The following is a 57,671-nucleotide window of genomic DNA, read 5'->3' on the forward strand; positions in this document are numbered from 1 at the left end:
GCGCGAGACGCTCCTTGACAGCGGGCACCGTAGTGGACACCGCGGCCACCGATGCTCCCTGGGCGGCGAACACCGTCGCCACGACCCGTCGGGCCGCCGCAAGCGGGCTCCGGCGCACAGATCGTCGCCGAGCCGGCGTCTGAAGAGGTGCAGTCATGATGAGCCTTCGTTTCTTGGGCCCTCACGCCGGTATCCCGTGCGCCACGGACGGCTGGGCGGGCGGGTTTCCGCACAAGGTAGGGAGGGCGAAAAGGCCCGGTGCAGCGCGCCAGAGGCCGAAACAGGGGCTTCGGCGGCCACGCCCGCGACAGGCGAGGCCCGGCTGCTTACAGTGAAGCGAGAAACGCCCTGGTGAGAGGGAACGCGATGCCCGATGCTCCCGCCCCGGTCACTTCTCCTGGAACGAGCCGCAGCACCTCGGCCACCATCGCGCCGAACATCCTCCGTTACCTCGCCCGGGTCGCCGGCGAGTCCGGCGTCGACCTGCAGCCGCTGCTGACCCGGGTCGGGCTGGACCCGACGGTGATGGGCTCCGCCGCCCTGCGGGTCTCCTACCGGCAGGGCAGCGACGTCATCCGCCAGGCGGTGGAGCGGACCGGGGACGAGCACCTGGGGCTGCGCGTGGGCGCGGCGCAGCACCTGACCGCGTGGGGGCTGATCGGCTTGGCCATGATGGCTGCCGACACTCTCCAGGACGCCATCGAGGCCGGCGTGCGCTATCAGAACCTATCCGGGGCGATGACGGTGTGGTCGGCCCGCTGGGAGGACGCCGGCTACGTGTTGCGCGCCGATCTGCCGGACCCCGCACTGGATCCGACCGTCGCCGTCTTCCTGATCGAGGAGGCGTACTCCAGCGTCGTCACCCTCACCCGCCTGAGCGTCGGCGCCGCATTCGCCCCCCAGGCGGTCGAGTTCGCCTTCCCCGCCCCGCGCGACACGCGCCCGTTCGACGAACTGTTCCGCTGCCCACTGCGCTTCGACGCTGCAGGCAACCGCATGGTGATCCCCGCTCGGTGGGCCCGTGCGACCATGCCGGGGCGGGACCCCATCACCTGCGCGTCGGTGCTCGACGTGCTGGAGGAACAGATGGCGTCACGGCGCGACCAGCAGGACCTGCTCGAGGTGCTGGAAATCTCCATCGCGCAGAGCCTTCCCGCCGTCCCCTCTTTCCTCGAGCAGGCCCGCAGGCACGCGTCCAGCGAACGCACTCTGCGCCGTCGCCTGGCCGAGTGCGGCACCACCTACGAGGCGATCGTCGACGGGGTGCGCCGCGAGCAGGTCGAACAGCTGTTGCGACGATCGGAACTGACGCTCCGTGACATCACACGCCAGGCCGGCTTCGCCGACGTCAGTGCACTGCGGCGGGCGGTGCGCCGGTGGCACGGAGTGACCCCGCTCGAGTTGCGCACCGCACTGCTGGAGCGGGAGGTGCCCACCGGCCGACGCCACACGTGACGCCGTCGCCGAACGCCGACCGGCAGCGGAGACCTGCCCGGAGGCCGTACGGTCTTCGAAAGCCACCGCTCCCACCCGGCGCGCCCGCGTCGAACGGCTCGCCGAAGCACTCGCCGCTCTGGCCGCCACAGCATCGCCGAGAACTTCGACGTGTTCGAGTTCGAACCGTTAGACCGCCCTGGGCCACGGCCCTGCTCACCCCTGGCGAAGGCCCTCGGCCAGGGCGGAGCGGTAGTACTCCAGCCGGTCCGCGTCCTCGTCGACGAACTCGAGAATGTCGAACACAGCCTCGACGTCTCCGGACACGGCCTCCGCATACAGCACCAGGATGCCCTCACGCACCGCGGCTACGCACTCCTCCTCCAGATCGGGGCGACCGGCCTCGACCTCGCTTCGATGCGACTCCCCTGTCACGAGGAACTCCAGCATCCCCAGGAAGTGGCCCCTGACGGAGTCGTGCAGATCCTCCCCCAGCGCCGTGAGCATCACCGGCACGGCATGCGGGGCCACCTCGAAGAGCATGCTCTGCACCTCGAGGTGGTTCTCCAGCGTGTGCCCGATGGTCTCCTGCCTGCTGCGGGCTTCCAGGAGCCTGCTGAACGACTCCGCCAGATGCGCACCCGACTGCCCGCAGCCGCAGCGCAGTGCGGACCAGTCGTGGCGTCGCAGTTCCAGGATCGATGCCCTCATCACTGCCCAATCATCCATGGTCCCTTGGGGTCGTAGATGACACTGTGGACGAAGTTGTCAGCGGGATAGTTGCCCTGGCAGGTCGTGCAGATCTCCTTCTCCTGGAGAATCTTGCCGTTCCCGTCGTCGAAGTCCTCCCGCCGGATCGCCCTGGTGAAGACGACGTCGTCCGCGTCCCAGCCTGTGTGGTCGAGGATGTTCGGCTCGGCGCAGCTGCCGTTGCCCGAGCAGCCCACCGCGATGTCCCCCGTCTTCTTGTGCACGGCGGCCGTGTAGGTACGGGACTTGGCCTTGCCCGTCGCCCTTTCCGCCGCCTCGTACCGCAGACCGGTGGCTTCCGAGATACGGTCGTCCATGTTCCAGTTGCCCTGGGCCCGGTGGACCGTGATCGTGGGCTGGAACTTGCCCTTGTTGCCTCTGGTGCCCTTGCCCGCGGCGCAGTTGTGAACGAGGGTCGACGTCTCGCCCGCCGCCACGTAGTACGTGTGCGCCGTGTCGACCGTCAGGTTGTAGACCGCCGCCTGTTGCGTCCATGCGCTGACCGCTTCGACCTGGACCCAGGTACCGGAACCCGTCTGGAGCCACTGGCCGGGCTTCAGCTCGCCGGCCTTCAGCCACTTCTTCAGGTCCGGGACCCAGAAGGGGTGGCCCGCGGTCGCCGTGACGGTGTCCGTCGCGTGGCCCTTGTCGCCGTCCGTGTCGATCGTGAGCTTGACGAGGTTCTTCGTGCCCTTGCCCTTGATCGTGTCGGTGACCTTCTCCTTCGAGGTCTTGCCGGTCGTCGGGTCGGTGGCGAGGACCTCGTCGCCCTCCTCGACCTTCTCGATCGGTTTGCGGCTGCCGTCCGCCATCACGACTTCCGTACCGGGTACGAAGCTGTTGCCGCTGGCGAGAGACGCCACGTCGCCGGCGGTCGAGACGCATTCCGCCACCGACTCGGCCTCTTCGAGGACCTTCTTGCCCTTCTCCGCCGCCTTCGCGATCTCGTCCGCGTACTTCGCCGCCTTCGCCGTCATCCGTCCGGCCTTCGCCGCCCGGACCGCCGCCGCGCCGGCGCCGCCGAGGACGATGCCGCCCACGGTCGCCGCCGCCCAGGCGCAGGACTCCATGTCGCCCGTGGTGACGCAGTTCTTGATGTCGTTGAAGCCGGTGACGTCGCCGACGATGTTGCCGACCGTCTTGACGTCGTCCCAGACCTCGCCCCAGTCGACCGCGTCCGAGACGCTCTCCACGACGCTCCCGACCTGCTTGACGACCTCGTCGCGGATGGCGTCCGCGGCCTTGGCTGCATCGGCGACCACCTGGACGGCCGCGCCGACGACGATCGCCGGAAGGTTCGGGTCGGCGGTGACGATCGCCTTGCCGACGGCGATCAGCGGCTTGGTGGCCGCGAGGATCGCCGGGATCGGGTTGTGCTGCGCCGCGAAGGAGGCCGCCTGCCTGGCCTTCTTCGTGATGTAGACCTTGGCCTGGTAGGCCGCCCTGGCGGCCTGTCTCGCCTTCTCACGGGCCCACTCGGTGATGCCCGTCTTCTGGCCGACCCACTTGACGGCGTTGACCGTGGCGTCGACGACCGTCTTCAGCCCCGACTTCCGGTACACCCAGCTGGCAGCCTTGCCGACGTAGCTCAGCGCCAGCTTGAACGCCGCCCCCGGGTTGTTCCACGCCCACTGCACGCCGTGCCAGACGGACTGGGCGGTCTTGGAGACCCAGTGCGCGCCCTGGCGGAGCTTCTTGCCCGTCCAGCTCACGGCCTTCTTGCACCAGCCGCAGCTCGGCCAGTGGCCGTCCGGGTCGGTGTAGTCCAGCGGGGCGCCGGCGCCGTAGGTGTAGCGGTTCGCCAGGATCGAGGCGCCGGAGCTGTAGATGTAGGAGTCCTGGGAGTCGAAGGTGCCCGTCCCCGGGTCGTACCAGCGGGACTGCATGTCGACCTGGTCGGTGTCCGGGTCGGTCCAGCCGCCCTGGTAACCCACGTTGCCGTGCATGTCGGCCGTGCCGAGCACCCGGCCGAACGGGTCGAAGGCCGTGGACTCGTCCAGGGCGGTGGCCGCGCCGTCCGCCGCGGACATGCTGCCGACGACGTCGCCGTGCTTGTCCTCCAGCGTCAGCCGGGCCGCACCTCCGCTCTCGGCGATCGACAGGAGTTCGTCCGCCGCGCCGCGGCCGTACGTGGAGTTCTGGTCCTTGACCGGGTCGGGTGCGAAGCCGGCGTAGGAGAAGTCCACGCCGTTGCGAGCCGCGACACGGTCCAGCGAGTCGTACGTGTACTGCGTTCCGGACTCGCCCGCCTTCACCAGCCGGTCGAAGGCGTCGAAGGTGAAGTCCTCCTTCAGACCGGAACTGGTGCGCGACGCGAGCGTGCCGCGTGAGGTGTAGTCGTACGTGTAGTCGCCGTCGGACAGCAGCCGGTTGCGCTCGTCGAAGGTGGCGGTCTTGCCGCCGTTCTTCACACGGTTGCCGCTGTCGTCCCAGCCGTACGCCGTCGTCGTGCCGCCGGCCGTCCAGGAGGTGAGGCGGCCGGCGTAGTCGTAACCGTAGGTGTTGGTCCCGGCCTTGGCGGTGCCCGTCGTGGTCTTCGACGTCAGCCGGTCGTCGGTGTCGTAGCCGTAGTCGGTCGACGCCATCGTCTGGCCGGCGCTGTTCTTCAGCGTGTCGGTGTCGAGCCGGCCCAGGTCGTCGTAGGTGAAGCTGCGGGACTGGCCCGCGCCGTAGTCGACCTTCTTGACCGCGCCCGATCCGTCGTAGGTGTAGCTCTGCCGCACACCGGTGAGCGGGTCGGTCGCCGAGGTGAGCTGCTGCTTGGCGTAGCTGAAGCTCGCGGTGCCGGCCGCGTCGGTGCGGCTGGTGAGCAGGCCGTCGCTGTCGTACTGGTACGTGGCGTCGCCGGACGGGCCGGTCGCCTTCAGCAGTGAGCCCCGGTCGTCGTACTCGTAGGTGTCGTCGCCCTTCGGTGAGGAGGCCTGGACCAGCCGGCCCGCCGGGTCGTACCGGAACCGCTTCTCGGGGGTCGTCACGTCGGCACCCGTGCCGGTCTCGCGAACCAGTTGCCCCGCCTTGTCGTACTCGCGCTCGCGGACCACGTTGCCCGGCGCGGTGAGCTTCACGGGCTCGCCGTCGGCGTCGTACGCGGTCGTCCAGGTACGGGCTGCCGGGGACGGGTCGCGATCGGTCGCCGGCTCGATCACCGACTCGGCGAGACCGAGCGTGTTGACGGTGTAGATCGTCGAGTTCCCGCGGCCGTCCGTGTAGCGGGTGCGGTTGCCGAGCGCGTCGTAGCCGAAGGACGTGGTGATGGACTTGGTGTCGGAGACCGGCTCGGTCTGGGTGGTCAGCCGGTTGAGGGCGTCGTACGTGTACGTCGTCGTACGGTTCAGCGGGTTGGTCGACGTGACCAGGTTGCCCGCCTTGTCGTAGGTGTAACTGACCTTGCGCAGCTGGCTGTTGGCCGGGTCCAGGTCCTGGTCCTGGACGAGCTGGCCGAGCTGGTCGTAGATCTTCGCGGAGGTGCGGCCCATGCCGTCCGTGCGGCGCACCTCGCGGCCCGAGGCGTCGTAGCCGAGCTGGGTGACGGCGCCGCTGGGCTCCTGCAGTCTGGTCAGCTGGCTGAGGCTGTCGTAGGTGAACTGGCTGACGGCGCCGCTCGGCGCGGTCTGCTTCACCACGTTGCCCGCGTCGTCGTACTCGTTGCGGGTGGTGAAGGCGCCGGGCTGCGGCTTGCGCTCGATCTGGGTGGTGGTGACCGGGCGGTCCAGGTCGTCGTAGGTCGTCTCGGCGCGGGCACCGCTGGGGTCCGTGACGGACAGCACCTCGCCGGTACGGGTGTACGTGTACTTCCACTGGCCCCGCTCGTCGCCCGTGCCGACGGGCACGTCCTTGACGGTGAGCCGGTTCTGGCGGTCGTACTGGAACTTGGTCACGCGGCCGAGCGGGTCGGTGCTCTCGGTGAGGTTGCCGAGCGCGTCGTAGGTGTTGGTGACGGTCGGGGCGACGGTCTGCGTGGAGCCCGGCGCGGTGTAGGAGGGCGCGGTCGCGGTGGTCACGCGGCCCAGCCGGTCGTAGGCGGTGCGGTTGACGTTCCCGAGCGCGTCGACCGACTCCGTGACCGCACCGAAGGTGTCGTAACCGGTGAAGGTGGTCGGCCGCGAGGTGGCGGGCGTGCCGCCGCCGGACTCGGTCTGCACGGCGGGCGCGGTGACGGAGACCGCCCGGCCCAGCTCGTCGTAGCCGTACTCGGTCTTGTTGCCCGCCGGGTCCGTCTTGGAGGTGGTGAGCCCGCGGTCGTCGTAGGTGTAGTCGGTGGTTCGCGAGTCGGTGCCGTTCTCGACCGTCTCGTGAAGGACGTTGCCCGCGTCGTCGTACTCGTAGCGGACGGAGTCGCCGCTGACGCTCACCGGCCAGGGGACGTTGGACGGGGAACCGCTGGAGGCGGTCGTCAGCACGTTGCCGGCGGGGTCGTAGGTGTACGTCGTGCGGCGCGCGAGTCCACCCGGGTCAACGACCTCGGACTTCACCCGGCCGACCGGGTCGTAGGTGTACTCGGTGACGAGCTTGCCGCCCGCGGTCGTCTCGGTGAGGACGTTGCCGGCGCCGTCGTAGGTGTCGGACTCCACGACGATGTCGCGCTTGGTGCCGTCGGGGTTGTGGAAGTCCTTGAGCGTGATCGACTTGACCAGGTCGTCGCCGTAGTACTGGTACATCAGCGAGCGGCCCATCGAGTCCGTGTGCCGGGCCAGCCGGCCGCCCATGTCGTAGGCGTACGACTGCAGGACGGTGTAGCTGTCGTCGCCGCCGTCGTCGTCCCAGTCGCGCAGCCGGGTCTCGGCCAGCATGTTGCGCGCGGTGTAGACGTAGTCGAAGTGGTTGCCGTTCGCGTCCACCATGGACGTCTTGTTGCCGAAGACGTCGTAGGTGTACGAGGTCTCGTTGCCCTCGGCGTCGGTGACCAGCTCAGGACGGCCGTGGTCGTCGAGGCCGAAGGTCATCACCCGCGCGGCGTCGCCGCCCAGCAGGTCGCTGATCTCGGTGCGCACCACGTTGCCGTCGGCGTCGTAGTCCGTGGTGGTCCGCTGCTGGTGCCTGCCGGAGGTGACGGCGTTGGTCGCCGCCGGGTCGGTGAGGGTGTGGACCCGGGAGAGCTTGTCGTAGGTGAACGTCGACGTCGTTCCGGCCGGCTGGGCGTCGGTGACGACGGTCTCGGTGAGCTTGCGGCCCAGTGCGTCGTACGTGTACTTGGTGACGCCGCCGGACGGGTCGGTCACCCAGGCCAGGTCGCCGTTCTTGTAGTACTGGTAGCGGGTGATCTTGCCGCGTGGGTCGGCGGTGGTGAGCGGCAGGCCGGTGGGCGTGTTGCCGCCCCCGATGGCCGGCTCGGTACCGGTCGTGTACGTGTTTCTGGCCGTGCCGCCGTCGGGTGCCGTCTGGGTGAGCAACGCACCGCTGGTGTTGTACGTGTACTTGGTGAGGTAGCGGTTGTCGGTGGGGCCGGTCGAACGGCCGTCCCGGGTCTCGGACGGCTGGTCGGCCCGCAGGTCGAAGTCGCCGCTCGGCGTCGGGTAGGTGGTGTACGAGGTCTGGCAGTCGCCGGCCGAACGGCAGGTCGTCCGGCTGGTCACGTTGCCGCGGTCGTCGTAGCCGAGGGTGACCTTGTCGCCGTTCTCGCTGGTGATCCCGGTCTGGAAGCCGTTGTCGTCGTACTCGAAGGAGCGGATGGCGACGCCGTCGACCGGGTAGCGGATGAAGTCCGGGCCGTCGCCGCCGTTACCGGGCGGATTGGTGCAGAAGGCCGGGTCGCCCGGGTCGGGCTGGGTACAGACCTGCCCGGGGTCGGTCGGCGACGGGGACGGGGCCTTGGTGACGGACTCCCGGGCGCCGAGCGCCATCGGCTCGCCGTAGCGCAGCAGCCGCGAGGACAGCCCGTCGTACTCGTAGAAGTACGGGGCGTCCATCGGGTCGCGCACCTCGACGGTGCGGCGCAGGTCCTTGTCGTTGCCGAAGACAGCGGGCGTGCCGATCTTCCACGTGCCGCCGTTGCGGTCGGTGTACTCCTGGACGCGGTCGCGGTTGGTGTCGTACTGGACCTCGGAGGCGATGCGGCCGCTGGGCAGCGTCGTCTTCGTCAGGACGTCGGCGGTGCGTCCGCCCTCGCGGTAGTGGGCGGTGACGGCCGCCGTGCCCAGCGGGTGGTGGTAGACGGCGACGTCGTCGACGGTGCCCGCGAAGGACTTGGCGGCGGTGGAGCCCCAGCCCGGCCAGGAGGCGGGGGTGGTGGCGTAGGCGGCGCCGATCTGGTTGTAGGTGAGGTTGGTCTGCAGCGGCTGCTTGCCCGTGAGGGTCCCGGAGAGCTTGCCGTCCAGATAGAGGCTCTGGGTGGAGCCGGACATCGACAGCGCCGCGTGGTGCCACTGGCCGTCGTTGACGTTCTTGGTCATGTCGGTGATCGGCCCGGCGGTGCCGGTCCAGAACTGGCCGCGGAGCTTTCCGTCGGTGCCGACGTACAGCATCGGGACACCGGTGCCGGGCGTGGTGCCCCAGGCCTTGTCCTGGTACCCGACGAGCGGGCCGCCGACGCCGCCCGCGATCGTCTTGAACCACACCTCGACCGCTGCGTCACGGCTCTTCTTCAGCGTGCCGGCGGGCAGGTCGACGCGTGAGGTGGTGCCGTTGAAGGACGCGGCGGTGCCGGGGTCGCCGGTGATCGCACCGGCGGCCTTCAGGGTGACGTTCTGGTAGGTGCCGCGGTCCTTGCCGAGGTTGGCCTCGTTGGCGCTGTTCGCCGCGGTGCCCTCCTCCTCGCCCAGGCGCCAGTAGGACTCGGGGCGGGAGTCGAGCACGGTGGTGGCGTAGTGGCTGCCGGTGCCGTAGCCGTACTGGGTGCAGCCGTTCAGCGGGTCGCAGACCTTGTCGAGCAGATCGCCGGTGTAGCTGTACGTCCAGGTCAGCGGGGCACCGTCGACGGGGGTCGTCTGGACCCTGGTGACGTGCGCGCCGGTCCAGGTGAAGGTCAGCGAGCGGGAGGTGCGGTTGTTCGTGGCGGTCGCGAGCTTGCCGGCGCTGTAGGTGTAGGTGACCGAGTTGGAGTACGCGTCGGTGATCTTGGCCAGGAGACCGGTCGTGCTGAAGTCGTACGTCGTACCGGACTTGTCCTGCAGCGCGTAGGTGTCGGCCGTGGAGTCGAAGGTCAGCTTGGCGAAGCGGCCGGGCGGCGGGGCGTACGTCCCGTCGGCGTTCTTGCCGAAGCGGACGTCCTGGCCGTCGGGGTAGCGGATGACGACGTTGCCACTGCCGTCGTCGTCCGGCGTGAGCCGCATGTCGAAGCGCGTCGTCCAGCCGGCGCCGAAGGCGAGGTCACGCCGCGGGTCGAGGCTGTTGTAGGTACGGATGAGCGTCAGGTCGGGACCGACGCCGGCGAGGGACGCGTCGGTCGCGCTGGAGGTGAAGTTGCCGACGTTGGGGTCGAACTCCTTGCCCTGTGCCTGAGAGAGCCGCGAGGTGATCTCGGGCTGCGGAACGGCGGCGACCAGCGCCACCTGCTGGGTGGGCACCTCGTTGGACGCGTCCTTGACGAAGCCGCGCCACAGATAGGTCTTGCCCCACTTCAGCCGGCCGGAGGGCACCGGGTAGGCCGAGCTCGTCTGGTAGGCGGAGGTCGTGCAGGCGGTCGGCTTGCCGTCCTTGTCCGCCTCGCAGATCTCGAACTTGTACTGGAGCGAGGAGCCGGGGGGCGCGTCGATGTCGACGCCGGCCGCCCACAGCTGCGGGGTCAGGGTCTGGGCCTGGTAGCCGTTGGGCGGGAACTGCTCCTTGACCACCGGCGCGATGTCGAAGACCTGGATGGTCAGCCGGCCCGGCGGCACCTGCTCGTCGGTGAAGACCTTGCCGCCCTGACGCACCATCGTGAAGTCGAGCATGTAGACGCCCGGCGGGAGCGCCTTGATGGTGGCGTCGACCGTCGCCTTGGCACCGTGGGCCACGTTGCCGGTGAGGTTGCCCGCACGCTGCTGCGTGACCAGCTTGCCCTTCTTGTCGTAGGCGCGGTAGGCGAGGTAGTAGGTGGACGGTGTCCAGGTCTCGGCGCCCTTGTTGGTGACGGCGACCTTGACCTGCCCGGCCTGGTTCTGCAGTACCGGCGGGTCGGGGACGGGCTTGGGGAAGCTGTAGGAGGCGTTGTACGGGGAGTGCGTGACGTACAGCTTGGGCGGGTTGGCCGAGGCGTGGCCGGTGAACTTCTTGAACGCGAGCGAGTCGGTGGCCGAGGCCCGCAGGGACAGGCCGTAGTTGGCCTGGGTGCCGTTGACCCAGCGCTGCACCAGGTCGCGGCCGCCCTTGCCGAGGTCGAACAGCTCACCGGCGGTGGGGCAGGCGGACTTCGACTGGCCGAAGCCTATGTAGCCGTAGGCGAAGGACTTCGACGCGAGGGCGCCGCCGACCGAGGGGCCGGGGTAGGCGGTGCCGGTGCCGGCGGTCCACGACTGGGTCACCGGGTGGACGGAGACGGAACGCGGCTTGCAGGAGGCCGAGTCGAAGTTCACGACCTGCAGCTGCACACCGAAGATCTGGTGGTACCTGAGCTCCTCGTCGAGGCCGGGGAAGCCGAGGTAGGCGGCGGAGGCGCCGTCCGGGCCCTTGCCGACCTGCAGTTCGCTGGAGCCGACGACGGAACCGCCGCTGCGGACCGTCATGGAGGTGGAGGCGGACGTGGTGTCGACGGAAGGGTCGATGTGGACGGGGTAGGCACGGGCGGGGTCGGCCAGCCAGTCCCGGTCGACGGTCATCTTCAGCGCCTGGCCGCCGTCCCGCTCGACGAGTTCGTACGACACGGCGTGTGAGACGGCGTGGGCGGCGTCCTCCATGAAGCCGGCCGGGATGGCGGCGCGGGCACGGCCCTTCGCGTCGGTCAGCAGAATCGATCCGCCGTCGGCTCGGGCGGTGAGGCCCTTGAGGTGGAGCGGGAAGAGGAAGCTGTTCGGGGCGGTGGCGGACTTCAGGACGAGGGTCTCCTTGACCCCGCCGGCGTGCGAGTCCAGCCAGAGGTCGGTCCCGGGGAACACCTGCTCGTAGGTGACGCGGGCACCGTCCGCGCTGCCCGCCACGGAGGCGGCGCCGCTCAGCCCGTACCCGAAGGACTCTCCGGACGGCAGGGTGACGGAGGCGAGCCGGCCGGCGTCGGCCCGGTCGGCGAAGCGCAGGGCCACGGAGTCGGCGGCGTTGGCCCAGCCGCCGTCGTCCTCGACGAGCGAGGTGTTGATGGTCCGCCAGACTCCGCGGCCGTCCCGATAGTTGATGGGGTCGGTGGAGATCTCGCTGGTGCGGGTGCCGTCCTCGTTGGCGTACGTACGGCTGCGGGCGTCGCGCTCCGAGACGATCTCTTTGCTCGTCCTGCGGTCGAAGCCCTTGATCTTCGCGGGGGCCGGGGCGGTGACCTCGACCGCGTTCTTCCGCGCCGCGGGCCGTGCGGCCGGCGGGCTCTTCAGCGGGTACTTGGCCCGCAGGGACCGCGGCGCGTCGTTGTTGCGCCCACCGCCCGCCAAATGGCTCAGCCCCTCGGCACTGCCCCAGCGCTGGCCGGGACCCTTGGCGGCGGCCGGCTCCTCGGGGAAGAGATGGATCCCGACGCCTGCGACGGCGAGCGAGCCGACGGCGATGACCGTTGCCACGGCGAGCGCGATGGCCTTGCCCCAGTGCGAACGCAGAAGCCTTGGCATGAGTAACGAGCGCGCAAGTGTCCGGTACGCCGGCACGGTCCCCCCACAGAACGAACGAATGAGCAGGGGAAGACTGTCGGATCGCCATGCCCATGTCGACTGGATGTCGAGACCATTCACCTTGGCGTGATCATTACGTGATCATTACCTTCGGAATCGACACGTGATTTTCCCGGGGAGCCCGCTGGTGGCGCCGGTTTCAGGGCGCAGGGCTCCACCGGGAGGCGACATGGGTTCTCCCTGGGGTTTCATTCGGCGTAAATGCTGCTGGAGTTCACGTGGCGTTCACTTGACGCTTCAGGGGGCGCCGAACCGCCCCCAGGTTGGTCGCCGAATTGATGTGCCGTCAATCTGCAGTGCAGGACTGACTGTTGAGACCATCCGTTTACCTTCAAGATTTTTATTGTAGATCTTTGTTCACCTGGTTGAAACGGCAGCGTTCACCGTCAGACTCTTAATGTCCATGTCATGAACCGGATTTCACCTCGCACACTCATCTCCGCCACTGCTCTGTCCACGGCCCTGGCGACCGCCCTTCCGCTCACCGGCGCACTGCCCTCCGCCCCCGCAGCGGCCGCCGTATCGCTGACCTGTGGCTCCAGCGGGGCCACCTACACGCTGGACTCCGCCGGCAAGCTCAGCAGAACCGACATGCCGGACCCGGCGGTCGGCAACGCCCTGCCCGCCGGCACCACCATCGACACCACCTGGACCGGCTACGGCCACATGCTCGCCGGCCCTGGTGCGACCTTCTACGGCATCAAGTCGGACGGGCTGTACTACAGCCACCGGATCAGCTCCAGCAACACCTGGGACGTCCACCACCGCAAGATCAGCTCCAGCTTCGCCCAGTTCAGGGCCGCCGACCGGATCGACGACATCACCGTCGACCGCGGCGGCTACATATGGACGCTCTCCGGTGCCACCAACGACCTGCGCTGGTACCGCTACGACGCGACCGCCAACGAGTTCGTCGAGGGCAGCGGCAAGATCGTCGACATGGGATGGAACTACGACGCGATCTACGCGGGCGACCGCGGTGTCATCTACGGCCGTGACGCGACCGACGGCAAGCTCTACCGCTCGCGCTACGACTACACCAGCCAGCGCTGGATCGAACGCCATGTGCTGGAGTCCGCCGCCGACTGGAGCGACACCAAGTTCATGCCGTCGTACGGCGGTGACACGCTGTTCCGCGTCAAGGGCGGCGGCGCGGTCGCGTACTACCGCTTCGACGAGGACACCCGCGACTGGCCCGTCTACAACAAGCAGGTCGAGGCGTCCGGCTGGGCCGGTTACGTCTCGGTGTCGGCGGGGCCCGACGTCTGCAAGCTCAACGTCAACCACACGCCCGCTGCGACGCCGGTGCCGCTGCAGTCGTACACCCCCAACTCGGTCATGCAGGCGTCCGACGGCAAGCTGGAGCTCGCCTACACCGACAACATCGGCCGCCTGGTCCACGGCCGCACCGACCCGGCCGACATCAACGGCGCCCAGTGGACGGTGATCTCCGGCCAGGAGGCCTTCACCGGCCGGCCCTCGCTGTCCGCGCACACCGACGGCCGCGTCGTCGTCACCGCCCACAACACCTCCGGCAGCGTCTGGCAACGCAACCAGACCGCCGTGAGCAGCGCCGACTGGGGCAACTGGATCGATCTGGCCGGCGCCATGCAACAGGACGCCGTCACCGGCAAGACCCCCACCGGTCTGATGACCCAGTTCGCCGTCGACGCGAGCGGCAAGCCCTGGTACCGCATCCAGCAGCGCGCCAACGTGGACTTCATGGGCTGGATGCCGCTCTCGGGCAGCGGCTTCACCGGCCCCCTCACCGCCGTCACCGTGCGCGACGGTATCCAGATCTTCGGCAGGAAGGCCGACGGCACCCTCTCCACCGCCCTGTTCAAGGAGGGAGGCACGCTCTCGGCGTGGACCGGAATGGGCACCCAGGCCATCACCGGCACGCCGTCCGTCATCGTCTACCCCGGCTACCGCATGCGTGTCTTCGCCACGGACGCGAGCGGCAACGTGGTCACCACCGCGCAGACCGCCGAGGGCGGGGCGTACGGAGCCTGGGAGACCCTCGCCGGCATCACCGCGCAGGGCTCCCCCAGCGCCGTGGTCTCCCCGCTGACCGGCCTCACCGAGGTCGTCGTCCGCGGCGCCGACGGCTACGTCCACAACACCGGCGAGACCGCACAGGGCAGCGGCGCCTGGCGCGCCTGGCAGCAGGTGAGCTTCGAAGCATCGGCCACCGAGCCGACCGCCTTCACCTACACCAACCCCACCGGTCCGACCTGGGCCTACACCTTCCGTACCGCCGACAACCAGACCCGCATCTACCAAGTCCAGCAGACCTCTTCGCTCAGCGCGATGCGCGCCGCGGCCGACGCGCCGGACTTCCAGGGCGGCAAGCTGCCCACCCCGCCGGCCAAGTGATCACACCGTAGAGGAGGCCGTGGCGGCCCGACGGCCGTCACGCCCCGCCTCCACCGCCGCCCGCTCCGCCCCGCCTCCTGCCGCGCTGTCGGCACCGGGACGGGGCGGGCCGGCGGCGGTCTGCTCACGGCCAGGTCCCCCGTCGCGGGTCCGCACCGCACCAGAAAGGTCTGCACCGCCGTGTCCCGGCTACGCCTACGCGCCCTCGGCGCCGCCCTCGTCACCCTGCCCCTGATCCTCCTCGGAGCCGTCGCTCCACCCGCCGCCGCCGGAGGTACCCAGCCGTCGGCCGACGGCCTCATCGGGACCGAACAGATCCTGTTCCGCTCCGGAACCGCCGGATACGGCTGTTTCCGCATCCCCACGATCGTCCGTACGAAGGCGGGCACACTGCTCGCCTTCGCCGAGGCCCGCCGCTCGCCCTCCTGCGCCGACCGGGGTGCCATCGACATCGTCGTCCGTCGGTCCACCAACGGCGGCCGCACCTGGGGCCCCATCCGCGTGGCGCTCGCCGGCAGCGACACCGATCCGGAGACGCCCTACACACGCGGCAACCCCTCACCCGTCGCCGACCTGCGTACCGGCGACGTCCACCTGCTCTCCACGTCGGAACCGGCCGAGCCGGGCGGCAAACGGCTGCCTCGAGTCCAGCGCAGCACGGACGACGGGCTGACCTTCGGCGCACCGAAACCGCTGCCGCGGCTGGCGGACCCGCAGGACGGCTGGTTCGGCACCGGCCCCTCGCACGGTATCCAGCTCAAGCGCGGCGACAAGGCAGGCCGGCTGGTGGTGGGGGCGTACGAGTCCCCACCACGGCCCGGTCAGGACCCCCAACTCGTCGGTGTGCTCTACAGCGACGACGGCGACGAGTGGTTCGCGAGCGCCACGGCCGACTCCGCCGGGCCCGGGATGGAGCCGGGCGAGCCCACCGTCGCCGAACTCGACAACGGGAACGTCTACATCAACGCCCGCAACAACAACGGCTCCTCGTCCGGGCACCGTACGCACGCCGTCAGCACCGACTCGGGCGCGACCGTGCCCGCGCAGCAGGTCGTGCCCTCGCTGACCACGCCCGAGGTGCAGGCGTCGGTCCTGGCGCTGGAGCAGACCTACCGGGCCACGCCCGGCGACACGCTCGTCCTCTCGGCGCCCTCGCACCCGACGGACCGCCAGAACATGCGGATCCGCTACTCCACCGACCGCGGCACCACCTGGCACGACGCCGCGCAGATCAACGCCAAGCGGGCCGGGTACTCGGACCTGGTCGAGCTGACCGACGGCGAGATCGGCCTGGTCTACGAGGGCGGCGACGGCTTCTCCGCGGCCAACATCTACTTCAACCGCTTCACCCCGGCGGCGGCCGGCGTGCCGGGTACCTTCACCGGCGCGGTGCACCCGCAGGCCTCCCGGGCCGCGGGCCGCACCACCCCGGACAGCACGCCGAACGCGAACGACGCCTATCTCACCGGGAGTTCGACGCTCGCGGGCGGCCGCTGGGGCCAGGGGCTGGCCCTCGACGCCACCGGTGAGTACGCCGACGTGCCGTACGCGCCGGGAATCGACCCGGGCGACGGCGACTTCACCTACTCGCTGTTCTTCAGGTACAAGGCGCAGCCCGGTGAGACCCAGCAGAGGGTACTGCTGTGGGCCTACGGGTACGGCGCGACGAAACCGCAGGTGTGGGTGCGTGCCCAGCCCGGCCAGAACCGGCTGTACGCCTGGGTGCAGGGCACCGGCGGCACCGCCTCCGTCGCACTGACCGACCCCGGTCCGTCGACCGCCTTCGGCGACGACGCCTGGCACCATCTGACGCTGGTGCGCAACGGCGGACGGATCACGCTCTCGGTCGACGGCACGTCCTCGGCGCAGGCCGGCGGGGTGGCCGGGTCGGTCAGCGCGGACCGCGTCGATGGTGTCGACGGTATCCGGCTCGGGGCCAAGCCCGACACCGCGGCCGGTGACCCCTTCACCGGCGGCCTGGACGAGTTCCGTGTGTACCGCAGCGCGTTGACGGATGCCCAGCTCGCCGAGTTGCGTACGGCGAACGCGGCCCCTTCCGTGGACGGTTCGCTCGGTGTGCGGCTGCCGTTCCAGGTGGTCGACACGGCCGATGTGCCCGCGCTGGCCTCGGTCGCGATCGAGGACGACGTCTCGGGGCACTGCGCCGACGGCACCCTTCTCGGCGGGGTGCCCGGTGAGGTGGCCGGCCGGATCGGCAAGGGCGCGATCTCGGTCTCGGCGTCCCGGCCTGGCGTCGAGGTCCCCTATCTGCCGGCCCTCGACGTCGGCTCCGGCGACTTCACCTACGCCCTGTGGTTCCGGCACACCCTGACCGAGACCGACGCGAACGCCGCGCTGTTGTGGGCCTACGGCTCGGTCTCCGGCGCGCCCTCGCTGTGGGTGCGCGCGCAGCCGTCCCAGAGGCGGCTGCTCGCGTGGGCCGAGACGCCCGCGGGTGCGGTGCAGGTGGCGCTGACCGACCCCGGACCGTCGGCCGCCTTCGGGGACGGCGCCTGGCACCTGCTCGCGGTGAGCCGGAGCAGTGGCACCCTGCGACTGAGCGTGGACGGGACCACGGCCGCCGAGACGACCGGACTGTCCGGCGCGCTCACCTCCGCGGCGACACCGGAGGGACTGCGGGTCGGCTCCAAGCCGGGCAACCTGGATGTGTTCACCGGCTCCCTGGACGAGGCCCGGCTCTACAAGCGGGCGCTGACGACGGACGAGCTGACGAGGATCGCGCAGTCCGCCGTCGGCTCCGGGGGCGGCTACCCGGCCGACAGGCCCGCCCTGTCGTGGTCGATGGAGAACGGCCACACCGAGGCACACCAGGTGGTCAGACCGGCCGCGGGCCCGGCGACCCCCGATTCGTCGGTGCACTGCAACCACGCCTTCGTACGGGGCGGAGCCCGGCCCGCGACCTCGGCGGGCGGCGGCCGGTTCGGCGCCGGGCTCGCGCTGGACGGCACGGACGACTCGGTCGAGGTGCCGTACGGCGCGGACGAGGCCCTCGGCTCCCGTGACTTCACCGTGGCGACCTGGATGCGCTACTCGGCGAGCCAGACGAGCGCCAACCAGGTCGTCCTCTGGGCGTACGGCATCGGCAGCACCGATCGGCAGCTGTGGCTGCGGGCCCAGCCGGGCCAGGACCGGCTCGCCGCCGTGCTGCAGACGGACACGGGCACCACCACCGTCTACGCCGCCGACGGCAGCGCGGCCTACGCCTTCGGTGACGGCGCCTGGCACCATGTGGTGCTCGAGCGCACGAACGGAAAGCTCAGCCTGTCGGTGGACGGTGGAACGCCCGGCGAGGCCGCGGCTCCGGTCGGCTCGGTGACGTACGAGGACGGCTTCGCCGTGCTCGGTCTCCATCTGGGGGCCAGGCCGGACGGCTACGACCGGTTCAAGGGCTCCCTGGACGAGTTCCGCCTGGTGCGGCGCGCGCTGACGGCGGATGAACTGACCGCCCTGCGCACGTCCAACACGGACACCGGGACCGCCACCACCGTCCGGCTCTCCTTCGAGACGCTGTCGCCTCAGCCGTACGCCCGGATGTGAGCCGGATCCGCCGGACCTTCTCAGGAATGCGCAATCGCCGCCGGTCGAGCGGGCGAGGCCCGCTCGACCGGCGGCGGGGCACTGGGTTCACAGCCTCAGCCCGCGGCTGATCGCGAAGTACCTCCACGGTCGCCTGGGACGTGGCAGCGCCCGGCAAGCCGCACTGTGCCGGTCACGGGAGGCGCGTTTTGGCCAGTACCCGGCTCCTTCCGGCCACGACCTCGGGCCGCAGCAGGTCGGCGAGCGTCTCGGCCGGCAACAGACCTCGTTCCAGGACGAGTTCAGCGACTCCGCAGCCGGTGGCGAGGGCCTCCTTGGCGATCTCGGTGGCGGCCGCGTACCCGATGTGCGGGTTGAGGGCGGTGACCAGGCCGATGGAGTTCTCCACGCTCGCGCGCAGCGCCTCGGTGTTGGCGGTGATGCCGGAGACGCAGCGCCCGGCGAGGGTGAGGCAGGCGCGCTCCAGGTGCGTGATGCTCTCGGAGAGGGAGTGCAGGATGATCGGCTCGAAGGCGTTGAGCTGGAGCTGGCCGGCCTCGGCGGCCATCGTGATGGTGACGTCGTTGCCGATCACCTCGAAGGCGACCTGGTTGACGACCTCCGGGATCACCGGGTTCACCTTGCCCGGCATGATGCTCGAACCGGCCTGCACGGGCGGCAGGTTGATCTCGTTCAGCCCCGCGCGCGGCCCGGAGGACAGCAGGCGCAGGTCGTTGCAACTCTTGGACAGCTTGACCGCGATCCGCTTGAGCACGCCGGACATCTGCACGAAGGCGCCACAGTCCTGAGTGGCCTCGACCAGGTTGGCCGCGGTCACCAGCGGCAGATCGGTGATCTCCGAGAGGTGGCGCCGCGCGGACTCGGCGTATCCCGCTGGAGCGTTGAGCCCGGTGCCGATCGCCGTGGCACCGAGGTTGATCTCGTGGATCAGCTCCACCGCCTCGGCGAGTCGGCCGCGGTCCTCCTCGATCATGACCGCGTATGCGGAGAACTCCTGGCCCAGCGTCATGGGCACCGCGTCCTGCAGCTGGGTGCGGCCCATTTTGAGGATGTCGCGGAACTCGACCGCCTTGGCGGCGAAGGCGTCCTGGAGCACGGACATGGCCCTGAGCAGACCGTGCACCGCGCACACCGTCGCGATCTTGACGGCGGTCGGGTAGACGTCGTTGGTGGACTGGCCGAGGTTGACGTCCTCGTTGGGGTGCAGGTGCCGGTACTCACCCTTCCGGTGGCCCAACAGCTCCAGGGCCCGGTTGGCGATCACCTCGTTGGCGTTCATGTTCGTCGACGTGCCGGCACCGCCCTGGAGCACGTCGACGACGAACTGGTCGTGCAGCTTGCCGTCGCGGATCTCCCGGCAGGCCGCGACGATGGCGGCCGCCTTCCTCGGTTGCAGCAGGCCCAGTTCCTCGTTGGCGAGGGCGGCGGCCTCCTTGACGGCGGCCAGGGCGTCGATCAGGTGCGGGTAGGCGGAGATCAGCGTCCCGGTGATGGGGAAGTTCTCCGTGGCGCGCAGGGTGTGGATGCCCCAGTACGCCTCGGCGGGCAGGTCCCGGTCGCCGAGCAGGTCGTGCTCGCTGCGGGTGGCTTCGGCGGTCATGGCGGTGCGGGCCTTCTCTCGGAGCAGGTTCAGGCGTGGGGTACGTGGGTGCGGCAAGCAGCGAAACCGGGGGGAGAGATGTGGAGACCGAGGACCACACCGCAGCCGACGGCCATCGGTCGCCCCGGCGGGCGTCCCCCGGGGAGAGAGGCGGTGAGGAACTGCGGGGACGTCCCACGACCGCTTCCCGGAAAGTCCCCGCAGTGTCACCGCCGTCGGCGTCGGCTCAGAGCAGCTTGTCCTTCGCCTTGTAGTAGGCGCCGCCGAACGGCAGGAACCAGGCGGTGCCGTTGTAGAAGGGGACAGGGACCTTCGGGAAGCCGAAACCGCGCAGCGGGTTGGCCTCGGGCTTGCCGTCCATCATCTCGGCGACCGCGCGGCCCATGTACGTGGCCATCTGGACGCCGTGACCGCAGTAACCCATGGAGTAGTACAGGCCGTTCACCTCGCCCGCGTGCGGAACGCGGTCCCAGGAGAAGCCGACCATGCCGCCCCACACGTAGTCGATGCGCACCCCGGCCAGCTGCGGGAAGATCTCGGTCATCTCCCGCTTCAGGATGTCTCCGCTCTTGATGTCGGAGGCGGGGTTGGAGGGGGCGAAGCGGGCCCGGCCGCCGAAGGCGAGGCGGTTGTCCGGCGTGAGGCGGACGTAGTGGCCGACGTTCTTGTGAGCGACCAACAGACGGCCGTTCGGGATGAGCTCCTTGGCGCGCGCCTCCCCCAGCGGCTCGGTGACGATGATGAAGCTGCCGACGTTGATCAGCCGCTTGCGGAACCACGGCATCGACTTGTCGGTGTAGGCGTCCGTCGCCGCCATGACCTGCTTGGCACGGACGGTGCCGTGCAGGGTCTCCACCAGGAAGCCGCCGCCCGGCAGGCGGGTGAGACCGGTGGCGGCGTTGCGCTCGTGGATCTCGGCGCCGGCCCGCTCGGCGGCCTCGGCCAGGCCGCCGACGAACTTGCCCACGTGCAGGCCCGCGCTGAGCGGGTCGAGCAGGGCGCCGTGGTAGTAGTCCGAGCCGAGCTCGGCTCGCAGTTCGCCCTTGCTCAGGACGACCGTCTCGTGGCCGAAGTTCTCGGCCAGGTCGCGCTGCTTGGCCCGCAGGCCCTCGAAGTGCTGGGGCTTGCAGACCAGGCCGAGGCGCCCGGAGCGGTTGAAGTCGCAGTCGATCTGCTCCGTCTTCGTGAGGCCCTCGACGACGTCGACCGCCTCGCGGAAGGCGTTGTACAGCTCGAGGGCGCGCTCCTGGCCGTAGCGCTTGCGGGCCTCGGCGGGACTGATGGTGATGCCCTGGGTGCACATGCTGCCGTTGCGCCCGGAGGCGCCCGAACCGACCTTGTCCTTCTCGACGAGGACGACCCGGGCACCCTTGCGGGCGGTGTGGTAGGCGGTGGACAGCCCGGTGAGGCCGCCGCCGATCACCACCACGTCCGCCTCGTCGGGCAGGTCCTTTCCGGATCGGTCGGGCAGGGTGGGGGCTGTGTCCAGCCAGTAGGGGATCTGCTTCATGGCGTGCGTCCTGTCGTGTTCTCTGTCCTGTGTCGCCGTTCGGCCGTCGCTCAGCAGCCGAGAAGCTTCGGCAGGCCCGACAGGTCGGGCAGCTCGTCGTAGGGCTGGTAGTCGGCGCTGCCGGGGCGGCCGTAGCGGTTGATCCACACCCGGCGCTTCAGACCGAGGTCGCGGGTCGGGATGTGGTCGTACTCCCAGCCCTGGGCGGTGTGGATGACCTGCGAGGGCTCGACGCCCATGGTCCTGAACGCGTGCTTGAAGGTCTGCCGGTCCGGCTTGTAGGCGCCGGCCTGCTGGGCGGTGATGACGTAGTCGAACTCGACGCCGATGTTCTTGACGTTCCGCGCGATCAGGTTGTCGTCGCTGTTGGAGATGATGGCGATCTCGTACTTGGTCTTCAGCGCGCGCAGGGCCTCCGGGACCTCCGGGAAGGGGCCGAAGGTGGGGACGGCGTCGACGAGGGCCTCGCCGTCGGACTCGCGGTACTCCAGGCCGTGCAGACGCATGGCGTTCTTCAGGCTGGAGGGCAGGATCTCGTGGTAGGGACGGTAGGCCTCCAGGACGGCCTGGAAGCGCATGACGCGGAAGTCGTCGAGGAACTCGTCGACGTCCAGGTTGTCCAGGTCCAGGCGGCCGGAGTCGCCGAGGATCTTCAGGGTGGTGGGGCCGAGCTGGAAGTCGATCAGGGTGCCGTAGGCGTCGAAGGTGACGATCTCTCGCATGGTGTTCAGCCTCGATTCACAGTGTCAGCAAGGGGAGGTGGTGGCTTCAGACGACGCGTTCGCCGGGGGTGACGATCGCGTCGAGTGCGGCCAGATCGGCCGTGTCGGGGATCCAGTCGGCCGCCGCCGCGTTGGCGGTGACCTGCTGGGGGGTCATGGCGCCGCAGATGACGGAGCCGACGGCGGGCAGGGCCGCCAGTCCGCCCACGGCGACCTGGAGGAGGGACAGGCCGCGTTCGGCGCCGTACGCGGTGAGCGCCTCCACGCGGTCGAGCGCGGCGTCGGTGAGCCAGCCCTGCCGCCAGGACAGGCGGCTGCCGGGCGGGGGAGCCTCGCCGCGGCGGTACTTGCCGCTGAGCAGGCCGTTGGCCAGCGGGTAGTACGGGAGGAGACCGACGCCGTGGCGCAGGCAGGCGGGGATCAGGTCGTTCTCCGCGCTGCGGTCGAGCAGGTGGTAGCGGGCCTGGGTGGACACGAAGGCGCCGGTGAGCTCCTCGGCCGGCAGGTTGGAGCAGCCGATGTACCCGACCTTGCCCTCGTCGACCAGTTCCAGCAGGGCGGCGATCGTCTCCTCCAGCGGGGTGACGCCGTCCGGCTCGTGGTACTGGTACAGGTCGATCCGTTCGGTGCCGAGCCGGCGCAGGGACGCCTCGACGGCGTACCGGATGTAGGGGCGGGCGCCCCGCCGGCCGTACAGGTCGGCCTCGCGCCCCATCTCCATGCCGAACTTGGTGGCCAGGACGACATCGTCCCTGCGCCCCTTCAAGGCGGCACCCAGGAGCCGTTCGCCGTCGCCGCGCGAGCCGCCCCGTTCGCCGGACCCGCCGTACATGTCGGCGGTGTCGAACAGGGTGATCCCGGCGTCGAGGGCCGCGTGGACGACCGCCTTGGTGCCCTCCTCGTCGAGGCGGGAGCCGAAGTTGTTGCCTCCGAGGCCGACGACGGAGACGGTCGGTCCACGTTCGCCCAGGGTGCGGTACCTCATGACCGGCTCCCGAACCCGATGCAGACGTTCTTGGTCTGCGTGTAGCTCGCCAGGGCCTCCAAGCCCTTCTCCCGGCCCCAGCCGCTGTGCTTGTAGCCGCCGAAGGGCAGCTCGACCCCGGTGCCGACGCCGGTGGCGTTGACCGAGACCTGGCCTGCCCGGATGCCCTCGGCCAGGCGCATCGCCTTGTCGATGTCGCGGGTCCAGACGTAGGAGGACAGGCCGTAGGGGCTGTCGTTGGCCATTTCCAGGGCCTCTTCGGCGTCGTCGAACTCGATGACCGTGACGACGGGGCCGAAGATCTCCTCCCGGGCGCAACGGGCCTGGTTGGTGAGGCCGGTGAGGACCGTCGGCTGGACGTAGTACCCGTCAGCCAGTTCGGGGTCGGACGGGGCGCCCCCGCCGACGCGGACCGTCGCGCCCTCCTGCCGTGCCAGGTCCAGGTAGCCGAGCACCCGGTCGCGCTGCCGGGCGGCGACGAGCGGACCGATGTCCGGGTCGGTGAGGCCGGGGCCGACGCGCAGGGCGGCGACCTTCTCGACGAGCCGGTCGAGGAACTCCTCGGCGCCGCGCTGCAGGAGCAGCCGGGTACCGGCCGAGCACATCTGTCCGGCGTTGCTGAACGAGGCGCCCATGATCGCCTTCAGTGCCAGGTCGTAGTCGGCGTCGGCGAAGACGATGAACGGCGACTTGCCACCCAGTTCGGTGACGGAGGGCACCACGTTGGCGGCGGCGGCCTGGGCGACCTTGATCCCGGTGGGCACCGAGCCGGTGAAGGTGACCTGGTCGATGTCCGGGTGGCCGGCGAGGGCCGCGCCGGTCTCGCCGTCGCCGGGGACGACGTTCAGCACGCCCGGTGGGAGACCGCACTCCAGGGCGATCCTGCCGATCTCCAGCGGGGTGAGGGGCGCCTCCGGGGACGGCTTGAGCACCACCGTGCAGCCTGCCGCCAGTGCCGGGGCAGAGCCCCGAGCGGTGTTCTGGAGCGGGTAGTTGAACGGGATGATCTGGCCGGAGACACCGATCGGCTCGCGGACGGTGTAGTCGATCAGACCGGGGCCGAGCGGGATCGTCGTGCCGCCGAGCTTGTCCGCGACCCCCGCGTAGAACTCGAAGTAGCGGGCGGCGGCCTCGACATCGGCCTTCGCCTGGCCGAGCGGCTTGCCGACGTCCTGGCTCTCCAGGCGGGCCAGCCGTTCGCCCTGGTAGCGGATGGCCTCGGCGATCCGGTACAGGATCCGGCCCCGGTCGGCAGCGCGCATCCGGGCCCACTGGGGTGCCGTGAACGCCGCGCGGGCGGCGGCCACCGCCCGGTCCACGTCGGCCGGACCGGCCAGCGCCACCTGGGCGATGGCCGTCCCGTGGGACGGGTCGAGGACGGTGAAGGAGCGACCGTCGGCGGCGGGGGCCTGCTTGCCGTCGATCAGCAGCTCGGTCAGTTCGAGTGCGCCCGTCATGGCCGGATCTCCCCCAGCACCTCGCCGAAGATGACGACCTCGTCGCCGGGGCGCACCGTGCGGATCCGACGCACCCAGAGCACGATGCCGTCCTGCGGGGCGCTGACCTCTTCCAGCGTGTTGCCGTAGTGGTCGGTGATGGTCGCGATCAGATCGCCTTCCTTGCAGGTCTCCCCCGGCTCGGCGCGGGCGACGAAGAAGCCGCCGGCGGCGGAGCGGGCGAAGGTGCCGGAGACGGTTGTGTAGGTGTCCCGCAGCTCGGCCTCGCCGTCGATCATGCCGAGGCTGCGCAGGATGTTGCGGATCGAGTTCATGTGGTGCCCGACGTTGGTCTCGCGGTACGTGGCGCCACCGCACTCGATGGTGATGGCCGGCTTGCCGGCCGCGAGAACGGGGTGGCGGACCGTGCCGCCCCACTTGCCGCCCTTCCAGACCAGCTCGTGCCCGGCGGCCAGGGCCAGGTCCGTCGCCAGGTCCTCGTAGCCGCCCTGGAGGATGACCAGCGGGGCGATCTCGCCGTAGGCGCCGCCGGTGTGCAGGTCGACCACGGCGTCGACGGCGGGGACCACCTGCTCGACGAAGGTGGCGGCCAGACGCTGCGAGTACGAGCCCTCCGCGTCACCCGGGAAGATGCGGTTGAGGTTGAGGTGGTCGATGCCGCTCGCGCGGGCGGCCGCCTCGAACGCCGGGGTGTTCATGCAGGGGATGCCGACGACGGTGCCCCGCAAGGTGCCCGTGTCGATCTCGGCGAGGACGCGCCGGATGGCCTCCTGGCCGTCGTACTCGTCGCCGTGCACGCCCGCGTCCACGCACAGGACCGGGCCGTCCTGGGCGCCGTTGACGACGATCAGCGGAATGCCGAGGTCCACGCCGTAGGTGCTGGTGCCGACCGGGATGAGGCCCTGGGCGCGCTCGCCCGGGGCGACGGTCAGCGGACCGATGGAGTACATGTCGTTCCTTTCAGAAAGCATGTGCGAAAGCAGATGTCAGAGGCGGGCGGACGCCTCGGCGAGGGTCTCCGCAAGGGTGTCGGCGATACGGTCGAGAAGGGCGCGGTCGCTGATGAGCGGGGGCGCGATCTGGACCAGCGGCGCGGAGCGGTTGTAGACGCGGGCCAGGAGCCCGGCCTCGCGCAGCCGGCGCGGGATCAGGTCGGCGATCAGGTCGGTCCGAGCGCTGTCGCTGAAGCCGCCGTCGTCGAGGTCGCCGACGAGTTCGCAGGCGTAGAAGAAGCCGGCGCCCCGGACGTCACCGACGATTCCGAGGTCCGCAAGGGAGGCCATCCGTCGCGCCAAGTGGTCCTGGAGGCCAAGGACGTTGTCCAGGATCCGGTCCCGCTCCATGATCTCCAGGCTGCGCAGGGCGATGGCCGCGCTCAGCGGGTGCCCGGCGAAGGTGTAGCCGTGGTTGAGGACCGCGCCGGGCTGGTTGATGACCTCGACGACGCGGTGGCTGACCAGGGTTGCCCCCATGGGCGCGTAGCCGGCGGTGATGCCCTTGGCGACGGTGACGATGTCCGGACGGGCGCCGTACCGGTCGCCGCCGAACCACTCCCCCAGCCGCCCGAACGCGGTGATGACCTCGTCGGCGACGAGCAGGAAGCCGTAGCGGTCCGCCAGGGCGCGGAGTCCCTGCCAGTAACCGGTCGGCGGGGTGATGCAGCCTCCGCGGTTCTGCACCGGCTCGGCGATGAGCATCGCGATCGTCTCCGGGCCCTCGGCCAGGATCGCGGCCTCCAGCTCGGCGAGCAGGTGGGAGGTGTAGGTCGCGTCGTCGGTGTACTCGGGAGCGAGGCCGAAGCGGTTGGTGTTGGACACGAACCGCGTCTCGATGGCACCGGGGCCGTACGGCTCGCGCAGCCCGGGGTCGTCGGTGAGCGACAGGGCGCCGATGGTCAGCCCGTGGTAGGCGCCGCGCCGGGCGATGGCCTTCACCCGCCCCGCTTCGCCCCGCAGGGCGTGGTACCGGCGGGCGATCTTCCAGGCGGTCTCGACGGCCTCGGCGCCGCCGCCGGAAAAGAAGGTGTGCTCAATGTCGACGGGCGCGATCCGGGACAGCCGTTCGGCGAGCTCGATCGCCGCCGGGTGGGCGGAGGCGGACCACAGTGGGCTGAAGCACAGCTCGCGCAGTTGCTTGTCCGCCGCCTCGGCGAACTCGCGGGCGTAGGTGTGGCCGAGCTGGCAGCAGTACAGGCCGGAGAGGCCGTCGATGTAGCGCCTGCCGTCGGCGTCGTCGACGTACGGCCCTTCGCCGCGCCGGACGACGAAGAGATTCTCGCCGTCCGGCCCGAGCGAGCCGTTCGGGGTCATGTTGAGGAGCAGGTGTCTGGCCGCGGTGGCGGACATCTCCCCGGCGGGGGTGCGGGTGCTGGTGGTCATGACGCGGTCTCACTTCCGGCGGGCAGGCCCACACCGGGCTCGGTCGGCAGCAGGCCGTCCTGCTGTCCGGAGCCGCTGAGCCTGCGCACCACGGCGACCAGGGCGAGGGCGACGACGGCGATCCCGATGAGGATCGCGCTGACGGCCGTCACCGACGGGTCGACGTCGTACTGGAGGACGTTGAACACCTGGACCGGCAGGGTCACGGTGTCGACGGAGGACAGGAACTGCGCGATGAAGAACTCGTCGAAGCTGGTGATGAAGGAGAAGATCGCGGCGGCGACCAATCCGGGCATGGCCAGCGGGAAGGTGATGCGCCGCGCGACGGTGAGGCGACTCGCGCCCATACTGGCGGCCGCGTCCTCGAGGCGTTCGTCGATGCCCTTCAGCGTGGCCATGAGGATCATCACCGCGATCGGTGAGGCGAGCACGGTGTGGCCGAGGGCGATGGCGATCGGGCTGCCGAGCATCGAGGCCGGTTCGAAGAGCAGGAACAGGCCGAGCGCCATGACGACCTGGGGGATCACCAGCGGGGCCAGGACCAGGCCGTAGACCGCCGTCCTCAGCGGCAGCTCGCTGCGGACCAGGGCCGTGGCCGCCGTCAGGCCCAGGAGGAGGGAGAAGACAGTGGTCAGGCAGGCCACCAGAACGCTGAGCGACAGCGCGGCCGGCCACTTGCTGCCGTCGGCGAACAGCACCTTGTACCAGTCGAGCGTCCAGGAGGACGGCGGGAAGGAGCCGAAGGCGTCCTTGCCGAAGGAGGTGACGACGATGACGACGATCGGCAGCACCAGGAAGAGCAGGATCAGCGTGGACAGCACCGTGAGAGTGATGCGTCCGGCCAGGGTGGAGCGCAGCTCGGTCATGACCGCGCACCTCGGTTCCGGTACGCCTCGCCCGCCGATTTCAGCAGCCTGAGCAGCAGCAGTCCGGCGAAGGTGAGCAGCAGCAGGATGATGCCGAGCGCCGAGGCCCCGTTCCACTGGTCCTGCTTCATGACCTGGGTGTCGATGAGGGAGGCGACCATGGTCTGCTTCGGACCGCCCATGAGGGCGGGCGTGATGTAGTAGCCGAGGCAGAGGATGAAGCACAGCACGCCCGCGTTGATCAGGCCGGGAGCGACCAGCGGCACGTAGACCCGGCGGAAGATGGTGATCCGGCCGGCGCCCATGCTGGCCGCGGCGGCCATCAGCCGGCGGTCGATCCCCTTCATGACCGCGTACAGCAGCAGCACGGTGTACGGCAGCATCACGGAGGTGGTGCCGATGACGACTCCCAGCTCGTTGTAGAGCAGCTGGAAAGGGGCGCCGGGGACATGAAGTGCGGTCAGAGCATTGTTCACGACGCCGTGTTCACCGAGCAGGATGATCCAGCCGTAGGTGCGCACGAGAGCGCTGATGAAGTGCGGGACGACCACGATGACCATCACCAGCCCCGCCCACAGGGGCTTGAGCCGGGACACCGCGGCAGCCAGGACGAAGCCGACGACCAGGCTGAGCAGCGAGGTCTCGGCGGAGATCCGCAGGGTGGTGAGGAGGATCTCCAGGTTGGCGCCCTGGAAGACGTCGGTGTACCAGTGGAGGGTGAAACCTCCGCTCTCGCCCTTGAGGCTCAGCATCAGCGTGCTGAAGATCGGGTAGACGAAGAGGATCAGCAGGTAGAGGACCACGGGTGCGGCGTTGAGCAGGCTGAAGCGGGTGCGGCGGTCGGACAGCGCGCGGCCCAGTCGTTTCCTGCGGGGCACCGGGGCGATGGAGCCCGGTGCCGGAGCGAGTACGGCCACCGTCCTCACCCCCCGTCTTCCGTGTCGGCGAACACGCTGACGTTCGAGGGGTCCGCGGCGAGGTCCACGCGCTCGCCGAGGGCCGGGGCGCGACCGGCGGGCAGTTCCAGCCGTACGAGGTCGGTCTCCTCGCCACCGAGGGGCCGTACGGTGACCCGCACGAGGGTGCCGACGTAGGTGACCGTCTCGACGGTCCCGGTACAGAAGCCGGCGCCTGCGGGACACAGGAAGAGCCGGCCGGGCTGGACCGCCGCGCGCACCCGTGCGCCGCCCGGGGCGGTCTGCGGGCGGGCCTTGAGCAGGCCGCCGGTGTCGAGGCGTACGAGCACATGGTCGGTGGTCTGTTCCTCGACGCGGCCGGGGAGGAAGTTCGCCGCGCCGAGGAAGTCGGCGACGAAGGGGGTGCGGGGGCGCTCGAAGAGCTCCTGCGGGGTGTCGAACTGGTCGATCCGCCCGTCCCGCATGACCGCGATGCGGTCGGAGAGGACGAGGGCCTCTTCCTGGTCGTGCGTCACATAGATGACGGTGAGGCCGAGTTCCTGCTGGATGCGCTTGATCTCGGTCTGGAGCTGGTCGCGCAGCTTCTTGTCGAGGGCACCGAGCGGCTCGTCCATGAGGATCACCGGGGGCCGGTAGACCAGGGCCCGGCACAACGCGACGCGCTGCTGCTGGCCACCGGACAGCTCACGCGGCCGGCGGCGGGCCATCTTCGACAGCCCGGCCATCTCCAGCGTCTCGCCGACCCGGCGGCGCTGCTCCGCCTTCGGCACACCGCGCAGTTGCAGCGGGAAGGCGACGTTCTCCCACACCGTCATGTGCGGGAAGAGCAGGTACTGCTGGAAGACGAAGCCCAGGCCGCGCTTCTGCGGGGCCAGGCGGGTCACGTCGTTGCCGCCGACGACGATGCTGCCGGAGTCCGGCTCGCAGAACCCGGCAATCATCATCAGGGTGGTGGTCTTGCCGGAGCCGGAGGACCCCAGGAAGGTGACGAACTCACCCGCCGCGATCTCCATGGAGACCTCGTCGACGGCCGTCACTCCCCCGTACGTCTTGCGAAGTCGCGTCACGGACAGGGGCTTGCCGCTGCCGGCCAGCGCCGTGGTGGCGGCCGGCGACAGCTCGGGCATCACGTGGGTCTCAGGCATGCGTCCACTCCTGCCAGCGCTTGGCCACCACGTCGTCGTTCTCGGCCCACCACTCGACGTCCATGTCGAAACCGGTCTTCAGGTGTTCCGGGGAACTGCCCAGGTTCGCGGCGATGGCCGGGGAAAGCTTCTTGTAGGCGGCGGGAACCGACGGGGCCATCGGGTACAGCTCGGCGTACGCCGCCTGCACCTCGGGGCGCAGCGCGAAGTCGATGAGCTGGTATGCGGCGTCCAGGTTGGCGGCGCCCTTGGGGATGCCGAAGGCGTTGCTCTGCCTGCGGGCGCCGTTCCACTGGTAGGCGAGCGGCGAACCCTGCTTGATGAGGGCGTCGAGGCGGCCGTGCCAGACGTCCGAGGCGACGACCTCCTTGCGGCCGAGCAGGACGCCGGGGAGGGCTCCGGTGTCCCAGTACTTCTTGATCGATCCCTTGATGTGGTCCAGGGACTTGAAGGCGCGGTCCAGGTCCAGGGGGTACAGCTTGTCCAGCGGCACCCCGTCGGCGAGCAGGGCGAACTCCAGCACGGGCCGGTCCGCGTCCAGGCCCTGGAGGGCACGGTCGCCAGGGAACGCCTTTACGTCCCAGAAGTCGGCCCAGGAGGAGGGTTTCTTCCCGCCCCAGACGTCGGTGCGGTACGCCATGACGCTGGCCCAGTAGTTCTTGCCGATGGCGTTGGGGGTGATCAGGGTCTTGGCGATGCCGGCGTTCTTGAAGTTCTTCAGCCGGTCGTAGTCCAGGTCCTCGGTGGCGCCCTCCTTCTTGAAGCGCAAGAAGTCGGACATGGAGTCGTCGATGACGTCGAACTGCGGGCGGCCCTGCTGGATCTGGGCGAGCATCTGCGCGTACTGGATGTTCACCACCTCGATCCGGATACCGGTCTCCTTGGTGAACGGCTCGTAGATCGCCTTCTGGTTGGCGTCGCCGTACGTGCCGCCGCTGTCGCGGACGACCAGCGTCTTGGAGTTCTTGCCACCGCCGGCGGCGACGGACCGGCTGGTGCCGGTGCCGCAGCCGCTGAGGGCGCTCGCGGCGGCGACACCCGCCGTGACCCCGCCTATTCCGCGCAGGAACAGTCTGCGGTCGATCCGGGCATCTTTCATCGTGTGCCTCCTGATGGGCTGGCCGAGGGGAGCGGCCGGGGGAACGTGGGTAGGGGGCGGCTGGGAGGGTGTCTAGGGGCGGTGATCCGTCTCGTCGGGTGCGGCGCCCAGGCCGGGGGTCCGTAGGGTGTCGTGTCGCCGGGCCGTGTCGGGGTTCCACGGGACGGCCAGGGCGGCCAGCTCGTCGCCTTGGGTGACGGTGAGGCCGTGCATGGCGTAGAAGATCCGCCCGTCGGCCGGGGCGTGGACCGTGTGCTCACGGCCGTCGGCCGGGTCGACGATGCGGCCCAGGAGGTCGCCCTCCGCGACTTCGTCGATGACGTCGGCGTCGAAGGAGAACTCCGGGTACCACAGGCCGGTGGCCTCGGCGGTGACTCCGGCGGACCAGACCCACTCCCGGACCGGCGTCGGGTCGGAGTCGTCCGGGTCCAGCACGCCCAGGTGGCGTAGTGCCCGGAGCAGGCCGTCGACGCGGCGGCGGGCCGTGGCGCCGTCACGCTGTCCGAGCTCGCCCACCTCGACGAGGACCGCCGAGATGCCCCGGCGGGCGGCGGCCGCGTGGCTGTTGCCGCCCTCGGCCTTCAGGCCGAGGATGACGTCCTCGACACCGAAGGACCCGGCCAGTTCGGCCGTCGCCTTGTCGAGGTCCGGGTCGCCGGTGAGGCGGTAGCCGACGAAGTCCCGCAGAACCTGGTCGATGCCGCCGCAGTGCAGGTCGACGTAGACGTCGGCGCCGTCGACGAGGTGGGCGAAGAGCCAGGCGGCCAGGCGCTCGGTGGGGCCGCCGCCGGGGTCGCCGGGGAAGACGCGGTTGATGTTCACGCCGTCGACCGGGGAGACGTTGAGCCGCCCCTGGTACACGGCGGGAGGGTTGGCCACCGGACAGACGATCACCTGTCCGCGCACGTCGCCGGGTTCCAGTAGGGCCGTCAGGCGCGCGGCGGCGTCGATGGGCGTGAACTCGCCGCCGTGCACACCCGCGGTGATGACGACCCGGGGGCCGGGGCGGGTGCCGTTGACCAGGGTCAGCGGGATGTCCACGGTGAGGGTGCCGAGGTCGGCCCGGACGGTGCCGCGGGCCTTGGTGCCGGGCCGGGCATCGAGGGAGCCGACGGAGAGGGTGGTGTTGTTCATGGTCATGCCTCCGTGCGGCCGACGGTGGAGATGAAGTCGACGGGCTGCGGCGAGGCGCCGTCCAGGGCGAGGTCGGCCGCGATGTCTCCGAAGGCGGGCGAGAGCTTGAAGCCGTGGCCGGAGAAGCCGGCGAGCAGGATCACGTTCTCGGCGCCGGGGAGTGGGCCGACCAGTGGACGGCTGCTCTCGGTGTAGCCCTCCATGTAGACGGAGAGGCGGGTCGGATCCGGGTGCAGATCCGGCATGTGACGGCCGATCAACTCGCTGAAGATCTCCAGCTCCTCCGGCTGCACCGTCCGGTCCAGCTGGTTGGGGTCGCCCGCAAGCCGGTGCAGGGCGCGGGAGAGACCGAGCTTGACGGAGATGCCGTCCGGGGACGGCAGGCCGTAGCAGTGCGTGGGTGCCGTACGGATGAAGGCGGGGCGCTCCTCGCCGAACCAGGCGTCGGTGGTGGGCACGTACCAGGCGCTGACGAGGCGGCGGACCTCCACGTCCCACGGCAGGTCGGGCAACAGGTCGTTGACCCAGGGACCGGGGGTGACGACGGCGGTGTCGAAGCGTTCGCTGCCGGCGTCGGTGCGGACCTCGACACCGTTCGCGACGGGGACGATCTCCCGGACGGTGGTGTAGCGGTGGATCACGGCGCCCAGCTGCTGGGCGCGGCGGGCGGCGGTCTGGATGGTCAGCTCGGGGCGGATGAAGCCCGCGCGGCGGTCGAGCACGGCCGCGTCGCCGTCCTCGATCCGGTACTGCGGGAAGCGCTTGGCGAGCGACTCGGCGTCGAGCACCTCGTGGTCGAGGTCGTGCTCCGCGATGGACTCCAGGACGGTGGCCATCTGATGGTGCTCCGTCGGGCCCATGAGCAGACACCCGGTCAGGCGGCGCAGCTCGCGGCCGGTGTCCTGCTGGAGCTGCTGCCAAAGGGCGTCGGCGTGCTTGAGCAGCGGGACGTAGCGGGAGTCCTCGAAGTGGGCGCTGCGGAAGATCCGGGTCTCGCCGCCTGCGGCGCTGCGGTCGTGGCCCGGGGCGAACCGGTCGTAGCCGACGACCTCGGCGCCGCGGGCCGCCAGCCGCCAGGCGGCCTGGCTGCCCATCGTTCCGACGCCGACGACGGCGACACGCTTCCTGGCAGCTGACACAGGACTTTCCTTTCGTATCGCCGGGGCGCATGCTGGCCCCCCGACGTGAGGCTGTTCGATTCGAGGTGGTTTGGACGGGAGCCGGGCCTTTCGGAAGCCCGTGCCTCGCACCGTCGCGTCTCGGAGTTCCGGCTCACATCGTCGGGATCTCCGGCGAGCCATGCCACATTGTGGAACGCTGTGCTAGAATCTGGCACAGAGAATGGCAGTGGCCCAGAGGGGAGTCAAGAGGGTGTCCAGCAGTAATTTCGAGGATTAACAGGGGGAAACCGGATGGAAATGAAGAGCGTCACCAGGTCACTGCGGATCCTGGAGGCGGTCGCCCAGCATCAGCCGGTCACCGTCGGGGAGTTGACGAAGCTCTTCGGACTTCCGAAGTCGACGGTGCAGCGCACCCTGGTCACGCTCAACGAGGCGGGGTGGCTCCGGGCGAACCGCAGGGACACCACCCGCTGGGAGATCGGCGCCCGTGTCCTCGCCGTACGGCCCGCCGCCCTCCAGGGATCCAGCCTGTTCGCCGCCGCCCGCGAGCCCATGATCCGGCTCCGCGACGCGCTGAACGAGACCATCCACCTCTCCGTACCCGACGCACTCCAGTGCATGGTCGTGGTGGACCGCGTGGACTGCGACCACGCCGTACGGACCTTCCACGCCATCGGCGCCACCTCACCCCTGCACGCCACCGCCGCCGGGCGTGCCGTCCTCGCCCACCTTCCGAAGCAGGACATCGAGGAACTCATCGCCCGGGGGCTGGAGCGCTTCAGCGACACGACCCCCGCCGACCCCGACGAGCTGCGCGCCGAGCTGGACCGGGTCCGCGCGGACGGCTACGCGGTCAACCGGAACCAGTACCGGCCGGGCGTCTGCGCCCTCGCCGCGCCCGTGCTCGACGAGAGCGGCACACCGCTGGCCGCCGTGGCCATCTCGATGCCCGATTCCCGGTACGCCGCCGACCGGGTGCCCGAGTGGGGTCGCCTCGTCTCCGACGCGGTCACGGAGATCACCGGACGCCTGACGGGCGCCTGAGCGGAAGGGCAGGGTCCGACAGCCTTCCCGCATCCGACAGCCTTCCGCCGGCCAGGGTCGGCTCGCACGCGCCGGCGTGGGGGCCGACCCTGGGCACTGCCCACGGCAAGCCCAGCCCTGTGCGCAACCCATGCCATATTGTGGAACAGCGTGCTAGAATCCGGCACGATCATGCCTGCGACTCCGGAAGGGGGTCAAGAGGGTGAGCACCACGAAGCCGCGCAACTGACGGGGGCACCGCATGGAGATGAAGAGCGTCACCAGGTCGCTACGCATCCTGGAGGCGGTCGCCAAGCACCAGCCCGTGACCGTGGGAGAGCTGACGAAGCTGTTCGGCCTGCCCAAATCGACCGTGCAGCGCACCCTGGTCACGCTCAACGAGGCGGGGTGGCTCCGGGCGAACCGCAGGGACACCACCCGCTGGGAGATCGGCGCCCGTGTCCTCGCCGTACGGCCCGCCGCCCTCCAGGGATCCAGCCTGTTCGCCGCCGCCCGCGAGCCCATGATCCGGCTCCGCGACGCGCTGAACGAGACCATCCACCTCTCCGTGCCCGACGCCCTGCAGGGCATGGTCGTGGTGGACCGCGTGGACTGCGACCACGCGGTACGGACCTTCCACGCCATCGGCGACACCTCACCCCTGCACGCCACGGCCACCGGCCACGCGGTTCTCGCCCACCTTCCGAAGTCCGAGGTCGACGAGTTCACGGCGGGCACGCTCGAGGGTTACGGCGAGGAGACCATCACCGACCCGGTGGAGCTGCGCGCGGAACTCCGCCGGGTGAAAGACCGGGGATACGCCGTCAACCACAACCAGTACCTCCAGGGGGTCTGTGCCATCGCGGCCCCTGTCCTGGACGGCGACGGCGTACCCCTGGCCGCCGTGGCCGTCTCCCTGCCCGACGCCCGCTTCGAACCCGGCCGACTGGCAGAGCTGGGCCGTCTGGTGACCGAGACCGCGGCGGAAATCACCGCCCGCCACCTGCGCTGAGAACGAGAGACGCGAGCCGACCGCCCCCCGGGCCCGGCCTCGAGGACTGTTCGGCCGGGCGCGGGGCGGCCCGCGCGGCGTGCGAAGTGGCGAATGTCAGGGCAGGACTGCCGCCGTCATCGCACGGGCACCGCCAGGTACTGGTACTCCAGGTACTCGTCGATCCCCACCCGGCCCCCCTCGCGGCCGAGCCCGGACTGCTTGACGCCGCCGAACGGCGCGGCCGGGTTGGAGACGAGGCCGGTGTTGAGGCCGACCATGCCCACTTCTAGGCGCTCGCTGACGCGCAGGGCACGGTCGAGGCCCTCGGTGAAGACGTAACCGACCAGTCCCCAGGGGGTGTCGTTGGCGCGGCGGACGACCTCGCCCTCGTCGTCGAAGGTGAGGATCGCCGCCACGGGGCCGAAGATCTCCGTGTCCATCAGTCGGCTGTCAGGGGCCACATCGGTGAGCACGGTCGGCGGGTAGAAGCAGCCGGGGCCCTCGGGAGTGCGGCCGCCGACGAGCACCCGCGCACCGCGCTGCACCGCGTCGGCGACCAGCTCCTCGACCTTGGCACGTCCGGCCCTGTCGATCAGCGGTCCGACATCGACGCCGTCCCGGGTGCCGGGGCCGACCACCAGCGCGCCCATGCGCTCGGCGAGGCGCCGCCCGAACTCCTGCGCCACCGACCGGTGCACGAAGAAACGGTTCGCGGCCGTGCACGCCTCGCCCATGTTGCGCATCTTGGCCACCATCGCGCCGTCCACGGCCTTGTCCAGGTCGGCGTCCTCGAAGACGATGAACGGCGCGTTGCCGCCCAGCTCCATCGAGGTCCGTACGACCGTGTCTGCGCACTGGGCCAGCAGGAGCCGCCCGACCTGCGTGGAGCCGGTGAAGGAGAGCTTGCGTATACGCCCACCGCGCAGGAGCGGTTCGCACACCTCCCCCGCACGGGACGTCGTGACGACGTTGAGCACGCCGTCCGGCAGTCCGGCCTCCTTGAGGATCGCGGCGAGCGCCAGGCTGGACAGAGGGGTCTGCGGGGCCGGCTTGAGCACCATCGTGCAGCCCGCGGCGACCGCCGGGCCGATCTTGCGGGTGCCCATCGCCAGAGGGAAGTTCCACGGGGTGATCAGCAGGCAGGGGCCGACCGGGCGACGGCAGAGCAGCATGCGGTTGCGGCCGTCGGGCAGGGTGGCGAGGCCACCGTCGATGCGGACGGCCTCCTCGGAGAACCAGCGGAAGAACTCCGCCGCGTACGCCACCTCTCCCCTGGCCTCGGCCAGCGGCTTGCCCATCTCGGCGGTCATCAGGTGCGCGAGCTCGTCGGTGCGCTCGAGGATGATCTCGTACGCGCGCCGCAGGATCTCACTGCGTACCCGCGGTGCCGTACGGGCCCATTCCTCCTGGGCCTGCACGGCCGCGTCCTCCGCGAGCCGCGCGTCCTTGGGCCCCGCGTCGGCGACGTGACAGAGGATCTCGCCTGTAGCGGGGTCGTCGACGGGCATGGTGGCGCCGTCCGCGGCGTCCACCCAGGCACCGCCGATGAACAACTGCGTGGGTGTGTCGGTCATGACGTCTCTCCTGGTTGATCGGCGGGGTCGAGCAGTTCCGCCAGGTGCAGGGCGCGGATGCCCCGGTCACCGGCGAGGTGGTCGATCTGGGTGGCACAGCTGAAGCCGTCGGCCACGACGACGGCCCGCCTGTCCTGGTCGATGCCGTCCAGACGGGGTTTCAGGGCCAGGTCGGCGACGGCCATCGAGGTGTCGTAGTGCTGGGCCTCGAAGCCGAAGTTGCCGGCGAGTCCGCAGCAGCCCTCGGCCTCCTCGACCTTCCGCACACCGAGGCGGCTCAGCAGGTCGCGTGGGTGGCGGCCCTTGAAGGTGGCGTATTCGTGGCAGTGCGTCTGCAGGACGACGTCGTCCGGCAGCCCCCGCGGCGCCCAGCCGGGCGCGGCGAGGTCTGTCAGGGCTCCGGTGAAGGTGTGGACGCGGGACGCGACGCGACGGGCCGCCGGGGTACCGAGGAGTTCGGGCACGTCTCGCTTGAGGGCTGCGGCACAACTGGGTTCGGCCACGATGACGGGCCGGTCGTCGCCGTTGTCCAGGCGGGCGACGGTACGGGCCATGATGCGGCGCGCGACGGACAACTGGCCGGTGCTGACCCAGGTCAGACCGCAGCACAGGTCGTCCTCCGCCGTACAGGGGATTCCGGCGTCGGCGAGGACGCGGCTCGCCGCTCCGGCCACCTCGGGACGGAAGGCGCGCGTGAAGCTGTCGACGAAGAGCAAGGCCTTCGCCGGTTCCCCCGTCCTCGCCGTGCGCAGGGCCCGGCGCAGCGCGCGCCGGGAGGCGAAGGCGGGGATGCGGCGTTTCGTGGTCACGCCTCCGAGGCGGGCGAGCAGCTTGCCGACCGGTCCGCGCAGCAGCGCGTTGACCGGGCGAGCGGCGTATCCGGCGAGGGTTGACGTCAGGGGCAGCCAGCCCAGCGAGTAATGGGAACGGGGCCGGATCCTGCCCTTGTAGTGCTGGTGCAGGAACTCCGCCTTGTACGTGGCCATGTCGACGCCGACCGGGCAGTCGCTGGAGCACGCCTTGCAGGACAGGCACAGGTCGAGGGCGTCGCGCACCTCGGCAGAGCGCCAGCCGTCCTGGACGGTCCCGCCGCGCACCATCTCCTGGAGGAGGCGGGCCCGGCCCCGTGTGGAGGCGTTCTCCTCCCCCGTGGCCCGGTAGCTGGGACACATCACGCCGCCCGTGTCGCTGCGACATCGACCGACTCCGACACAGCGGCGTACGGCGCCCGCGAAGCCGTCCTCGTCGTGCGGGAAGGAAAAAAGGGTCTCGACGGGCAGCAACTCGGGCGCGTGCAGCGCGAGATCGGCGTCCAGCCGCGCCGGAGCCACGATGACGCCGGGGTTGAGCAGACCCTCGGGGTCGAAGATCTCCTTGAAGGCGGCGAACGCCCCGATCATCCGGTGGCTGTACATGACCTGAAGCAGCTCGCCTCTGGCCCGCCCGTCACCGTGCTCACCCGACAGCGTGCCGCCGTGCGAGACCACGAGGGTGGCCGCCTCGCCGAGGAAGCGGCGCGCGGCCGCCCGGCCGGTGTCCGTGGCCAGGTCGAAGTCGATGCGCACGTGGACACAGCCCGCGCCGAAGTGGCCGTACAGCACCCCGGTCAACCCGTGAGCGGCGAGCAGCTTGCGGAAGTCCCGCAGGTAGGCGGCCAGGTTCTCCGGCGCGACCGCCGCGTCCTCCCAGCCGGGCCACGACTCCCCGCCGTCCACCAGACGGGCGGCGAGCCCTGCCCCGTCCTCGCGGACCCGCCACAGCGAGCGCCGCTCGACCGGGCTCTGGACGACCCGCCCACCGGTCATCCGGCCCTGCGCCTTGAGAACGTGCAGCAGTTCGGCGGCACGGCCGTCGACCGCCGCCTGATCGTCACCGTCGAGTTCGACGTACAGCCAGGCCCGCCCCTCGGGCAGTCCGGTCACGGAGTCCGGACCGCGGCGGGCGCGCATGGTGGCGACGATCGCCTCGTCCATGCCCTCCACTGCGGTGGGATTCCAGCGCAGGATCTCCGGGACGTCCTCGGCGGCGTCGACCACGTCGTCGTATCCGAGTGTCAGCAGCGTGGAAGCCTGTGCGGTCGCCACCAGGCGGACCGTCGCGGCGGTGACGACCGCACAGGAGCCCTCGGTGCCCACCAGCGCGCGGGCCATGTCGAAGCCGTGCTCGGGCAGCAGGTGGTGCAGCTGGTAGCCGGACACCTGGCGGGGGATGCGGCCCAGCTCGGTGCGGATCGGCGCCAGGTTGGCGTCGATCAGGCGGCGTACGTCCGCTTCGACGCGGGCGACGCGCTGGACCGCGTCCGTGTCGTTCGGGTCGGCCGCGCGCAGGCCGGTGCGGTCCGCGACGGCGCGCACGCCGTCGGCCGTGACGATCTCCAGCGCCTCGATGTGGGAGCTGGTACGTCCGTACCGCACCGACCGGTTCCCGCACGCGTCGTTGCCGATCATGCCGCCGAGGGTGCAGCGGCTGTGCGAGGAGGGGTCGGGGCCGAAGGTGAGCCCGTGCAGGGCGGTCGCGCTGCGCAGCGCGTCCAGGACCACTCCGGCCTGGACGCGCGCGGTGCGCGCCACCGGGTCGATGTCCAGGATCCGGTTCATGTACCGGGAGAAGTCCAGGACGACGCCCGGTCCGACGGCGTTGCCCGCCATGCTGGTGCCGCCGCCCCGCGCGGTGACCGGGACCCCCGCGTCCCGGCAGGCCCGCAGCACCGCGACCACGTCGTCGTCGCTGCGGGGGAAGACCACGGCCCGCGGCGGGACCCGGTAGTTGGAGGCGTCGTAGGCGTAGAGGCCGGTGGGGCCAGGGCCGGTCTCCACCCGCAGGCCCGGAGCGGTCTCGGCGAGCCGCGCGACCAGCGGCTCCAGGGCCGTGGTGGTGTCCGTCATCGCCGTGCCGCGCCCGATGTGCCGACCTCCACCGCGGTCGCCCACGCCTGGAGACCCTCGTCCACCGCCGTCTCGTCGATCACGAGCGCAGGGATCATGCGCACGACCTGGTTCCAGGCCCCGCACAGCAGCAGGAGCAGTCCCTCGTCGACGGCGGCCCGCTGCACACGCGCTGCGGTCTCCGGGTCGGGGCTGCCGTCCTCGGTGACGAACTCGGTGGCGAGCATGAGCCCGAGGCCGCGTACGTCGCCGATGCCCGGTGTCCGGTCGGCCACGGCCTCCAGCCCCTGGCGCAGCCGCTTGCCCATCGCCTCGGCGTTCTCGACGAGCTTCTCGTCGCGTACGACGTCGAGGGTGGCGCAGGCAGCCGCGCATGCGACGGCGTTGGCGCCGTACGTACCGCCCTGCGAGCCCGGCCACGCCTTGGTCATCAGCTCCTCGGAGGCGGCGATGCCGGACAGCGGGAACCCGCTGGCCAGGCCCTTTGCGGTGACCAGGATGTCCGGGGTGACGCCGAAGTGGTCGTGGCCCCAGAAGCGGCCGGTGCGGCCGACGCCCGTCTGCACCTCGTCGAGGATCAGCAGGAAGCCGTGCCGGTCCGCGCGCTCGCGCAGGCCCTGGAGGAAGGCCTGGGTCGCGGGCACGTATCCGCCTTCCCCGAGCACCGGCTCGACGATGACCGCGGCCGTGTCGGCGGGCGAGGAGATCGTCTGGAGCGTGTAGTCGAGTTCCTTCAGGGCGAAGCGGGTCGCGGTCTCCTCGTCCCAGCCGTAGCGGTAGGCCGACGGGAAGGGGGTGACGACGACGCCGCTCATCAGCGGGGAGAAACCGGAGCGGAAGCGGGTGCCGGAGGTGGTCATGGACGCGGCGGCCACCGTACGGCCGTGGAAACCGCCGTGGCAGACGAGGATGTTCGGCCGCCCGGTGGCCTGACGGGCCAGCCGCAGGGCCGCCTCGACCGCCTCGCTGCCGGAGTTGGTGAAGAACAGGCTGTCCAGGCCGGCCGGCAGCACCTCGCCGAGCTTGTCGACGAGCCGCCGCAAGGGCTGGTGCATGACCGTCGTGTACTGGCCGTGGACGAGCGTGCCCACCTGCTCCTGAGCCGCCGCCACGACCTTGGGGTGGCAGTGCCCGGTGCTGGTGACGCCGATGCCGGCGGTGAAGTCCAGGTAGCGGCGGCCGTCCTCGCCGTAGAGGTGGACGCCCTCGCCCCGGACCGCCACCACGGGCGTGGCCTGGCGAAGGTGCGGCGACAGTGCGGTCATGTTCGTCTCCCGGCGTGTTCGTCGGTCTGCTCCGGTCTCCCCGAGCATGTCCGTGGACCAGGACCGCCCCAACCCGCGATCTGTCCGGCCGCGACGCCGTATCCGGACGTTGTGTCAAGCGCACCTGGCGCCATGCTCCGCCCGTCCGCCCCGCGCCCGCCGTCTCCGGGCCCTTGCGCAGGTCAGCGACGCTTGTCAGAGTGACGGGGCACTCCCCCGAGCTCTCGGGCTCCGCTCGAGCGGGGGCCCCATGGAGGCACCGTGAGCGAGAACCCCCACACGGCTCCAGGGCCCGGCGCCGGCAGCGCCGGCGCCTGCGTGCCGGGCCGCGACCTGGACACCGTCGGCCGCCCGATCACCGTGGCCGACGTCCTGGCCCTCCCCGTCCTTGCCGCCGGACAACCCCAGGTCGTCACCGGCGTGGCACGGCTCGACCGGCCCGTCCGCTGGGTCCACATCACGGAGCTGACCGACCCCGCCTCCTTCCTCAAGGGCGGCGAACTCGTACTGACGACCGGCATGCCTCTCCCCGACGAACCGGCCGGCGTACGGCGCTATGTGGACGAACTCGCCGACATCGGCGCCGCGGCCCTGGTCATCGAACTGGTCCGCCGCTACCACCGTCCGCCCGACGCCCTGGCCCACGCCTGCCGGGCCCGCGGCCTACCCCTCATCACCCTGGCCAGGGACGTCAACTTCCTGGAGGTCACTCAGGTCGTCCACGCCCTCATCCTCGGCAGCCAGGCCGATGCGATGCGGCGGACCCAGCGCGTCCACGAGGCGTTCACCGCCCTCACCCTGCGCGGCGCCGGACCCGAGGACGTCGTACGGGCCGCCGCCGAGATGAGCGGCCACACCGTCGTTCTGGAAAACCTGGTCCACCAGGCACTGATCTGCCAGCCCTCCGGCGACACCGTCGAGGTGGCGCTCACCGACTGGGAACAGCGCTCCCGAGCGACACCGCCCGCCGACCACACCACCGTCTCCGGCCCCGAGAGCTGGCTCGCGGCCCCCGTGGAGTACCAGGGCGAACGCTGGGGCAGGGTGGCCATGCTCCCGACACCGCCCGGCCCGGCCGCTCCTTCGGCCTCCGGCCCGTTCGGCCCCGAAGACGTCACCGTCCTGGAGAGGACCGCGATGGCCCTCACCATCGCCCGCCTCACCCACTCCGAACCCTGGGAACGCACCGCACATCGCAGCGTCCTGCGCGACCTCGTCGAACAGCGCCACCGCTCGCCTGCGGACGTCGAAGCCCGGGTCACCGCGCTGGGGGTACCGACGAAGGGGTCCCGCTTCCTCGCCGTGCTCGTGGACGTCCCCCGCGAGGACGACACGACGAAGGCGGAGGAACTCCTCTCCGAGGAGCTGAGGAAGAGGGGATCACAGGCCCTCGTCGGCCTCCTCGGACCGACCCGTCTCGGCATCCTCCTGTCCCTGCGCCCGGAGCAGCCATGGCGGCCCGTTGTCGAACACCTGAGCCGTACCGCACTCGACCTGTTGCCGGGGACAGCTGTGAGTACGGGCAGCGAGGCGACAGACCTCACCGGCGTCGCCCACTCCTTCCGCGACGCGACCCGTGTGGCGGAAGCCACCGAGCCCGACCAGCCGCTCCCGCCCGGACGCTCCTACCACGAACGGTCCGACATCGGCCTGCGCCGCCTCCTCTTCGCACTCCGCGAAGACACCCGGATCCAGGACTACGCCGAACGCCGGCTCGGGCGACTCGCCGACCACGACGCCCGCCACGGCACGGACTTGCTGACCACCTTGCGGCACTACCTGGACGCGGCAGGCAACAAGACGGTGGCGGCCCGCTCGGGCGGTCTGTCCCGAGAGACCGTCTACCAGCGTCTGCGCACCATCGAGCGGATACTCGACTGCGACCTGGAGTCCGGCGAACAGCGCACCGAACTACACGTTGCACTCACCGCGCTCGACGTTCTGCGGGTGCGCTGAGAGGGCCTTTCGACTGACGGCAGCGCACAGAGCCCCGTCGACGCTTCCGGTTGCTGCCGTGCGGCGAGTCTCCGCCACTTCAAGTGCTTGACGTCAAATGCTGCCTACTCGGTCACCTGCCAGGTGTCGCAGATCGGAGGGCCGTCCGGTCCTCCGCTGACGAGAGGAGACGAGGCGTGTCGTCGAGCGAGTCGCCCAACGGTACGGACCAGCAGCGGCGTTCCGAGGCGTGGAAGACCGCCTTCACCGTGCTGCAGACGGCGAATCCACCGAACATCCCTGAAGGTGCCGAGGTCATGACCCTTCTCGTCGCCTTCCCTCCCGGGGACCCCGGCACCCCGCCCCACCGCCACCCCGGCCCGGCCTTCGGGTACGTACTCGAAGGGGAGATGCGCTTCGAGATCGAAGGCGAACCCGAGCGCGTCGTTCGGGCAGGTGAAACGTTCTGGGAGCCCGGCGGCGACGTCATCCATTACCAGGACGGCAACAACAGGGAAGACACCCCGCTCCGCTTCATCGTCACCATGCTGTGCAAACCGGGCCGGCCCATGATCGCCCTCGTCGATGAGGAGGAACTCGCACAGCGCAGGGATCGACGAGCTGCACGGCCCGCCTGAGACGCCCGCTGCGGCGCCTCGGGTCAGCTCCGCTTGAGCCAGTCCTCGCAGCGTGCCGTGACCACCGTGTCGGCGCCGATGAGAACGCCGCATTGACGTGCGGAGGCACCGGGACCATGCACATGCGGAAGCCGACCACCGACGGCTCGCTCCACGTCGGCCCGTCCGTCAGGAGCCGTAGCGGCGGGGGTCTCAGGTCGGGTCGTTCAGGGCCGGCCGGGGCGTGGGCTCGGTGGTGGGTGGGCGGGAGCCGATCGAGTGGTAGCGGGCGGGCAGGCTCAGCAGTTGCCGGGGCGGTAGGCAGTTCTTGCCGTCCACGATCAGGCGGGGTTCGGTGAGCAGGCCGCTCAGGATCCGCCAGTCCGCTTCCACGATGTCCGGCCACTCGGTCAGGATGACGGCCGCGTGGGCTCCCTGGACGGCGGTGCTCAGGCAGTCCGCGGGGCGGGTGCCGGGGAACAGCGCGGCGATGTCGTCCTTGCCGGTGGCCGGGTCCCAGACGCGGACCTCGGCCGCCTGGTCGAGCAGGGCGGGGACGATGTTGCGGCTGGGGGCCGCGCGCAGGTCGTCGCTCCAGGGCTGGTATCGGAGCCCCAGCACCGCGACGACCGCGTCGGGCAACTGTCCGTCCAGTGCGCTCTGGAGCGTCCGGACGACGAGCTGGGGCTGGTCCCGGTTGACGGCGATGGTGGCGTCCAGCAGCGGAGTGGGCACGCCCAGGGTGGCCGCCCAGCGGGCCAGGGCGGCGGTGTCCTTGGGCAGGCAGTGGTCGCCGAACCCGAGGCCGGGTTGAAGCAGGGCGTGCCCGATGCGCGGGTCGGCGCCGATGCCGCGCATGACGTGGTCGACGTTGACGTCCGGCAGAGAGCACAGGCGGGCTATCTCGTTCCCGAAACTGATCTTGGTGGCCAGGAAGGCGTTGGCGGCGTACTTGATGATCTCCGCGCCGGTGGGGCTGGTCACCACCCACTCGCAGGCCGGTCCCGCGTAGAGGTCGCGGAGCGCCGGAAGGAGATCGTGCGACCACAGGCCGACGACGATGCGGGCGGGGCAGGCCCAGTCCCGCAGCGCGCTGCCTTGGCTGAGGAACTCCGGATTGTGCACGTATCGCTCCCGCAGCCCGGGGTGGGCGGCCGCGAGGGTGTTGCTGGTGCCCGGCGGGATGGTGGACTTCACCGCCACCACACGCGGGGCGGGCCGTAGCCGGAGGACGGCGTCCAGGGCGGTGCGGACCTGTGAGAGATCCACCCATCCGTGCCCGTCGGGCGGTGTCCCCACCGCGATGAGGGCGACGTCGAAGGGCCGATGTCGATGGGGTGGCCCGAGTCCGCCGGTGAAGGACAGCCGCCCGGTGGCGAGGGCCGCCGACAGCGCCTGCTGCAACCCCGGCTCGCTGAAGGGGACATGCCCTCCCCGCAGGCCGCGCAGCCGGGCCGGGTTCTGCTCTACGCCGGTGACATGGTGCCCCTGCAAGGTCAGCTCCACCGCACCGGTCACTCCGACATAGCCCTGCCCCATCACAGCCACGTGCATGGAATCCTCCGCTGGGTGCACTCGCACCCGCCGTCCCCGTGCGGCAGGTGCGTGACCGCGGTCTGCCTATGGCCCACACGGCCCGAACCGGTCTCCGGTTGCCTGCGTCAGCGCCCCGCCTCGAACCTGTCGGCCGGCTCCTCAGCGGGTTATGAACCAGTGTGCGGCGTCACGGCGAGGGCGGCGAACCGCTGCATCCCACGTCGGGAACAGGCCCGGTACGCCACCCTTCCGTGCGCGGACGGGGCCGAGCCGCCCGTCCATGGACGGCCCTGCCGTGAGTCGGATGGAGGTCGTGCGGCACAGCCGCCGCGGCAGCCGCCGGGGGTCCCCGTGCGCTGCCGCGGGCCATGCCAGGGGCAGTTGATCAGCCGACCTCGAGCACGATCTTGCCGCGGGTCCGGCCGCTCATGCTGAGACGGAACGCCTCGGCGGCCTCGGCCAGCGGCAGGGCGTGCGCGACGTGGACATCGAGCTGGCCGGCGTCGGCGAGTCGAGCGAGCTTCGCGAGGTCCGCGCTGTCGGGCCGGACCCAGACGTGGTGCCCGCCGTGCTCGGTGACCGCCGGGTCGACGATCGACGCGAGGCGCGAGCGGTCCTTCAGCAGTTCCTCCGAGACGGCGACCGCGTCACCGCCGACATAGTCCACTGCCGCGTCGATGCCCTCCGGCGCCAGCCGCCGTACCCGGTCGGCCAGGCCGTCGCCGTAGGTGACGGGTTCCGCGCCCAGGGAGCGCAGGAAGTCGTGGTTGTGTTCGCCGGCGGTGCCGATCACCCGGGCCCCCTTCGCCACCGCGATCTGCACGGCGAAGGAGCCGACGCCGCCGGCCGCCGCGTGGACCAGGACCGTGTCGCCCTCGGCGACCCCCACCCGGGCCAGTGACTGCCAGGCGGTGAGCCCGGCCAGCGGGACGCCGGCCGCCTGCTGCCAGCTCAGCGACGCGGGCTTGCGCGCGAGGGTACGCACGGGCGCGGCGACGAGCTCGGCATAGGTGCCGTGCTGTACTTCGTCCTTGCGAACGTACCCGAAGACCTCGTCGCCGACCGAGAATTCCGGAACGTCCAGGCCGACCGCCTCGACGACGCCCGCGACGTCCCATCCGGGCACGAGGGGAAAGTGGACGTCCATGATCGGGTCGAGGTAGCCGGCGACGATCTTCCAGTCCACCGGGTTGACCCCGGCGGCCTTCACTCGTACGAGCACCGAGTCGGGTCCGACCTTGGGGTCGTCGGTCTCGGCCACTTCCAGGGTCTCCGGGCCACCGTAACGGTTGACGATAATTGCACGCATAAAGGACACAATAGGTGTCCACGAGTGCCTCATCCGCGGTTTCTGCGGCATCTCCACGAACAGGCTTCACAAGCGACACCATTCACTCGCTTCACCCACACGTGCTGCGCCTGGTCGCACCCGCCGACGGCCCCTGACGTACCCTCGGGGCCGGCCCGGAGCAAGAGCGGAACGGCTATGAACTGGTGGAGAAGCGGAACGCACCGGTGCCCCCGCCCATCGTGAGCCAGATGTGTTCGCCCTCCCTGACCAGGCGGAGGGCGATGTGCGCGCAGCCGGGGCAGCGGGCGGTCAGGCCCGGTTCGGGCCCGTAGACGTGGAGTTCGGCGAGCGGACCCGACCGCGCGCACTCCGGGCACCGCCACCAGGCCGTGGTGGGCTCCACCGAGAGGATCTCCGAGAGCGGGCCGGCGAGGCAGTTGCCGTCGAGGTGGGTGGTGGCGTCTGCCATGAGGACCTCCCGTGCGGTCGGGGTCGGTGGGTCATCCGAAGCGCTCGGTGCGGATCGTGACGGGGTCTCGCCCACTGTCGATCAGCAGGTTGTCGACAGCCTCCACGAAGCCGGTGGACCCGCAGACGTAGACGGGACTTGCCGGCTTCAGACGGGCCGTCGCCTCGTCCAGGTCGGCCGTTGTGATGCGTCCGGGCGGGCGCACGCTGCCGGGCGGGGCCTGCCGTGTGTACACGATGCGGACGCCGAGGAGGGGGTCGTCGTCGGCCAGGTGGTCGCGGTACCAGACGTCCTCCGGGCTGCGCACCGAGTACAGCAGGTGCAGGGGGCCCCGCGAGCGTGCCGCACGGTGGGCGCGGACCATGGCCGTCAGCGGGACGACACCGGAGCCACCCGCCACCAGGAGCGTCGGCTCGGTCTGCTCGGCTCGCCAGACGAACCAGTTGCCGAGCGGGCCGCGTACCTCCACCTCCGCGCGCACCGGCAGGCCGTCGGCCAGGTAGGGCGAGACCTCCCCGTCGGGAACGGCCTGCACGCCGAGTTCGATGCGGTCGCCGTCGGCGGGCGCGGCCAGGGAGTAGCTGCGGACGGCCTGGTAGCCGTCGTCGGCGGTGAGCCGTACGTCGACGTGCTGACCGGGCAGATGGCCGGGCCAGCCGGGCACCGTCAGGACCAGGGACCGGGCGGTTGCGGTCTGGGAACGGCGCTCGAGGAGCCGGGCGCGGCGCCAGGCGATGCCCATGCTCAGTCTCCCCAGTTGCGCTGTTCGCGCCACGGGTCGCCGTAGTTGTGGTACCCGACGCTCTCCCAGAAGCCAGGCTCGTCCTCGTGCGTGAGCGTCAGTCCGCGCACCCACTTGGCCGACTTCCAGAAGTACAGGTGCGGTACGAGCAGTCGCGCCGGACCGCCGTGCTCGGGGGAGAGCGGATGGCCGTCGTAGGTGTGGACGATCCACGCCTTGCCGTCGAGGAGGCCCTCCAGCGGGAGATTGGTGGTGTACCCGCCGTAGCTGCTGACGACGGCGTAGTCCGCGGCCGTCTCCACGTCCTCGAGGAAGGCGTCGAGGGGCACGCCCCGCCACTGCGTGTCGAACTTCGACCAGCGCGTCACACAGTGGATGTCGTGGGTCGTCTCCTGCTGCGGCAGGGCCATCATCTCGTCCCAGGTCCAGCTGTGGGTGGCGCCGAGTTCCGTGGTCACGGTGAAGGACCACGTCTCGGTGGGGACCCTCGGTGTGGGGCCCGCCGACAGCACGGGGAAGGACTCGGTCGGGTACTGACCGGGCGGCAGCCGGTCCGCGAGGCGCCGTCCGCGCCCCTGGAAGCCGGGTGAGAAGGAAGTCACAGTGTCGTCTCCTGAGCCGATGCGGCCGATGCCGCCGATGCCGGTCGAGCCGGTACAGCCGATGCCGGCCGAGCCGGTGCGGCCGATGCCCGCCATGCGGACGACGCGGCCGATGCCGCCCATGTGCCGTCCGTACTGCCGTCTGCCGCCGGTGCAAGGCCACTGGGACCGGTCACTTCTCCAGTGTCGGGTGGCTTGGGCCGCCCCACCACTCGATCGTGGTGGGGCCGCGCGGACGCGGTGCGGGGAGTGCGTCCGCGCGGCCGTCCGCGTCGGCGGTCAGCTCGTCGCGCGGACCGCGTCCCGGATCCGGTCGGCGACCTCTTCGGGCCGCGAGACGGCGACCGCGTGCGACGCACCCTCCAGCTCGACGATGGCCGCGCCGGCCCGCTGCGCGCCGAAGCACTCCGCCTCCGGGCTGATCGCCTCGTCCGCGCCGGCCACCAGCGCCGAGGGCGGCCCGGTCTTCCACGCGGCGGCGGTGGAAGTGGGCCTGCCTGCGTGTCCCCTCGACCTCAGGCGGTGTGCAGGGCCGCGTGCAGGGTCCGCGCCGCCAGGGTGATCGCGGCCTCGGCCGCGTGGGTCCCGCGCAGCGCGTTGAGCATCACGAAGTCGTGGATGATGCCCTGGAAGCGCACGGCGGTGACCGGAACCCCGGCCTGGCGCAGCTTGTTGGCGTACGCCTCGCCCTCGTCCCGCAGCACGTCGGCCTCGGCGGTGATGACCAGGGCCGGGGGCAGGTCCCTCAGCTGCTCGGTGGTGGCGCGCAGCGGGGACGCGGTGATCTGGGCGCGCTCGCTCTCGTCGGTCGTGTACTGGTCCCAGAACCACTGCATGCCATCCCGGCGCAGGAAGTAGCCGGTGGCGAACTGGTGGTAGGAGCCGGTGTCGAAGTTCGCGTCCGTGACCGGGTAGAACAGCACCTGCTGGACCAGCGGGATGCCGCCGCGCTCCTTGGCCATCAGAGTCAGGGCGGCGGTCATGTTGCCGCCCACGGAGTCGCCGGCGACGGCCAGCCTGGAGCCGTCGAGGCCCTTGGACGCGCCCTGTTCCACGACCCAGCGGGCGACCGCGAAGTTCTGCTCGATGGCGACCGGGTAGCGGGCCTCGGGCGACAGGTCGTACTCGGGGAAGACGACGGCGGCGTTCGCGCCGACGGCGAGTTCGCGCACCAGGCGGTCGTGGGTGTGGGCGTTGCCGAAGACCCAGCCCGCGCCGTGGATGTAGATGATCACGGGGAGCGTTCCGGTGGCCCCGGAGGGCTTGACGATGCGCGCCCGGACACTGCCCGTCGGGCCGCCGGGGACGGTGATCCACTCCTCGTCGACCGCCGGCTTGTCGATGTCCCCGGACTGCACCTCGTCGACGGCCTTGCGCCCTTCTGCCGGGGCCAGGTCGAACAGGTACGGCGGATTGGCGGTGGCCTCGGCGAACTCGGCTGCGGCCGGCTCCAGTACCGGCTGGACCGGCGCGACGGCATCGGACATGGAAACTCCTCGGATTGCGTTGGGGGACGCCGGCCCTGCCGGCGAACGACCCGGTTCGTGCTGACCACTCCGGTGCCGCTGACGGTCACCGTAGGACCACTGCGGTGGCCGCGATTGCCCCGGAGCGCACGACTGTTGTGCCCACAGCGCACAGGCGTCGCCCCGGCTTCAGCCGCCGATAGGCGACCTGCGCATCCCGGTGCGCTGTGAGGAACACCGTCGTGCGCTGAGAGGACACACGACGGCTTGCACCGGGCCTAGCGTGGTGGCCGAGCGGTCGCTGTCCGCCCGTGGAATCGGGCTGACGTCCACGCGCTGTTTCCGCTCTTCTTCGTCCGCCGACGTCAACCACAGCGGACATCGCATCCGTTCAGTCCCGGAGAGGGTCGTACTCACATGTCAGCAATGCCGGTCGGCGGACTGGTTCCCCGAGCCACCGACGATGCCGCGGAGCTCGTCGTCCGCAACGCCAAGGTCCATACGGGAGACCCGAACCGCCCCCAGGCCGAGGCGATCGCCGTCCGGGGCGGCGTCATCACGGTCGTGGGCGGCGACAGGGACGTGGCTCCGCACATCGGCGCGGCCACCAAGGTGGTGGACGCGCTCGGGCGACGGGTGATCCCGGGCCTCAACGACGCCCATCTGCATGTGATCCGCGGTGGGCTCAACTACGTACTGGAGCTGCGCTGGGACGGGGTGCGCAGCCTGCGTCAGGGCCTGGAGATGCTGCGTGAGCAGGCCGCTCGCACCCCGAAGGGCCAGTGGGTGCGGGTGGTGGGGGGCTGGTCGGCCGAGCAGTTCGCCGAGCGGCGGCTGCCGACCGTGGCGGAACTGAACGCCGCGGCCCCGGACACCCCGGTGTTCGTTCTGCACCTGTACCAGTCGGCCGTGCTCAACCGGGCGGCGCTCAAGGCCGCGGGCTACGGCAGGGACACGCCCGACCCCAAGGGCGGGCAGATCGTCCGCGGCCGCGACGGGGAACCGACGGGCATGCTGCTGGCCGCGCCCAGCGCCCTCATCCTGTACTCGACGCTGGCCAAGGCGCCGGTGCTCCAGGGCGAGGACATGAAGACCTCGACCCGCCATTTCCTGCGCGAGCTGAACAGGTTCGGACTGACCTCGGCCATCGACGCGGCCGGCGGGTTCCAGAACTTCCCCGACAACTACAGCACCGTCATCGAACTGGCGAAGGCCGGTCAGTTGTCGCTGCGCATCGCCTATCACCTCTTCCCGCAGACGGCCGGGCAGGAGATAGCCGACCTCACCCGCTGGATCGAGATCGCCCGTCCCGAGGACGGGGACGAATGGCTGCGGCTGAACGGGGCGGGAGAGAATCTCACCTGGGCGGCCGCCGACTTCGAGAACTTCGCCCAGCCGCGTCCCGAACTCGGGCCCGATTACGAGGCGGATTTCGAGAAGGCGGTCCGTCTCCTCATGGAGAACGGCTGGGGATTCAGGCTGCACGCCACGTATGACCACACCATCCGCCGGGACCTCGAGGTGTTCGAGAAGCTGGCCGCGGAAGGGCTTTTCCCGGCCGGGAACCGGTGGCTGTTCGACCATGCGGAGACCGTCTCGCCGGACAGCCTCGACCGGGTCGCCGCCCTCGGCGGAGCCATGTCCGTGCAGAACCGGCTGTCGTTCCAGGGCGAGGCGTTCCTGCGCCGCTACGGCCCCGGCGCCGCCGCGGACGCCCCGCCGATCCGCGCCATGCTGGACCGCGGGCTGACCGTCGCCGCCGGCACGGACGCCACCCGCGTCTCCACCTACAACCCCTGGGTCGCCCTGCACTGGCTCATCAGCGGCCGCACGGTCGGTGACCTGGCGCTGCGCCCGTGGACGAACCAGGTCGACCGGCAGACCGCGCTGGAGATGTTCACCCGCGCCGGCGCCCAACTGACCGGCGAGGACGACGTCAAGGGCGTCCTGCGCCCCGGCTGCTACGCCGACCTGGCGGTGCTGTCCGAGGACTACTTCACCGCGCCCGAGCCGGTCATCCCCCACATCGAGTCGCTCCTCACGGTCACCGGCGGCCGGATCGTGTACGCCGCCGCCGAGTACGAGGGCCTCGACGAGGAACTGCCGCCCATCAGCCCCGCATGGAGCCCGGTGGCGCACTTCGGCGGCTACCAGGCGTCCGGGCGCGGACTCGCGGGCGCCCGGCAGGCACAGGCGCTCGGCGAGGCCGTCGCCGAGTCGGAGCGGCACCGCGAGTGGCGCGTCCGGCGCGGTCTGGCCCCGGCCGGCGCCGACACCCCGTTCGACCCCTGCTTCGTCCTCTAGAGCTCCCGGGAGGGGCCCGGCCCCAGAGCCGCCCCTCCCGGGACACCACCCCCACCACAGGCCCCGTCCACGGGACGGCGCCTGCCCGACACGGACGCCCGTCCGCGTCTCTCTCATGGAAAGGCACTCTCATGGTCAACATCGCCGAGGTCACCGCTGCCCCCAGCCCCGACCTGCTCACCCCGGACAACTGCGCGGTGCTGTTCGTGGACCACCAGCCGCAGATGTTCTTCGGCACCGGCAGCGGGGACCGCACCGCCATCATCAACTCCACCGTGGGCCTCGCCAAGGCCGCCAAGGCCTTCGACGTCCCGGTCGTGCTGAGCACCGTGGCCGCCGAGTCCTTCTCCGGCCCGATCATGCCGCAGCTGGCCGAGGTCTTCCCCGAGCAGAAGATCATCGACCGCACCACGATGAACGCCTGGGAGGACCTGAACTTCGTCGAGGCGGTCAAGGCTACGGGCCGCAAGAAGCTCGTCATCGCCGGTCTGTGGACCGAGGTCTGCATCGTCCTGCCGACGCTCTCCGCGCTCGCGCAGGGCTACGAGGTCTACGTCGTCACCGATGCCTCCGGCGGCGTCACCCCGCAGGCCCACGAACACGCCGTGCAGCGCATGATCCAGGCCGGCGCGGTCCCGGTCACCTGGGTGCAGGTGCTCCTGGAGCTCCAGCGCGACTGGGCCCGCACCGAGACGTACGCCGCCGTGGGCGACGTGGTCAAGGAGCACGGCGGCACCTACGGTCTCGGGATGGTCTACGCGCAGTCCATCATCGGCGCCCACGCCGCCGGCTGACCCGTCCGCAGGGGAAGACACGGGAAGGTCGGGAACAGGCAGGAACACGATGAATACTGGACTGCTGGTCCTCCGGCTGGTGGTGGGTCTCCTCATCGCCGGGCACGGGGTGCAGAAGGTGAGTTTCCGCCTCGGAGGCAACGGATTGGCCGACGGAACCGAGGAGTTCCGCCACGACGGGTTCCGCGGCGGCCGGCTGACCGCGGTCGTCGCGGGGGCCAGTCAGATCGGGGCCGGCCTGTTCCTGACCGCCGGGCTGCTCACCCCGCTGGCCGCGATGGCCGCGATGGGCGTGATGACAGTCGCCGGCACCGTCAAGTGGCGCAAGGGACTGTGGGTTCAGAACGACGGCTACGAGTACCCGCTGGTCCTCGTCGTCGTGTCCGCCGCGCTGGCCCTCACCGGGCCCGGCCGGTGGTCCCTCGACCACGCGCTGGGCGTCACGCCCTGGCCGCTCCGGGTCGTCCTCCCCGCGATCGTGCTCGGCCCGGCGAGCGGCCTGCTCACCCGGCTGGTGTTGCACCGCCCGCCGACCGTCCCGGAAAGGAAGCAGTATGCGCAGACTGCTGAATGACGCGCTCGACACGCTGGCGCCGCGGGGAGAGCAACGTCACGGTCCGCTGCCTCCCCTGATGCTGACCCTCACGGTGGTCACCGGCCTGGTCGACGCGGTGAGCTATCTGGGGCTCGGCCACGTCTTCGTCGCCAACATGACCGGCAACGTGGTGTTCCTGGGCTTCGCGCTCGCGGGTGCCGCGAACCTCTCCGCGCTCGCCTCGGTGGTCTCGCTCACGTCCTTCCTCCTGGGCGCGCTCGCGGGCGGCAGACTCGGAACCCGGTTCGCGACGCACCGCGGCCACCTGTTGAAGACGACCACGGCGGTGCAGACCGTCCTGGTCGCCGTCACGGTGGCGGTCGCCGCGGTGGCCGACGGCCGTGTCACCACCACCGTCCAGTACACGCTGATCGTGTTCCTGGGGCTCGGCATGGGCCTGCAGAACGCGGTCGCCCGGCGCCTGGGCGTCCCGGATCTCACCACGACCGTACTGACGCTGACCCTGACGGGGCTGGCCGCGGACTCCACCCCGGCCGGCGGTGCGGCACCCCGGCCCGGCCGCCGGATCCTGTCCGTGCTGGCGATGTTCCTCGGCGCCCTCGTCGGAACCGGACTGCTGCTGCACGGTCACCTCGTGCTCACCCTGGGCCTGGCGCTGCTGCTCCTCGCGCTCACCTCCGTGGTCACTCACCGCCTCTCGGCCGCCGGCGCCGCCTGGACCCGGCCGGAGTCCTGAGCGCCGCCCGTCCCGCAACCCCCACCTGGCGCGGCATGTCCGCCCCCACTCCTCCCGCACTTCCCCGACTCCTCCCGCACTCCGCACCGGTCAGGACCAGCATGAGCGCCGCTCCGTCAACACCCGGCCCCTCGATGTCCGACTCCCCCTGGGCGCCGTTCGCTGCGCGCGTCTTCCGGGCGCTGTGGATCGCCCAGTTGGTCTCCAACATCGGCAGCTGGATGCAGACGGTGGGCGCACAGTGGCTGCTCATCGGGCACAACGCGGCTCTGGTGACTCTCGTCCAGACCGCCTCCAGCCTGCCGGTGGTCCTGCTCGCCCTGCCCTCCGGGGTGGTCGCCGACCGGTTCGACCGCCGTTCGGTGCTGCTCGTCGCGCAGTTCGCCATGCTCGCGGTCTCCGGCGCGCTGGCCGTGCTGGCGTTCACGGACGCGCTCACACCGACGGCGCTGCTCGCCCTCACCTTCCTCCTGGGGTGCGGCACCGCGCTGATGGGCCCGGCCTGGCAGGCGATCCAGCCGGAGCTGGTGGAGCGCCGGCGGCTCGGTCAGGCGGCGGCGCTGGGCGCGGTGAACATGAACCTGGCCCGCGCGGTCGGACCGGCGCTCGGCGGGGCGGTGGTCGCGGCGGCGGGCGCGGGGTGGGTCTTCGCCTTCAACGCGGTGTCCTACCTGGGCATCGCGGCTGTCCTCGTGCTGTGGCAGCGTCCGCGGACGGCCCTGCCCACCGCGGGGAACGAGCGGCTGCCGGCCGCCCTGAACGCGGGGCGCCGCTACGTCTGGAACGCGCCCGGCGTGCGTCGGGTGCTGCTGCGCACGACCCTGTTCATCCCCGGCGGCGCCGCACTGTGGTCGCTGCTGCCGCTGAGCGCGAGTCGCTCCCTGGGCCTCGGCTCGGGCGGATACGGGCTGCTGCTGACGGCAGTCGGCGTGGGTGCCGTGGCGGGGGCCTTCGCACTGCCGCGCATCCAGCGGGTACTGGGTGTGAACGGCACGCTCGCCGCCGGCGCGCTGGTGTTCGCCGCGGTGCTCGCGGTGCTGGCCACGGTTCGGGCGCCCTGGCTGGTGACCATCGCCCTGCTGCCCGCGGGCCTCGCCTGGATCGGCGTGCTGTCCACCCTGAACGCGGCGGTTCAGACGCGGCTTCCGGGCTGGGTGAGGGCGCGCGGACTCGCCGTCTACCTCCTGGTCTTCCAGGGCGGTCAGGCGCTGGCGGCACCCCTGTGGGGCGCGGTGGCCGACTGGCTCGGGCTGACGGCCGCCCTCCTGGTCGCAGGCGCCGTGATGCTGCTGAGCGCGGCCAGCGTACGGCGGTGGCCGCTGCACGACGCCGAGGGAATCGACCCCTCGTTGTCCGACCACTGGCCCGCTCCCCCGCTGGTGTTCGAACCCGGAGAGGCCGACGGCCCGGTGCTGGTATCGGTCGTCTACCGGGTCGCCCCGGACCACCGCGCCGAGTTCACGGACCGGATGAGCCATGTCGCCCGGTCCAGGCGCCGTACGGGAGCCCTCGAGTGGGGTCTCTACCAGGACGGCCACGACCCGGAGCGGTTCGTCGAGAACTACCTGGTGGCCTCCTGGGCGGAACACCTCGCCCAGCACCACAGCCGCCTCACGGTCACCGACCGCCGCCACGAGGAGCGGGCCCGCGCGCTGATCGTCCCGGGCACCCTGCCGGAGGTCACCCACGCCTTCGCGGCCGGTTCGGGACCGGTCGTGCCGGATCGGGCGGAGCAGGCTTGGTAGTTCAGCCGCAGAGGGTGATCCGAGCTGCCGCGTTCGCTGGAGTGCCCAGGTCCGAGCCTGGTGCAGCGGCCGATGACGTAGGGTGCCGACCGCCGACAGGTCGCCGGAGCGGCTGAAAAAGCCTCTACGATCCGGTTGATCATCGAACCGGGGAGGGGACATGGCCGAGGGCCGCGAAACGGGCGCAGTCGCCGAGAGACCGGTGGAGCTGGCCTACCGGCCCACCGTCGGCGAATTGGCGTCCGCGCTGCGCGCACGCGCGAGGAGCACCGGCGCGGGACGCTTCCAGCGCCGGGTGCTGATCTGGACGGTGGCGGTCGCGACCGTCGGCGCCCTGCTGTCGGCGGCCGGCTCCGGCCACCGGGACACACCCTGGCCGCTGTATGCGGGAGTGGTGGTCTTCGTCGCCTTCAGGACTGCGGTGCCGTGGCTGCAGGCGCGCCGCCTCCACCGGCTCGCCGAACGGCAGGGGGACATCAGCGGGACGGTCGACGACACCGGGGTCCGGCTCACCACCGCGCACAGCTCGGCCGGCCACGACTGGCACCTCTACTCGCGCTATGTCGAGACTCCGGAACTGTTCGTGCTTCTCAGTGCCGACAAGTCCGCCGTCGGCTTCGCCGTCCTGCCCAAGCGGGCCGTGGCGGACCCGGAGGAGGTGGACCGGCTGCGGGCGGTCCTCGACCGGCGGCTCGTGCGCGCGGACGATGCCGAGGCGCCCGGACGCCCACGGAGCCGGGGCCGGGCCGTCGGCCGCGGGGTCGGCTCCGTCGGACTGTTGCTGCTGGGGCTGCTGCTGTTCTTCTTCGCCTTCGCCGCCGTCCAACACGTGGCACACCCGGACCGCTTTCCCGGGATCCAGAACAACACCGCCCCGATGTCGGCCGTCATGCTCGGGCTGGGGACGCTTGCGGTCGCCGGGGGTTGGTGGCTCGTACGGCGGATGGCCGTCATGCGGATCGTGACCGCCGTGCTCGCCGTCCTCGTCCTGCTGGCCGGTGGCGCCGCCCTGTACCGCGTCGGGCCGATGCTCCACTGCTGGGGCTCGGACCGGATCGCCCGCCAGCCCGAGGGAGCCTACGTCTGCTACGACTTCTGAGCGGGCCACGGTCTCCGAGCGGGCCCGGGGATCATCTCTCGGTGGCGGGCTGGGGGCCTGCTCAGGGCCGGGGTATTGGGCGCTCGGTGTCACGGGCGGGGAACGTTGCGCAGGTTGGCCCGGGCCAGGTGGACCATGCGTCCGACGCCCCCGGTCAGGACCGTCCGGCTCGCGGACAGCGCGAAGCCGCTGATCTGCTCGGCTGTGATCTTCGGCGGGACGGCCAACGCCGCCGGGTCGGTGACGACGTCGACCAGCGCCGGTCCCTCGTGGGCGAACGCCTCGCGCAGCGCGTCGCGCACCTCGGCGGGCTTCTGCACCCGGATGCCGCGCGCCCCGGCCGCGGTGGCGATCGCCGCGTAGTCGGTGCGCGGGTAGCTCGTGGCGTGCGGGGGCAGTCCGTCGACCATCATCTCCAGGTCGACCATGCCCAGGGAGGAGTTGTTGAAGACGACCACCTTCACCGGCAGCCCGTACTGGACGAGTGTGAGGAAGTCGCCCATGAGCATGGAGAACCCGCCGTCGCCGGAGAGGGAGACGACCTGTCGGCCGCGGTCGAGGAACTGCGCGCCGATGGCCTGGGGCAGCGCGTTGGCCATCGAGCCGTGCACGAAGGAGCCGAGGATGCGGCGACGGCCGTTCGGTGTGAGGTAACGCGCCGCCCACACACAGCACATCCCCGTGTCCACGGTGAACACCGCGTCGTCGGCGGCCTCTTCGTCGAGCACCGAGGCCACGTACTCGGGGTGGATCGGGGTGTGCCTGTCGACGTTGCGGGTGTAGGCGTTCACTGCGCCCTCGAGCGCATGGGCGTGCCGCTCCAGCATCCGGTCGAGGAACCGGCGCGAGTGCTTCTCCCGCACCGCCGGGATCAGGCACCGCAGGGTCTCGCGGACGTCTCCCCAGAGGGCGAAGTCGAGTTGGGTGCGCCGCCCCAGCCGCTCGGGCTGCACGTCGACCTGGACGGTGCGCACATGGCGGGGCAGGAAGTCGGTGTACGGGAAGTCGGTGCCGAGGAGCAGCAGCAGGTCGCACTCGTGCATGGCCTCGTACGCGGCTCCGTAGCCGAGCAGCCCGGACATGCCGACGTCGTACGGGTTGTCGTACTGGATGTGCTCCTTGCCGCGCAGAGCATGACCCACCGGTGCCTTGACCTTCTCGGCGAAGGCCATCACCTCGGCGTGGGCGCCCGCGACGCCGCGCCCGCAGAACACCATGACGCGTTCGGCGGCGTCCACCAGCTCGGTGAGCCGGGCGATCTCCT

At 70.9% G+C, this 57,671-nt stretch carries 39 protein-coding genes and 1 pseudogene (2 of these 40 cut by a window edge); 13 read left to right on the forward strand and 27 right to left on the reverse strand.

Features of this window, described 5'->3' with window-relative positions:
• Window positions 1–157: the beginning of an MFS transporter gene (locus SY2F82_RS28040; protein ID WP_200421937.1), read on the reverse strand. It extends 1,046 nt beyond the left edge of the window; the window shows 157 of its 1,203 coding nt (coding positions 1–157); it begins with the start codon at window positions 155–157; its stop codon lies beyond the left edge, outside the window.
• 209 nt (window positions 158–366) lie between these two features.
• Between SY2F82_RS28040 and SY2F82_RS28045 the strand changes: the two genes are divergently transcribed.
• Window positions 367–1,455, forward strand: coding sequence for an AraC family transcriptional regulator (locus SY2F82_RS28045; protein WP_200421938.1), 1,089 nt, complete (start codon window positions 367–369; stop codon window positions 1,453–1,455).
• 195 nt (window positions 1,456–1,650) lie between these two features.
• Here the strand turns inward: SY2F82_RS28045 and SY2F82_RS28050 are convergent, their stop codons facing one another.
• Window positions 1,651–2,145, reverse strand: a complete 495-nt coding sequence (locus tag SY2F82_RS28050; RefSeq protein WP_200421939.1) for a hypothetical protein — start codon at window positions 2,143–2,145, stop codon at window positions 1,651–1,653.
• On the reverse strand, window positions 2,145–11,846 hold the full coding sequence (locus SY2F82_RS39560) for a polymorphic toxin-type HINT domain-containing protein (protein WP_200421940.1): 9,702 nt from the start codon (window positions 11,844–11,846) through the stop codon (window positions 2,145–2,147). Before SY2F82_RS39560 ends, SY2F82_RS28050 begins: the two co-directional genes overlap by 1 nt.
• 468 nt (window positions 11,847–12,314) lie before the next feature.
• On the opposite strand from SY2F82_RS39560, the gene SY2F82_RS28060 reads away from it, so the two are divergent.
• Window positions 12,315–14,282: a tachylectin-related carbohydrate-binding protein gene (locus SY2F82_RS28060; protein WP_200421941.1), complete on the forward strand. Its 1,968-nt coding sequence runs from the start codon at window positions 12,315–12,317 to the stop codon at window positions 14,280–14,282.
• 180 nt (window positions 14,283–14,462) lie between these two features.
• Window positions 14,463–17,840 carry a sialidase family protein gene (locus SY2F82_RS28065; protein WP_200421942.1) on the forward strand — a complete coding sequence of 1,126 codons (3,378 nt, stop codon included), beginning with the start codon at window positions 14,463–14,465 and terminating at the stop codon, window positions 17,838–17,840.
• 172 nt (window positions 17,841–18,012) lie between these two features.
• On the opposite strand, the gene aspA is transcribed toward SY2F82_RS28065, so the two are convergent.
• The 13 genes from aspA to solA all read right to left on the reverse strand — a co-directional run bounded on the left by aspA (window position 18,013) and on the right by solA (window position 32,792).
• Window positions 18,013–19,440: an aspartate ammonia-lyase gene (gene aspA / locus SY2F82_RS28070; RefSeq protein WP_200421943.1), complete on the reverse strand. Its 1,428-nt coding sequence runs from the start codon at window positions 19,438–19,440 to the stop codon at window positions 18,013–18,015.
• 226 nt (window positions 19,441–19,666) lie between these two features.
• Window positions 19,667–20,950, reverse strand: coding sequence for an FAD-binding oxidoreductase (locus SY2F82_RS28075; protein ID WP_200421944.1), 1,284 nt, complete (start codon window positions 20,948–20,950; stop codon window positions 19,667–19,669).
• Between the two features lie 50 nt (window positions 20,951–21,000).
• Entirely contained in the window at window positions 21,001–21,672 is a 672-nt protein-coding gene (locus SY2F82_RS28080; RefSeq protein WP_200421945.1) for a haloacid dehalogenase type II, read from the reverse strand.
• A gap of 46 nt (window positions 21,673–21,718) precedes the next feature.
• Window positions 21,719–22,657 (reverse strand): aldo/keto reductase, encoded by a 939-nt coding sequence (locus SY2F82_RS28085; protein ID WP_200421946.1) that lies wholly within the window; start codon window positions 22,655–22,657, stop codon window positions 21,719–21,721.
• Complete coding sequence (locus SY2F82_RS28090) at window positions 22,654–24,114, reverse strand: aldehyde dehydrogenase (RefSeq protein ID WP_200421947.1); 1,461 nt, start codon at window positions 24,112–24,114, stop codon at window positions 22,654–22,656. The genes SY2F82_RS28085 and SY2F82_RS28090 overlap by 4 nt, the downstream gene beginning before the upstream one ends.
• Window positions 24,111–25,085, reverse strand: coding sequence for a succinylglutamate desuccinylase/aspartoacylase family protein (locus SY2F82_RS28095; RefSeq protein ID WP_236041838.1), 975 nt, complete (start codon window positions 25,083–25,085; stop codon window positions 24,111–24,113). Before SY2F82_RS28095 ends, SY2F82_RS28090 begins: the two co-directional genes overlap by 4 nt.
• 15 nt (window positions 25,086–25,100) lie before the next feature.
• On the reverse strand, window positions 25,101–26,492 hold the full coding sequence (locus SY2F82_RS28100; protein WP_200421948.1) for an aminotransferase class III-fold pyridoxal phosphate-dependent enzyme: 1,392 nt from the start codon (window positions 26,490–26,492) through the stop codon (window positions 25,101–25,103).
• Entirely contained in the window at window positions 26,489–27,358 is an 870-nt protein-coding gene (locus tag SY2F82_RS28105; RefSeq protein WP_200421949.1) for an ABC transporter permease, read from the reverse strand. Before SY2F82_RS28105 ends, SY2F82_RS28100 begins: the two co-directional genes overlap by 4 nt.
• The gene (locus SY2F82_RS28110) at window positions 27,355–28,275 is read right to left on the reverse strand and encodes an ABC transporter permease (protein WP_236041839.1); all 921 of its coding nucleotides are present in this window, start codon (window positions 28,273–28,275) and stop codon (window positions 27,355–27,357) included. Before SY2F82_RS28110 ends, SY2F82_RS28105 begins: the two co-directional genes overlap by 4 nt.
• A 5-nt stretch (window positions 28,276–28,280) precedes the next feature.
• A complete protein-coding gene (locus tag SY2F82_RS28115; protein ID WP_200421950.1) occupies window positions 28,281–29,420 on the reverse strand; it encodes an ABC transporter ATP-binding protein in 1,140 nt (379 codons plus the stop codon).
• The gene (locus SY2F82_RS28120; protein WP_200421951.1) at window positions 29,413–30,519 is read right to left on the reverse strand and encodes an ABC transporter substrate-binding protein; all 1,107 of its coding nucleotides are present in this window, start codon (window positions 30,517–30,519) and stop codon (window positions 29,413–29,415) included. Before SY2F82_RS28120 ends, SY2F82_RS28115 begins: the two co-directional genes overlap by 8 nt.
• Before the next feature lie 72 nt (window positions 30,520–30,591).
• On the reverse strand, window positions 30,592–31,653 hold the full coding sequence (locus tag SY2F82_RS28125) for a succinylglutamate desuccinylase/aspartoacylase family protein (RefSeq protein ID WP_236041840.1): 1,062 nt from the start codon (window positions 31,651–31,653) through the stop codon (window positions 30,592–30,594).
• A gap of 2 nt (window positions 31,654–31,655) precedes the next feature.
• Complete coding sequence (gene solA / locus SY2F82_RS28130; RefSeq protein WP_200421953.1) at window positions 31,656–32,792, reverse strand: N-methyl-L-tryptophan oxidase; 1,137 nt, start codon at window positions 32,790–32,792, stop codon at window positions 31,656–31,658.
• Window positions 32,793–33,071: 279 nt separating this feature from the next.
• On the opposite strand from solA, the gene SY2F82_RS28135 reads away from it, so the two are divergent.
• A complete protein-coding gene (locus tag SY2F82_RS28135; protein ID WP_200422150.1) occupies window positions 33,072–33,818 on the forward strand; it encodes an IclR family transcriptional regulator in 747 nt (248 codons plus the stop codon).
• A gap of 247 nt (window positions 33,819–34,065) precedes the next feature.
• The gene (locus SY2F82_RS28140) at window positions 34,066–34,809 is read left to right on the forward strand and encodes an IclR family transcriptional regulator (RefSeq protein WP_200422151.1); all 744 of its coding nucleotides are present in this window, start codon (window positions 34,066–34,068) and stop codon (window positions 34,807–34,809) included.
• A gap of 116 nt (window positions 34,810–34,925) precedes the next feature.
• Here SY2F82_RS28140 and SY2F82_RS28145 read toward each other — a convergent pair whose 3' ends face one another.
• From SY2F82_RS28145 to SY2F82_RS28155, 3 genes are read right to left on the reverse strand one after another with little or no spacing between them, the layout of a single operon-like run.
• Window positions 34,926–36,365 carry an NAD-dependent succinate-semialdehyde dehydrogenase gene (locus tag SY2F82_RS28145; RefSeq protein ID WP_200421954.1) on the reverse strand — a complete coding sequence of 480 codons (1,440 nt, stop codon included), beginning with the start codon at window positions 36,363–36,365 and terminating at the stop codon, window positions 34,926–34,928.
• A complete protein-coding gene (locus SY2F82_RS28150; RefSeq protein ID WP_200421955.1) occupies window positions 36,362–39,250 on the reverse strand; it encodes an FAD-binding and (Fe-S)-binding domain-containing protein in 2,889 nt (962 codons plus the stop codon). Before SY2F82_RS28150 ends, SY2F82_RS28145 begins: the two co-directional genes overlap by 4 nt.
• Window positions 39,247–40,515 (reverse strand): aspartate aminotransferase family protein, encoded by a 1,269-nt coding sequence (locus SY2F82_RS28155; protein WP_200421956.1) that lies wholly within the window; start codon window positions 40,513–40,515, stop codon window positions 39,247–39,249. The genes SY2F82_RS28150 and SY2F82_RS28155 overlap by 4 nt, the downstream gene beginning before the upstream one ends.
• Before the next feature lie 261 nt (window positions 40,516–40,776).
• On the opposite strand from SY2F82_RS28155, the gene SY2F82_RS28160 reads away from it, so the two are divergent.
• Window positions 40,777–42,471: a PucR family transcriptional regulator ligand-binding domain-containing protein gene (locus SY2F82_RS28160; RefSeq protein ID WP_200421957.1), complete on the forward strand. Its 1,695-nt coding sequence runs from the start codon at window positions 40,777–40,779 to the stop codon at window positions 42,469–42,471.
• Window positions 42,472–42,647: 176 nt separating this feature from the next.
• A complete protein-coding gene (locus tag SY2F82_RS28165; RefSeq protein WP_374707214.1) occupies window positions 42,648–43,088 on the forward strand; it encodes a cupin domain-containing protein in 441 nt (146 codons plus the stop codon).
• Window positions 43,089–43,280: 192 nt separating this feature from the next.
• Here SY2F82_RS28165 and SY2F82_RS28170 read toward each other — a convergent pair whose 3' ends face one another.
• From SY2F82_RS28170 to SY2F82_RS28200, 7 genes and pseudogenes are all read right to left on the reverse strand, one after another.
• Entirely contained in the window at window positions 43,281–44,621 is a 1,341-nt protein-coding gene (locus tag SY2F82_RS28170; RefSeq protein WP_200421958.1) for a UDP-glucose/GDP-mannose dehydrogenase family protein, read from the reverse strand.
• 367 nt (window positions 44,622–44,988) lie between these two features.
• Window positions 44,989–45,912 (reverse strand): NADP-dependent oxidoreductase, encoded by a 924-nt coding sequence (locus SY2F82_RS28175; protein WP_200421959.1) that lies wholly within the window; start codon window positions 45,910–45,912, stop codon window positions 44,989–44,991.
• Between the two features lie 175 nt (window positions 45,913–46,087).
• Window positions 46,088–46,363, reverse strand: a complete 276-nt coding sequence (locus SY2F82_RS28180) for a DUF6510 family protein (protein ID WP_200421960.1) — start codon at window positions 46,361–46,363, stop codon at window positions 46,088–46,090.
• A 31-nt stretch (window positions 46,364–46,394) separates the two neighbouring features.
• Window positions 46,395–47,105, reverse strand: coding sequence for an FAD-binding oxidoreductase (locus tag SY2F82_RS28185; protein ID WP_200421961.1), 711 nt, complete (start codon window positions 47,103–47,105; stop codon window positions 46,395–46,397).
• 2 nt (window positions 47,106–47,107) lie between these two features.
• Window positions 47,108–47,707, reverse strand: a complete 600-nt coding sequence (locus SY2F82_RS28190) for a sulfite oxidase-like oxidoreductase (protein WP_200422153.1) — start codon at window positions 47,705–47,707, stop codon at window positions 47,108–47,110.
• 279 nt (window positions 47,708–47,986) lie between these two features.
• Window positions 47,987–48,196: pseudogene (locus SY2F82_RS28195) on the reverse strand (alpha/beta fold hydrolase); the annotation flags it as partial.
• Window positions 48,197–48,222: 26 nt separating this feature from the next.
• Entirely contained in the window at window positions 48,223–49,194 is a 972-nt protein-coding gene (locus SY2F82_RS28200) for an alpha/beta hydrolase (protein ID WP_200421962.1), read from the reverse strand.
• A gap of 396 nt (window positions 49,195–49,590) precedes the next feature.
• Here SY2F82_RS28200 and SY2F82_RS28205 point away from each other — a divergent pair, with 396 nt between their 5' ends.
• The 6 genes from SY2F82_RS28205 (at window position 49,591) to SY2F82_RS28230 (ending at window position 56,407) form a co-directional block, all read left to right on the forward strand.
• Window positions 49,591–51,477, forward strand: coding sequence for an amidohydrolase (locus tag SY2F82_RS28205; protein WP_200421963.1), 1,887 nt, complete (start codon window positions 49,591–49,593; stop codon window positions 51,475–51,477).
• A 131-nt stretch (window positions 51,478–51,608) separates the two neighbouring features.
• Window positions 51,609–52,271: a hydrolase gene (locus tag SY2F82_RS28210; protein ID WP_200421964.1), complete on the forward strand. Its 663-nt coding sequence runs from the start codon at window positions 51,609–51,611 to the stop codon at window positions 52,269–52,271.
• Window positions 52,272–52,320: 49 nt separating this feature from the next.
• Window positions 52,321–52,845: a DoxX family protein gene (locus SY2F82_RS28215; RefSeq protein ID WP_200421965.1), complete on the forward strand. Its 525-nt coding sequence runs from the start codon at window positions 52,321–52,323 to the stop codon at window positions 52,843–52,845.
• Window positions 52,826–53,563, forward strand: a complete 738-nt coding sequence (locus tag SY2F82_RS28220) for a YoaK family protein (RefSeq protein WP_200421966.1) — start codon at window positions 52,826–52,828, stop codon at window positions 53,561–53,563. The genes SY2F82_RS28215 and SY2F82_RS28220 overlap by 20 nt, the downstream gene beginning before the upstream one ends.
• Window positions 53,564–53,664: 101 nt before the next feature.
• Window positions 53,665–55,308 carry an MFS transporter gene (locus tag SY2F82_RS28225; protein WP_200421967.1) on the forward strand — a complete coding sequence of 548 codons (1,644 nt, stop codon included), beginning with the start codon at window positions 53,665–53,667 and terminating at the stop codon, window positions 55,306–55,308.
• 160 nt (window positions 55,309–55,468) lie between these two features.
• The gene (locus SY2F82_RS28230; protein WP_200421968.1) at window positions 55,469–56,407 is read left to right on the forward strand and encodes a YcxB family protein; all 939 of its coding nucleotides are present in this window, start codon (window positions 55,469–55,471) and stop codon (window positions 56,405–56,407) included.
• An 89-nt stretch (window positions 56,408–56,496) separates the two neighbouring features.
• On the opposite strand, the gene SY2F82_RS28235 is transcribed toward SY2F82_RS28230, so the two are convergent.
• A protein-coding gene (locus SY2F82_RS28235; RefSeq protein ID WP_200421969.1) for a pyruvate dehydrogenase crosses the window boundary here: on the reverse strand, window positions 56,497–57,671 show its 3' portion. 568 nt of this gene lie beyond the right edge of the window; only the last 1,175 of its 1,743 coding nucleotides appear in the window; its start codon lies off the right edge, out of view; the stop codon is at window positions 56,497–56,499.

The sequence above is a fragment of the Streptomyces sp. Y2F8-2 genome, from assembly GCF_014905555.1.
Taxonomy (GTDB): domain Bacteria; phylum Actinomycetota; class Actinomycetes; order Streptomycetales; family Streptomycetaceae; genus Streptomyces; species Streptomyces cynarae.

Bases quoted from the DNA above. Each gene is read 5' to 3' on its own strand.
- SY2F82_RS28080 (WP_200421945.1), bottom strand. From the start codon at position 21,672: ATGCGAGAGATCGTCACCTTCGACGCCTACGGCACCCTGATCGACTTC.
- SY2F82_RS28205 (WP_200421963.1), top strand. From the start codon at position 49,591: ATGTCAGCAATGCCGGTCGGCGGACTGGTTCCCCGAGCCACCGACGAT.
- SY2F82_RS39560 (WP_200421940.1), bottom strand. From the start codon at position 11,846: ATGCCAAGGCTTCTGCGTTCGCACTGGGGCAAGGCCATCGCGCTCGCC.
- SY2F82_RS28060 (WP_200421941.1), top strand. From the start codon at position 12,315: ATGAACCGGATTTCACCTCGCACACTCATCTCCGCCACTGCTCTGTCC.
- SY2F82_RS28150 (WP_200421955.1), bottom strand. From the start codon at position 39,250: ATGACGGACACCACCACGGCCCTGGAGCCGCTGGTCGCGCGGCTCGCC.
- SY2F82_RS28145 (WP_200421954.1), bottom strand. From the start codon at position 36,365: ATGACCGACACACCCACGCAGTTGTTCATCGGCGGTGCCTGGGTGGAC.
- SY2F82_RS28115 (WP_200421950.1), bottom strand. From the start codon at position 29,420: ATGCCTGAGACCCACGTGATGCCCGAGCTGTCGCCGGCCGCCACCACG.
- SY2F82_RS28170 (WP_200421958.1), bottom strand. From the start codon at position 44,621: ATGCACGTGGCTGTGATGGGGCAGGGCTATGTCGGAGTGACCGGTGCG.
- SY2F82_RS28120 (WP_200421951.1), bottom strand. From the start codon at position 30,519: ATGAAAGATGCCCGGATCGACCGCAGACTGTTCCTGCGCGGAATAGGC.
- SY2F82_RS28210 (WP_200421964.1), top strand. From the start codon at position 51,609: ATGGTCAACATCGCCGAGGTCACCGCTGCCCCCAGCCCCGACCTGCTC.
- SY2F82_RS28050 (WP_200421939.1), bottom strand. From the start codon at position 2,145: ATGAGGGCATCGATCCTGGAACTGCGACGCCACGACTGGTCCGCACTG.
- SY2F82_RS28185 (WP_200421961.1), bottom strand. From the start codon at position 47,105: ATGGGCATCGCCTGGCGCCGCGCCCGGCTCCTCGAGCGCCGTTCCCAG.
- SY2F82_RS28155 (WP_200421956.1), bottom strand. From the start codon at position 40,515: ATGACCGCACTGTCGCCGCACCTTCGCCAGGCCACGCCCGTGGTGGCG.
- SY2F82_RS28175 (WP_200421959.1), bottom strand. From the start codon at position 45,912: ATGCGTGCAATTATCGTCAACCGTTACGGTGGCCCGGAGACCCTGGAA.
- SY2F82_RS28105 (WP_200421949.1), bottom strand. From the start codon at position 27,358: ATGACCGAGCTGCGCTCCACCCTGGCCGGACGCATCACTCTCACGGTG.
- aspA (WP_200421943.1), bottom strand. From the start codon at position 19,440: ATGACCGCCGAAGCCACCCGCAGCGAGCACGACCTGCTCGGCGACCGG.
- SY2F82_RS28090 (WP_200421947.1), bottom strand. From the start codon at position 24,114: ATGACGGGCGCACTCGAACTGACCGAGCTGCTGATCGACGGCAAGCAG.
- SY2F82_RS28230 (WP_200421968.1), top strand. From the start codon at position 55,469: ATGGCCGAGGGCCGCGAAACGGGCGCAGTCGCCGAGAGACCGGTGGAG.
- SY2F82_RS28085 (WP_200421946.1), bottom strand. From the start codon at position 22,657: ATGAGGTACCGCACCCTGGGCGAACGTGGACCGACCGTCTCCGTCGTC.
- SY2F82_RS28215 (WP_200421965.1), top strand. From the start codon at position 52,321: ATGAATACTGGACTGCTGGTCCTCCGGCTGGTGGTGGGTCTCCTCATC.
- SY2F82_RS28100 (WP_200421948.1), bottom strand. From the start codon at position 26,492: ATGACCACCAGCACCCGCACCCCCGCCGGGGAGATGTCCGCCACCGCG.
- SY2F82_RS28045 (WP_200421938.1), top strand. From the start codon at position 367: ATGCCCGATGCTCCCGCCCCGGTCACTTCTCCTGGAACGAGCCGCAGC.
- SY2F82_RS28095 (WP_236041838.1), bottom strand. From the start codon at position 25,085: ATGCTTTCTGAAAGGAACGACATGTACTCCATCGGTCCGCTGACCGTC.
- SY2F82_RS28220 (WP_200421966.1), top strand. From the start codon at position 52,826: ATGCGCAGACTGCTGAATGACGCGCTCGACACGCTGGCGCCGCGGGGA.
- SY2F82_RS28225 (WP_200421967.1), top strand. From the start codon at position 53,665: ATGAGCGCCGCTCCGTCAACACCCGGCCCCTCGATGTCCGACTCCCCC.
- SY2F82_RS28135 (WP_200422150.1), top strand. From the start codon at position 33,072: ATGAAGAGCGTCACCAGGTCACTGCGGATCCTGGAGGCGGTCGCCCAG.
- SY2F82_RS28125 (WP_236041840.1), bottom strand. From the start codon at position 31,653: ATGAACAACACCACCCTCTCCGTCGGCTCCCTCGATGCCCGGCCCGGC.
- SY2F82_RS28075 (WP_200421944.1), bottom strand. From the start codon at position 20,950: ATGAAGCAGATCCCCTACTGGCTGGACACAGCCCCCACCCTGCCCGAC.
- SY2F82_RS28180 (WP_200421960.1), bottom strand. From the start codon at position 46,363: ATGGCAGACGCCACCACCCACCTCGACGGCAACTGCCTCGCCGGCCCG.
- SY2F82_RS28200 (WP_200421962.1), bottom strand. From the start codon at position 49,194: ATGTCCGATGCCGTCGCGCCGGTCCAGCCGGTACTGGAGCCGGCCGCA.
- SY2F82_RS28140 (WP_200422151.1), top strand. From the start codon at position 34,066: ATGAAGAGCGTCACCAGGTCGCTACGCATCCTGGAGGCGGTCGCCAAG.